This window comes from Aminobacter carboxidus (assembly GCF_014863355.1).
GTDB lineage: Bacteria > Pseudomonadota > Alphaproteobacteria > Rhizobiales > Rhizobiaceae > Aminobacter > Aminobacter carboxidus.
On sequence record NZ_JACZEP010000001.1, the window covers coordinates 1,423,873 to 1,481,543 of the forward strand.

Below are 57,671 nucleotides of genomic sequence, written 5' to 3' on the forward strand. Positions count from 1 at the left end.
CCGCCTGTCGACCGAAGCCCCTGCCCGGACGGCAGCTCCGTTCGTCTACGACTTCGATCCGAAGCACCCCGTGCCGACCATCGGCGGCGCGCTGACCAGCGGCCAACCGGTGTTCGAGGGCGGCGGCTTCGATCAGCGCGAGCAGGCGCGGTTCTTCGGCTGTGACAACACCAATTTGCCGCTTTCGGCTCGGCTGGACGTTCTCTCGTTCGAAACCGAGCCATTTGCCGAAGACATTGCCGTCGTCGGTCCGGTGATCGTTGAGCTATTCGCTTCCACTGACGGACCCGATACCGACTTCACCGCAAAGCTGATCGACGTTTATCCACCAAGCGAGGACTATCCCACCGGCTTCGCCATGATCCTGACGGACGGCATATTCCGCTGCCGATACCGCGATGGCTTCGATGCGCCGAAACCCTGCGTCCCAGGCGAGGTAATGAGCATCACCATCGAACCCTTTGCCACGGCCAATCTGTTCAAGAAGGGCCATCGGCTTCGGCTCGACATATCCTCGAGCAATTTTCCCAAGTTCGACGTCAATCCCAACACCGGCGCACCGGAAGGCCGCGGCCGCGCCAAGCGTGTCGCCCGCAATATGGTCTATTGCGACCAGGAACGCGCCTCCCGCATCAGGTTGAGGACGCTGTCGGCGGCCGCATTGCAGGATATCTCCCGGGTTTCGGACTAAGGCCTGTCCTGGCGAATTGACCGCAGACCGCGTCGAATGTCCCGATGCCGGATGCCACCGCTCGACTATGGCGGTGGCATCGGCATGATGTCCCGAATGATTCGACGCACACCTGGCCAGCGCCAGCGACGAGGCACAGCGTTGGCCCAGCGTTAATGTGGTGAGAAAACCTGTTGCTCGAGACGGCACTCTACAGCCCGGTAAAACGCTTCCTCGAAGGCCTCGGTTTCGAGGTCAAGGGCGAGATCGGCGGCTGCGACCTGCTGGCGCTGAGCAACGACGCGCCGCCTATCGTCATCGTGTGCGAACTGAAGCTGCAGTTCAATCTCGAGCTGATCCTGCAAGGTGTCGACCGTGCCGCCGCCGCCGACGAGATCTGGCTCGCCGCGCGCATGTCGCCACGTGGCAAGGGCCGCGAGAGCGACAAGCGCTTTCGCAATTTGTGCCGGCGGCTGGGTTTTGGGCTGCTTGGCATCTTCGACGACGATCGGGTCGAAGTGTTGCTCAGCCCGGTGGCGCCCACGCCCCGGCGCGACCCCAAGCGGCGCTCCCGCCTCGTTGCTGAACATCGCCGCCGGCAGGGCGACCCGGTTGTCGGCGGCGGCTCGCGCGCGCCGATCATGACCGCCTATCGCCAGGACGCGCTGAAATGTGCCGTGGCACTGCTCGACGGCCCCAAGCGGCCGCGCGACCTTAGCCAGGCTGTGGGGCGCGCGCCAAAAATCCTGCTCGACAATGTCTATGGCTGGTTCGTGCGCGTCGATCGGGGCATCTACGATCTGACGGAGGCGGGACGAGAAGCGCTGCAGCGTTGGCCGCAGGCCGTGACCGTAGTGAGCTGAACGCTTGCCAGCTTCAGCGGTCGAACAGGAAGTAGCCGAAGGCGACGCCGGCGGCATTCGGCTGTGCTTCGATTTCCGTGCGGATTTTCGGAAACAGGTCCGAGGCCAGCTCGGGATCCTTGATGTCGGCTGCCTTGATGCCGTTGTCGCTCGCCAGCGCCACGATAAGATGCGGTTCCGGAGCCGTGGCCTCCTGGTCGTTGAGGGGGAACAGCTTCATGCTGAAGCTGGACTGGTCGGGCCCGGATTTCTTGAGCAGGCTGGCGAAATTGTAGACGACGCCGTCCTTGCCGATCAGTAGCAGGTTGACGTCGCGGCTGCCGGTCTTGCTCAGCGTGCCCTGCAGCGAATCCCCGACCTTGAGGTTGTCCTTGTTCAATTGCAGCGTTGGGGCCTGGCCTTTATCAGGATGTACTGCCTCCAGGAAATCGGCGACCGGGCACTGCTCCCGTTCGATCATCCTGGGATTGACCTTGGGGCCGCTGCCGAAGGCCGATGCAAAGTCGCGGGCGAGCTTGTCGAACGGCGCTTTCGAGGTCGCAAGCCCCTCCACTTCGGGGCTCGGCGCCGATGCGTCGGCCACCGAAGCGTAGAAGCAAGGGCCGCCATCGAAGGACTGGAACCAGTCGGCAGCGCTGACCGCAGCCTTCGGCGGCGCCGGCAGGGCCACCGGCTTGACCGGCTCGGCCGGTTTAGGTGTCACGATCTCCGTCGGCGTCGGCGCCCTGGCCTCTGTTACGGGTGGAGGCTCTGGCAAGGGCAACGGCGTCACCGGCGTCTGGGCCGTCTGCTTGGGTGCCGGCGGCGCAGGCGTGAGTTTGCCGCCTGCGGTTTCTTCACCCGAGGTGACCTTGGTATCTCCCGGCAGGAAATCGTCCAACAGTCCGGAAAAATAGGCGCCACCGCCCAGCGCTGCGACAGTGGCAAGCAAGACCGTGCCGACCAACGCGCCACGCCGGGATTTGGGCGCGGTCGCGGCAGGTGCTGCCTTGGGAGCTGTCTTCTGCCTGATGTCAGGCATTGGCCTGCCGGTCGTGCCGGCGCTGCGCCACGGCGCGTCGCGCGGCAGCACCGCCTCCGGCGGCATCGGCTTTTGCCCGCTCGATGGCGATCCTGGTGGCCGCCAGGCGAGTTCGGACGGCTTGCGCTGCTCCGGGTCGTGCGGGGGTACGCCGGGCAGCGTAACCGGCGGCGCCGTCGCCCCGCTGGTCTCGCGCAGCCATTCGACGATTGCCGCGGCACTTTCCGGGCGATCCCTCGGGTCGGGCTGAAGCATGGATTGCAGCAGCGGCAAAAGGTCCGGGTCGATGCCCGACAGGTCAGGCACGGTCCGGCGCTTCTCGATCACCTCGACCGGCGATCCGCCCATGTCGAGCTGCTTGCCGCGCAAGGCAGCTGCCAGCACCAGGCCGAGGCTATAGATGTCGGACTGGTCGGTAATTTCACCGCCGAACAGCCCAAGCTGCTCGGGCGAAACAAAGCTGTATTTGCCGGCGAAACTGCCGCCGAGCAGCGTGCCGCCGCCGACATTGGCCGAGCGCGCGATGCCGAAATCGATGATCTTGGTCTTTTCCACTTTGCCGCCAGGCAACACGATGTTGTCAGGCGACAGGTCGCGGTGGATGACGCCGGCCTCATGCGCCACCGACAGGCCTGAGGCGACCCGGGCCAGCATCTTGCGCGCCTCGCGCGTATCGAGCGGGCCGCTGCGGATGCGCTCGCCCAGCGACTGGCCGTCGACGAACTCCATGGCAAGATACGGCCGGCCGATCGTCGGGTCGATGGTAAAGACGTGGTAGCGCACGATGGCGTCGTTGGAGAGGTGGTTGAGGATAGATGCTTCTTTGCGAAACAGCGCCAGGATGCCCTGGTCACGGGCGAATTCGCGCAGCACCACCTTGATCGCAACCGGGTCGCCGGTCTGGATGTTGTGGCCGCGATAAACCTCGCCCATGCCGCCCGTGGCGATATGCTCGTCGATCTCATAGATGCCGTTGAGCTGTACGCCCTGATGGACACCCGTATCGGGCGCGATACGTGTCTTGTCCTCCGGCGTCATGACCTGGTTCCATCCATGCGTGAGCGCCGTTCGGCCATTGCTTCACACCTGCGATTTTTCGATCACCCGACTGACAATAACACGGATTTTCGCGATGGGGACTTTTGCTCGCAGGTCCTTTGCATGGGTGGGGCAATAGACCGTTTGATCTATGTCGACCACGTTGACACCGGTCGGCGTGAGGAGGATGCTTCAGCGCTAATAGATGCAAGCCGTGCCAAGCCTGTAAAGACTGCGCGTCCGAAAGGAGCAGTTCATGGTATGCGAAGGCTGCTTGCCTGCTCGCAATGCTGGCATTTTCCCGCGCCTGACCGGTGCATTGGCCGCCGGCGCTTTCATTTTGCTCCTTGCCTTGAGCACGGCCTTTGCGGCTGACGGTGTGTCCGGCCGCCGCGCAGCACTGGTCATCGGCAACAGCGCCTACCAGCACCTTGCCCAGCTGCCCAATGCCGCCAACGACGCCGATCGCATCCGCGAGGTGCTGGAGCGCGCCAATTTCGAGGTCACGCTCGGCAAGGACCTCGACAAGCAGGGGCTTGAAGAAACCATCCTCGGCTTCCTCAGGACGCTCAACGACGGCGACGTCGCGCTGTTTTATTACAGCGGCCACGCCGTGCAGGTCGGCGGCCACAATTTCATGTTGCCGGTCGATGCGACGCTTGCCACCTCGTATGACCTCGAGGTCCAGGCCTACAACATGTCGAGCCTGCTCGAGTATATGCGCGAGACCTCCTCGCTGCAGATCGCGATCCTCGACGCCTGCCGCGACAATCCCTTCGCCAACAATTCCTATTATGTCGGCCAGGCCAAGGTCGCGGTCGAAGGCAAGAAAGGCCTCGCTTCGGTCGCACCCCAGGACGGCACGCTGATCGTCTATTCGACCGCGCCCGACCGCGTCGCGCTCGATGGCAGTGGCGGCTTAAGCCCGTTCACCGGCACCTTTGCCGAATATGCGCTGAAGCCCAATGTCGAGGTCAGGAAACTGCTCAGCGACATCCGCGCCGAAGTTATCAAGCGTACCGACGGGCGCCAGACCCCTTGGGACGCATCGAGCCTTACCTCATCTTTTTTCTTCGTAACCCGCCAGAACCTGTTGATTATAGAGGATATGCGCGAGGTTCGCGTACCGCCTGATACCAAGCAAGTGGCGCTGCGTATCTCGCCGCCGATCACCAGCGGCAATGCGGAATTGACCGTCAATTTCACCAAGCTGCCCGACCAGGGTACGCTCTGGCTCGGCGACGAGCAGCTCAGCCTCGACAGCAAGATCTCGGCCGACAGCATCGAAGAGGTCATGTTCAAGCCGGCTTCCGCCGACATGACCACCGATGAGGTGCGTTACACCGTCACCACGGATGGCGGCCGCAGCGCCAGCGGTATCGTCCGCGTCGTCGTCGATGCCCAGGCCGCCGCTGAAGCGCAGGTCAAGCCGGCGCTCAACATCCAGCAGGGCGACGAGCCGAAGCCGGCAGCGCCCGAACAGGCCAAGCCGATCCTTGTCGCCATGGCCTCCGACATCGGCACCGGCTTCGCCGCCATGCCCGAAGAGGTGGTGCGCTCGACAAGTGCCGCGCCCACCGGCTGGCTCCGCCTGGAAAAGCGCGATCCCGAAACGCAGGTGGCTGTCGACGGCCAGATCGTTTCCGAGGGCGACCTGATCAAGGCCGAAGACATCACCAAGCTGCGCATACGCCCGTCGCTCAAGCTCGTCAGTGCCGAAGACGATGCCAAGCCGGTGGCCGAGACCGTGGCGATGAACACCAGCAGCGGTTCCGCCAAACTCGACACCAGCACTGACGGCATGGAGGTCAAACCGCTCGCCCTGCCCGCCGACAAGACGCCTGCCAAGGAGCCGTTGCGCACTGTCGTTCTGATGCCGGTGGTCAAGACCGCAGTACCGGCGCCGATCACCATCAATGTCGCCGTCTCGGTCAATGAATGCGACACGCTCGCCGCCGAACCGCTCGACGTCCAGGCGGTCGCCGACGGCAGGCTGCCCAACGACATCGACGTGGCCAAGGCGCTGACCGCCTGCAAGGCAGCCGCCGAGCAGCATCCCGAGATCGCCCGGTTCAAGTACCAGTATGCCCGTGCCCTCTATGCCCAAGGCGATTTCAAGGACGCGCTGACCGAGCTTAACGCCGCCAGCGACGCCGGCCACGTCCGCGCCAGCTACCTGCTCGGCCGGCTCTACCAGTTCGGCGCGGCGGTCGAGCGCGATCCGGCCAAGGCAATCCCGCTGTTCGAATCCGGCGCCAAGCGTGGCGATCCCTATTCGCAATATGCGCTGGGACGAGCCTTGGTTACGGGCCTCGGCGCAAAGCCCGACATCGATCGTGGCATGGCGATGGTCGCGAGCGCGGCGGAATCCGGCCACACCTATGCGATGAACATGCTGGGCACCGAGTACCTCTCGGGTGAGCATGTCGCCAAGGACGAAGCCCGCGCCCTGAAATTCATCACGGAGTCGTCTGATCGCAATGATGTCTATGGCATGGTCTTGCTTGGCATCCTTTATCGCGACGGAGCAGGTGTACAGAAGGACACCAAGCACGCGGCCGAATTGTTTGAGAAGGCACGCGCAATGGGACATCCCTACGCTGGTCGGCTGCTTGCGCGTCTTGCCCAGCGAGAGAATACATCTGACGCCGCGACAGTCTCGGGCTGGTACCGCGAAAGCGCCGAGAGGGGCGACGCGTGGGGTGCTTTCTATGCTGCCGAGCTGCTGAAGGACAATCCGACACTGCAGAAGGACAGCGGCGAGATCGCGCGCCTATATGCCTTGTCCGCCTCTTTCAACTTCAAGGATGCCTCTGACCAGGCGAAGAAGGCATTGGGTGGTGTCGACGCGCTGACCATCGGCAAGGAAGTGCAACTGGCGCTGAAACGGGTAGGCCAGGATGTCGGCGAAATTGATGGTCGGCTCGGACCACGAACCCGCGAAGCCGCAAGTAGCGTTCTTGGAACGGCAGCCCCCCGCAACCCGGGGGAACTGCTGGGCGACCTCCTGCACAAGGAATGGATCGAAACACGACCACGTCTGGACATGCTGGGCTCTTGAAGGGGAGACGTTACATGCGACTGCATACCATCAGTCTTCTTATGGCGACCGCGCTTCTGCCGCTGGGCGGTTGCGGCTCGATGATGAAAGTCGAAGAACAGGCAGCAGTTCAACCCGTACAGCCGGTGCAGGTCAAGAAAGCGGCACCAGTGAGGAAGGTCGCGGTCGCGGCGCCGGTCCAGCCAAGGGTGGTCAAGAAGCCGATCGTGCCAGCGACTCCAAGCAGTGAACGCAGCGAAAGAAGCGATAGTGGTGGCGGTGGCGACGGTGGAAGCCCTTGGTAGCTGCCTGCTATAATCTACCCAAACTCGTAGCTGAACCCCTCGCCTGACGCGCCGACTGTTACGCGCGTCAGCTTTTGCCCATCGAGCGAACGGTTGAGAACACCTCGGCTCAGTTCTGGCAAGAGCGTGTTGGTCAGGATGGCGTCGATCATGCGGCCGCCGGACTCGATCTCGGTGCAGCGTGCTTTGATCATTTCCATCACGCCATCGCCGATCACCAGCTCGGCGCCATGGCTGATCTGCAGCCGGCGGGCGATCTTGCCGAACTGGTGGCGGGTGATCGCCTCGATCATCTCGCCCGACAGCGGATAATACGGGATGGTCACGACGCGACCGATGAAGGCCGCCGGGAACACCTTGAGCAAAGGCGCGCGCAAGGCAGCATCGAGGTTCTCGACATTCTCGCGCAGTTCGCCGCCCTTGGTCTTGGTCATGATGACCTCGGAGCCGACATTCGAGGTCAAAAGGATCAGCGTGTTCTTGAAGTCGATCCGCCGGCCCTCGCTGTCGTCCATCATGCCCTTGTCAAAAACCTGGAAGAAAATCTCGTGCACGTCGGGATGCGCCTTCTCGACCTCGTCGAGCAGGATCACTGAATAAGGCCTGCGCCGGACAGCCTCGGTCAAAATGCCGCCCTTGCCGTAGCCGACATATCCGGGAGGCGCGCCTTTCAGCGTCGACACCGTGTGCGCTTCCTGGAACTCCGACATGTTGATCGAAATCAGGTTCTGCTCGCCGCCGTAAAGCGTTTCGGCCAGCGCCAGCGCGGTCTCGGTCTTGCCGACGCCCGAGGGGCCACACAAAAGGAACACGCCGACCGGCTTTTCCGGTGCGCCGAGCCCGGCGCGGCTGGTCTGTACCCGCTTGGCGATCATTTCCATCGCATGATCCTGTCCGACCACGCGCTCGGACAAAGTCTGCGCCAGCCGCAGCGCCTTTTCGGTCTGGCTGGTCAGCATCCGCCCGGTCGGTATGCCGGTCCAGTCCTGCACCACCGAGGCCACCGCGTTGCGGTCGACGGAAAGCAGGATCAGCGGCGTTTCGCCCTGCGCCTCGGCCAGCACCGCCATCAATTCCTTGAGCCGCGCAAGATCAGCCTCCGGATCGGATGCCGGTCCAGCCTGTTTCATGGTTTCGGCAGGTCCGGCCTGGACCGCGCCGTCCTTGGCAATGCCTTGTTCGGCACCGTCGTCATTGGCAGCTATCGGTTCTTCGGCCGTCTCGCCCTGTGCTTCCGCAACGACCGGGTCGAGCGCCACGCCCTGCCCGCGCAGCCTGGCGCGCAGCTCGAGGATTTCAACGACAGATTGCTTCTCCTTGTCCCAGCGCACCTGCGCGGCAGCCAAGGCCGCGTCCGTCTCGACCAATCCCGCTTCGACGCGCGCCTTGCGCTCCTCCACCTCGATGCCGATCGCCGCCTCGCGGCCGATGATGCCTTGCTCGACCTCGAGCGCCTGCCTGCGGCGCATCAGGTCTTCGACCTCGCCCGGCCTGGAGTGCTGGGAGATGGCGACACGGGCACAGGCCGTGTCGAGCAAACTGACAGCCTTGTCAGGCAGTTGCCGCGCCGGGATGTAGCGATGCGACAGCTTGACGGCGGTTTCGATGGCCTCGTCGAGGATCTGCACCTCGTGGTGCTTTTCGAGCACACCGGCGACGCCGCGCAGCATCAGGATGGCGGCCGCCTCGTCCGGCTCGTCGATCTTGACCACCTGGAAGCGGCGGGTCAGTGCCGGGTCCTTTTCGATGTGCTGCTTGTATTCGGCCCAGGTCGTGGCCGCGATGGTGCGCAGTTCGCCGCGCGCCAGCGCCGGCTTCAGCAGGTTGGCGGCATCGCCGGTGCCGGCAGCACCACCCGCCCCGATCAGCGTATGCGCCTCGTCGATGAACAGGATGACGGGCGTCTCGGAAGATTGCACCTCGTCGATGACTGCCTTCAGCCGCTTTTCGAACTCGCCCTTGACGCTGGCGCCTGCCTGCATCAGCCCGACATCGAGCATGCGCAGGCTGACCCCTTGCAGCATCGGCGGCACGTCGCCTTCAGCGATGCGCAGCGCAAAACCCTCGACCACTGCCGTCTTGCCGACACCGGCCTCGCCGGTCAGGATCGGGTTGTTCTGCCGCCGCCGCATCAGGATGTCGACGATCTGGCGGATTTCCGGATCGCGGCCGACGACAGCGTCGATCTTGCCGTCGCGCGCCCGCTGGGTCAGGTCGGTGGCGTATTTCGCCAGCGCCGACTCTCCTCCGGGCGATGGCCGTCGCGGCGCCTCGGCAGAGGATGCCGCAGCACTGGTCGCGGATCCTTCAAGCGAGCCCTCGACGACATCGGCGAAACGCGAGATCACCCCGTCCGCATCGATCTTGTCGAACTCGGTGCTGATCTTCGACACCAGCCCTTCAAGGACTGGAACTTTCAGGCAGGCAAGGATGACATGGGCGCTGCGCACTTCCTCGCTGCCGAATTCCAGCGTCGCCAGGTTCCAGGCCTCCTGGATGGCGTGAAAGATGTGGTCAGAGAACTCCTCGATCGACGTCGCGCCATAAGGCAGCTTGTCGACGGCGCGTGTCATGTCGCCGGCAATCCGGGCCGCGTCCGCCCCGGCGTCGGCCAGGATCATCTGGACGTCCGAGCGATCCGAAAGCACAAGTTGTTCAATGAAATGAACGAGTTCGACGTAAGGGTTACCACGTAGCTTCGCCGCGTCGGCCGCCGCCTTGAAGGCGCGCAAGCAGGTGGGATTGAGCTTGCCGACCAGTTCCTTGCGCTTGAAGCCCTGAGACGACCTGCGCGGCTGCATGCCCTTTTGTTCCATGGAGCGTCTCCAATGGCCGGACTGCGATCCCTGCAATTTGACACACAAACGGCGACTTTACAAAGCCGGGCGCGCGCGCGGCCCGAAGAGCTCTGCTCGCTGTACAATGACGACAGGAACAATTCGCACAACCTCGGTCACTAACGCTTAAGGGCTAGTCGCGTCCAACTTTGAGCGCCGCCTGAATTGTGCTATAACCAAAGTCGAGTGGAATACCGGCTACTTCCGACCTGAGTATGGCGTGGGGGGGTGCGTGGTTGATCTTGCTCTTTGGCTCAACCCTTTGAACGGTGAAAACCCGTCGGGGGAAGATTTGCGCAACGATCCGCGCTTCCACGAGCTTGAGCGCCTCATCGAGCCGCAGGTCAACGTCGTCCATGACGAGCGCAACCGGCCGACATCGCAGGTCAGCATTCCCGTTGAGTGGGCAGTCGTGCTTGAGAAGGCCGAAGAGCTGCGCGCCCAGGGTCGCGATCTTCGCCTGATCACCCTTGTCACCCGTGCCCAGGCCAATGACCAGGGACTGGCCGGACTGGCCGACGGCCTCACCCTGATTGCGCGCACCTTCGACGAACACTGGGAAACCATGCATCCCGCGCTGCGCGCCAATGCGCCGCCGCGCGAAGCGGCCCTGCGCCGCATCAACGCCCTGCTCGACCTTCAGAATGGCCAGGACGGGCTGCTCGCCAATCTCCGCCAGATGGTGTTTTTTGCACCGCGCGGTTTCGGCCCGATCACCGGCCGGGAGCTCGAACAGGGCGCGCTCGACGACCGCGTCATGTTGCAGGAAGCGGCACAGGGCCTGAACAACGCCGAACGCGCAGCGCTGTCGACCACGCACGAGCAGCTTTTGACCAAGTTGCGCAGTGCGTGCGCAGCCCAGGCCGACCAGGCCGGCGCACAGCTGGAGCAGTTGGTCGCCGATACCCGCGCAGCGGCCCAGGCGCTCGGTGCCGTCGATACCGCACTCAACAAGCGCATTGAAAGCACCGGGCCGGCCGTGCCGGACCTGAAGAAGTTTCTCGATCGCGTGCAAACGACGCTCGAACGCGGATCGACCGCGCGAACCGCGCCAAACGGCGTGGCAAAACCCGAACCTACCCAGGCCACACCGGTCGCGGCACAGCCCAACGGCCACGCGCCCGAGCCGGTGGCAAACCAAGCGGGACCGACCATGGCCCTCCCCGACCGCCTGTCCTCGCGCGACGACGTCGTCAAATGCCTCGACCTCGTCGTTGCCTTCTACGACCGGACCGAGCCGTCGAGCCCGATCCCGCATCTCGCCCGCCGTGTGCGCCGCATGGTGCACATGGATTTCGTTGAACTGATGGAAGATCTCGCCCCTTCCGGCCTGAAGGAGTTTCGGCTCCTGGCCGGCGTAACCGACAAGAAGACGCCTCAGAAGGATGAAAGGTAGCCAAGCATGCCAGCCGAAAGCAAAGCAAAGGTCATCGAGCGAAATCGCGCTCCACGCGTGCAGATCGCTTATGACGTCGAGACCTATGGCAGCCCGACGACGATCGAACTGCCTTTCGTGATGGGCGTGATGGCGGATCTCGCCGGCTCGTCGCAGACCAAGGAAGCGCAAAAGACGGTGCTCGACCGCACCTTCGTCGAAACCGATGCCAACAGGTTCCCGCGCTTCATGGAAGCGCTCGGACCGCGCGTGAAGGCTCGGGTGAAGAACACGCTGCCCCAGGCCGAGGGCGCGGAGCGCGAAGAAGAAATGGCTGTCGATCTTACCTTCTCCAAGATGGGCGACTTCGCCCCCGACAAGATCGCCGAGCAGGTTCCGCAGCTTGCCGAAATCCTCAAGATGCGCCGCCAGCTCGAAGAATTGCTCGGCTTCATGGACGGCCGCGCCGACGCCGAAAAGCGCATCGCGCAGTTGCTGAACAACGAGCCGCTGCTCGGCCAGATCGCCAGCCAGGCGCTCAACGACAGCGACAAGGTCGAGGAATAAGACCATGGCCGAACAGCAAAAAAGCCCCACCGTCGCCGAAGCCGAGGCTATCGACCTCGGCGAGTTCAGCGATCTCCTGGAGAAGGACTTCAAGGTCAGGAAGGATGACAGCGAGAAGCTGCAGCAGCTCGTGCGCAACCTGGCACTCGCCGCTCAATCCCGCTCGGACACCACCACCATCTCCTCCAACGCCATCAAGTCGATCAAGTCGCTGATCTCGGGCATCGACAAGATGCTGACCATCCAGCTCAACGAGATTCTGCACGCGCCGGAAGTGCGCGAGATGGAAGGCACTTGGCGTGGCCTTTGGTACCTCGTCAACAACACCGAGACCGACCAGAAGCTGAAGATCCGGGTGATGAACATCTCCAAGGAGCAGCTGGCAGACACGTTGGAAGATTATGAAGGCCAGATGTGGGACCAGAGCCCGGTGTTCAAGAAGGTCTACACCGACGAGTATTCGATGTTCGGTGGCGAGCCGTTCGGCTGCCTGATCGGCGCCTACGAGTTCTCCAACCATCCCCGCGATGTTGGCCTGCTGCGCAACATCTCGGGCGTCTGCGCCTCCGCGCATACGCCGTTCATCGCCGCTGCCTCGCCACGGCTGTTCCGCATGGACAGCTGGCAAGAGCTGCCCAACCCGCAGGACCTGCAGCAGATCGTCTCCAACCCGGCCTACGCCTCGTGGCAGTCGCTGCGCGAGAGCGAGGACGCCCGCTACATCGGCCTGGCCATGCCGCGTGTCCTCGCCCGGCTGCCCTATGGCGCCGACACCGTTCCGGTGAAAGGTTTCGCCTTCGAAGAAGAGGTCCAGGGCGACCACCACAAATATGTCTGGATGAACGCCGCCTTCCCGATGGGCGTCAACATCAACCGCAGCCACAAGCTGTTCGGCTGGGGCACCCAGATCCGTGGCGTCGAGAACGGCGGCACGGTGATCAACCTGCCGGTGCACAGCTTCCCGACCGATGACGGCTCGATCGCGATGAAATGCCCGACCGAAGTCGCCATCGACGACCGCCGCGAGGCGGAACTCGCCAAGCTCGGCCTGATGCCGATCCTGCATCGCAAGAACACCGATCTCGCAGCCTTCATCGGTGCCCATTCCTTGCAGGACGACGAAACCCGAGCCGGCAGGCTTGTCGATCCCGACGCGCAGTCCAACGAACGCCTCAGCGCCAACCTGCCCTACCTGTTCCCGGTGTCGCGCTTTGCCCACTATCTCAAGGCGATCGCCCGCGACAAGGTTGGCTCGTTCAAGGAGCGTGCCGACATGCAGATATGGCTGACGGAGTGGATCAACCGCTACGTGCTCGCCAATCCGGCCTTCGCCGACGACAAGGCCCGCGCCAAGCGTCCGCTCGCCGCGGCCGAGGTGCAGGTCGACAGCGTCGAGGGGCGTCCAGGTTACTACAACGCCCGCTTCTATCTGCGTCCGCATTACCAATTGGAAGGAATTAACGCGTCGCTTCGGCTCGTGTCGGAGCTGCCTTCGGTCAAGTCCTGAACTGTTCAGTAACGGAGAGAGACAATGGCATCGGATGACGATCTCAGAAAAGCAACGAAGATCGACGGCTTCCTAAAGGTTCCCGACATCAAGGGGCCGAGCACCCGTGACGGCCACGACGAGGAGATCGAGATATTCAACGTCGCCTTCAACATGGTCGCCCCATTCGATCCCAATTCGCTTTCGCGCAAGGGGCGTGTCGCGCTGGGTACGGTGAGCTGTTCCAAGGACGTCGACATGTCGTCGCCGTATCTCGCCAAGGCATGCCACGAAAACAAGCAGTTCGACGAAGTGGTGATCTCCTGCCGCCGGACGATCGACGGTGAGACAAGCGACTACTTTGTCATCACCATGAAGGAGGCATCTGTCGTTTCCTATGGTTTTGGTGCCAGCACGACCAACAGCGATACGCTCGAGGACTTCGTGCAGTTCGCTTACAAGACGATCGAGCTGGTCTACGACACCGACCATACGCAAGAGATGAGCGTTGCAACCGGCTTGTGACGCGCCGCATAGACGCCCTGGTGCTGCATGATGAAGGCCAGTGGAGTTCAGCAAGCAAGGCGAGAGGCGTCGCAGCCATCGCTATGGGACCGGCTGGTGAACGACCTGCCGGGACTAAGCTCGGAAATCGAAGCCCTGCACCGGGCACTGGAAAATGAACTCGGCAGCGAGCGTGTCGAAGCGTTCGTGAGCGGTAGTGCGCGCGCGATCGATTCCGACCTTGACCTGACGCCCGACCACAAGCAACGCCTGCACAGGCTCGTCTTCCTGAACCGCAACCGGGTCGAGCTTGAAAGCCGGGGCATCGTGGTGTCGGCGCGCGTGCTACGCGAGGCGGTGCGCCGCGACATCGAAGCGCTGTTCAACACCGAGCGCTTCGATGCCACACCATTGCTGTCCGACGTCGAGGACGAACAGGCGGCCGAGAACCGCCTGAATCTCGACGATTTTCCGGAAGTGCGGCGCAGCGTGGTCAATTACGGCGTGCCTTCGTTCTCCGGCCGCTCGTCCCGCGACTTCGACAAGGATGCGCTGGCACGCGAAATCAAGACTGTCCTGGCCAATTTCGAGCCGCGCCTCAAGGAGAGTGCGACCAAGGTCACTGTCACGCTCAACGACAAGAGCATGGGCATCAAGATTGAAATCGACGGGGTGCTGATCATGACGCCGACGCCGGAACGGCTGCGGCTCAGGACCACGATCAACCTCGACAACGGCTTGGCGCGGACCGAATACGGCGAGGCATAGAATGGATCGGATCTTCCTGGAGTATTACGAGGAGGAGCTGACCCACATCCGCACGCTCGCAGCTGAGTTCGCCGACATGCACCCGGCGGTCGCCCGCAACCTCTCGCTCGATACCGCACCCTGCCCCGATCCATATGTCGAGCGTCTGCTCGACGGCGTCGCCTTCCTTGCCGCACGGACCCGGCTCAAGGTCGATGCCGAGCGCTCGAGGTTCGCCCGCAGCGTGCTTGAGGTGCTTTATCCCGACCTGCTGACGCAGGCACCCGCGGTCACCATGGCGGTGCTGAAGCCCGGCCAGCAGGTTCAGACAATGAATGCCGGCCATGTCGTCAAGCGTGGCACCCGGCTGGTGGCCAACCTGCAGCCCAGTCTTTCGACACGTTCCACCTTCACGACGGCACAGGATGTCACCTTGTGGCCGATCGAGATTTCATCCGTCGGCTACTACCAGGACCGCAGCGCGCTGGCCGCAGCCGGCATCTCGCCGATCAGCGGCGTCTTTTGCGAAGCGGCACTGCGCGTGACCATCGCCAGGTCAGGCAAGGGCAAGCTCAACGAACTGGCGCTCGACCGGCTCGACCTGCATTTCGCCGGGCGCACCAAGGCTTCGCTGCTGTTCGACACGATCTTTGGCGTCTGCACCGCAATGGGCGCTCGCCACAACGGCAAGTCAGGCAAGCTCACCGTCCTGCCCCAGCCCGAGATGATCGGCATCAGCGACAGCGAAGCCTTGATGCCGCGCACGCGTCCGACCTTTGAAGGCTACCGGCTGTTGCGTGAATACTTCATGATGCCGGAGCGCTTCCACTACGTCCGCGTCCAAGGCCTGCTGCCGGTCGTTCGGAGTTGCGAGGCCGGGCTCGAAGTCGTCTTCTTGCTGAGACGGGCCGCGCCTGAGCTCGCCGACCTTGCCCCAGCCGATTTCGAACTGTTCGCGACACCGGTGATCAACCTGTTCGAACGCGAATGCAACGTCATCGAACTCGATGCCCGCAAGACCCGGCAGGTGCTTTACGCCGATCGCACCCGGCCCAGGGATTTCGAGATCTACCGCATTACCCATGTCGAGGACGCGGACGCCCAGGGCGCGGATGCGGAAATACCGGCACTTTTCAGCCTTGGGCAAAACCGGGGCAGTGGCTGGGTCTATTCGACCGAACGCCGCCCCCGCCGCGCCACCGAAGACGAGCGGCGCGAGGGTATGACGCGTACCTCCTATACCGGCGACGACGTGTTTCTGGCGATCTCCCGTCCGGCAGCTATGCCAATCGGCCGGCCGCTCAAGCGCATTGAGGTCACGGCCCTTTGCACCAACCGCGACCTGCCGATCCTCGACGACAATCCGACGCTGACGCTGGAGAGCGGCGACCCGGTCGAGGCGGTGCGCCTGCTCGGTGCCTTGCGCGCGCCCCAGCCTTCCATTCCAGCCGTGCTGCCTGCCGGCGCTGATGCCGAATCCCGTGCCGATGAACTTGCCTGGCGGCTGGTGGCGCAGCTTGCGCTCAACTTCCTCAGCCTTGCCAAGGAGGGGCGTGGCGTCGATCCGCTGCATGCGCTGCTCGATCTCTATGCCGATCGCGGCGATCCGGCCCTGGCGCGCCATGTCCGCTCGATCGTGCGCATAGACTCCCAGCCGGTGATCGAGCGCTTGGCCATTCCGGGGCCGATGTGTTTCGGCCGCGGCACCGAGATCCTGCTCCATGTCGACCAGTCGGTGCTGTCTGGTCAAAGCTCGCTGCTGCTTTCCGCTCTTCTGGCGCGGCTGTTTGCCCGCCACGCCGGTATCAACGGCTTCGTGCGTACCCGCACGCGGCTGCTCCAGAAGCAGGAGGACGTGCCATGGCCGATGACGCCCGGCAACCGCTTCCTGATCTAGCGGCGCGCGACACGCTGACGGAGAGCTACGACTTCTTCGAGTTGCTGCGCCAGCTTGAAAACCGGAGCGGTCGCCTGTTCGGCCATTCCGGGCGCCCGGATCGCGAGCCGGCCCGCCTCGGGCAGCATGTTCGTCTCGGCTTTTCGACCCAGGACGTCGTCAAGTTCGAGGCGGCCGCCGACAAGGCTGCCGCTCGCGTCACCGTCGCCAATCTGGGCCTGCTGGGACCGGAGGGGCCGCTGCCGCTGCATGTGACGCGGTGGGTGCTCGATCGGATGTCGCAGCGCTGGTTTGCTGGTGCCGACGCGCATCAGACCAGCGACACGACCTTCGTCGAATTCGTCAACATCCTGCAGCACCGCATGATCGCCCTGTTCTATCGGGCCTGGGCAGATGCGCATCCGGGCGTGCAGGTCGAGCGTGCCGTTGGTGGGCGCGTCCGCGAGATGCTGGAGGCTATGGCGGGCATCGGACTTCCAGCAACCGACAATTCCGAGGATCCAGACGTGGATGCGGTCAAGTTGCGCCAGGCGGCGGCACTTGCCGGACAGGTCGATGGGCCGGAGCGGTTGACCCTGTTCGTCGCCGAAGTGTTCAAGGTGCCGGTCCAGTTGAAGGAATTCGTCGCCTCCTGGCTCGAAGTCCCGGCAGCGTTGCAGACAAGGCTGGGCCAGGCCAGCGCTTCGCTGGGCAGAAGCGCGACGATCGGGCCGCGCAGCTTCAGCCGCCAGAACAGGGTCGAACTGCGCATTGGGCCGCTCGATCTCGCCACCTACGCGACGTTCCTTCCCGGCAGCAGGCGGCTGGCTGTCCTGAAGCGCGCCATCAGCGATCTCATCGGAGAATTGCTCGACGTCGATCTCAGGCTCGTGCTGGCCCGCGAAGAGGTGCCACCGGCCCGCATCGGCGCAGCGCAGCTTGGCCGAACGGCGTGGCTTGCGCCCCCTGCGGAAAGGGGCGATGCTGAGGATATGCGCCTGCGGACGATCGTCGGCTGGCGGCCAGAAATGGCGGGAGTCGGGGCATGAGCTTGCTCCTCACGCTTGAGCAGGGACCACGCGCACAGGCAGTGCGCCAGACCCGGCTGGACAAGGGTGAACTGGTTATCGGTCGCAGTCCCGATGCGGACTGGCAGATCGACGACCCCGACATGTTCGTCTCGCGCGCCCACTGCAAGATCACCGCTGGACAGGACGGCTACGTCGTCGTCGACACATCGAGCAGCGGCCTCTTCATCGACGACGCCGGCAACGCGCTTGGCTCGGGCAATTCGGTGCGGCTGCGCCATGGCATGCGGCTTAGGCTTGGCGACTATGTCGTTGCGGTCGAGCTGCACCCGGCCGAGGTCCAGCCACAACAGCCGAAGTCAGCTCCATCAAGGACGTCAGTGCCTCAACCCGCGCCACCCGCATCGCGCGGGCCGGTCGGCCTGGGTGGCGATGACTTCTTCTCGCTCAAGACCGATGAGGAGCCTCAGCGCCCTCGCCCGGCGGATCTCCCGAACCCGTTCGAACATCCAGAACCCGGAGCATTTCGCGCCTACGAGCGCGCCGGGGGCTCCGAGCGCAATTCGCCTGCCTTCGATGATCCGTTCAGCCTCGATCCGGTGGCGACGCCTGCTTCGAATGGTCATGCCGACGGCAGCCCGAACGGCACGGCGGCCTTTGCCGATCCATTTGGCCTCGCTTCGGCCGAAACGCCGCCGCCAAAGCCAAAGTCGGAGCCTGTTGTAACGCAATCGCCATCGTTCAATGACGGTTTCGACCTGCCGCCCATCGCACAGCCTCCGCCCGTCGCCGAAGCAAAACCGCGCGAACCCGTCTCTGCCCCTGCTCCTGCCCCTGCTCCGGCCAAGTCAGCCTCGCCGGCACCTTGGGATCTGCCCGTTCGCCTGCCTGATGCCGCGCCTCCGCCGCCAATGTCGCTGAGAGCCCGGGAGCAAGCAGCAGCAAGCTCGGCAACGCCTGCAGCCGCACTTCCCGCACCCGCACCTTCCGACAGTGCGCTGCACGCCGCCTTCCTGCGCGGTCTGGGCCTTGATGAAAGCGGTCCGTCAAATCGTGATCCGGTTTCCGAAATGGAGAAATTCGGTCGCGAGTATCGCCTGATGCTCGAAGGCCTGATGCAGCTCCTGCGCAAGCGCGCCGAGGAAAAGGGCAACGCCCGCATCGAGCAGACCATCGTCGGCTCGTCCGAGGTCAACCCGCTCAAGTTCCTGCCCACCGTCGACGATGCGCTGGCGACCATCCTGGCCGAGCGCAGCCCGGGCTTCCTCGCCGGCGAGCCGGCTATAGCGGACGCGATACGCGACCTCGCCCATCATCATGTTCGCGCCTGGCGCGGCCTGCAGGGCGCGCTTCGCCACATGATCGACCGCTTTGATCCCGTCGCGCTCGAAGAGGAACTGAAGTCGAGCTCGTCGATCGAGAAGCTTTTGGCCGGCGGCCGCAGCGCCAAGCTCTGGGATCTCTACAAGAAACGACATCGCGAAATCGCCGTGAGCGCCGAGACGCGCTTCATGGGCGAAATAGGAGCTGATTTCCGCAACGCATATGAAGAGGAGTGACGCATGATCGACCGGCGCGACTTCATTATTGCTCTCGGCGCTACTGGACTGGTGACCGCCTGCCAGAGCGGGCCACCGAAACCGTCCACCGTCACCGTCAATGTGAGCGGTCAAGCCGGCATGAATCCCGGACCCGACGGCGGCGACAGGCCGGTGACGGTTCTGATCATGCGCTTGAAAAGCACGGGCAAGTTCAATTCGGCCGACTATTTCGCCCTGCAGGGTGACGCGGGTTCGGCACTTGCCGGCGATCTCATCGGCTCGGACCAGCTTTCGGTCGGCCCCGGTGCTGCGGCGTCGAAGACAATCACCGTCGAGCCGGAGGCAACCGCGCTCGGCTTCGTGGCACTTGTTCGCGAACCGACAGGCCGTACTTGGCGAACGACGAAATCGGTTTCGCCGGGTTCGACGGTGACGATCACCGTGACACTCGGCAGCGGAGGCATTTCGGCCTGAGGCGGCCACATCAGGAGTAGGCGATGCAGAGAGTTGCCGCATGACCGACGCAAACAGGGTGCTCTGGTCCGAGGGGTTGTTCCTTCGGACCCAGCACTTCCAGCAACAGGACCGCTTTTTCGAGGCGACGGTGCGCGGCGCGTTGCAGGCCGGGCCGTTGCACACTTATGGCTTCCGCGCGATCACCCTCGACCCTGCCTTGCTCGAGGCGGGGCAGATCGCCGTGCTCTCGGCGCGCGGCATCTTTCCTGACGGCACACCTTTCGCCATTCCCGACACCATGGATGCGCCGAAGCCGCTCGCGGTGACAGCCGACATGGGCGGCGGTCCTGTGCTGATCGCCGTGCCGCTCGAACCACCCGGCGGCGTCGGCTTCGATCCGGCGCATGCCGAAACCAGCGGTGCACGTTATCGCGGCCGCATCGTCACGGTTCGCGATGCCGTGCAAGGCGGATCGGATCCCGAGGAGATCGAGATCGCCCGGCCACAGGCGCTGCTGCTCGCGCCCGGAAAATCGGTTGGCGGCTACACCGCATTGCCGATCACGGAGATCACCGGGCTGCGCGCCGACGGTGGTGTTGCCGTCGACGGCAACTTCCTGCCGCCGACACTCGCCACAGGTGCTGTCCATTGGTACGCCCAGCTTCTCCAGGAAGTCATCACCGGTCTCGACCAGATCGCCGAAGCGCATGCCAAGATGGTGCTCGGCGGTCCCGGTCGCAGCGTCGAAGATCTTTTGATGCTCAACCTGGCCAATGCGGCGCGGCCGCGCCTGGCGCACATGCTGGCACAGGACATCTTCCATCCAGCCGAGCTCTATCTCGAGCTTGCCGGACTTGCCGGCTCGATGGCGACCTATGGCTCGAATTCGCGGCGCCTCGCCGAACTGCCTACATACGACCACATGGCGCCCGGGCCGGCCTATTCAGCACTTGCCGACACGTTGCGCTCGCTGATCCTGAGCCTGCGCTATGTCGAGCCGAAGTCGCGGGCGCTGCCGGTCATGCGTCACTCCACCAATGTCTGGAAGGTGCGCATCGACAACCCCAAGCTGCTTGTCGCCAGCCGCATCGTCATTCGCGTCGGCTCCGAGCTGTCGGAGGACGCGCTGCGCAAGATCTTCGTCAACCAGGCGACGGTGGGCGCGGCAAGCGAATTCGAAGGCCTGTGGAAGTCGCGCCTGCCGGGCATTCCGCTCAAGCCGCTGCATTCGCAACCGCGCGAAATCCCCTATGACGGTGACCGTCTTTGCCTTGAACTCGATCAGAGAAGCGAGCACTGGGCCTCCCTCCTCGATGCACCCGGATTCGTCATTGGCGTTTCCGGCGTGCTGCCGAGCGAGCCGCAGGTCGATTGCTATTCGGTGAACAGGTGACGCGATGAGCCAGGACGATCCTTTCGGCTTGTCGGAGGATCGTGAGCGCACCCGCATACGCATGGTCGGCACGCCGTCGCCGCGCATGCCGATGCCGTTTTCGGCTGCGCCATTGAAGCGGACGCGCGCCCATCCGAACACACTGGTCAAGGCGTTTTCCGCCTTGCTGGAGTTCGCTCCCGAACTCGAAAATGCGCTGCCGCCCGAGAATCCGGAGCATCTTCGCACCCGCCTGCAGGAAGAACTCGTGCGTGGTCGTGATGCCGCAGTCGCTGCTGGATCGTCGATCGAGCGGGCGGACCAGGCCGCGTGGTCCGTTGCGGCCCTGCTCGACGATCTCGCGTTGAACACACCCTGGGGCGGTTCGAGCGCTTGGCCGCGGCAACCGCTGGTCGTCATGTTGCGCGGCGACGTCGATGCCGGCGCCCAGTTCTTCTCGCGCCTGGAAGAGCTCGAGCGCCACCCCAACCGCGACAAGGAAATGCTGGAGCTGCAATACCACTGCATGGCGCTCGGCTTTCGCGGCAAGTACCGGGTGCCGGGCCGCTCAGGCGACAGGTCGTTGAATGCCGTGCGTGTCGCCGCTGCCCGTTTCCTGCGTGACGCTGACGCTGAGGACGCACCGTTGTCGCCGAATTGGCGAGGTGTCGTCGCCGCCGACGAGGCGCCGCGCTTCACCGTGCCGATCTGGGTGATGGGTGTCATATCAGCCGTGCTCGCCACCGCGATCTATATCGGCTTTTCGCTTGGGTTGAGCAATCAGGCCGTCCAGCTCTCGGCGCTGGTCCGTGCGCTTCCGCCGGCTGATCGCGCGGAAGTTTTGCGCACGACACCCCAGGCTGAAGCACCCCCGGTTGAAACCGTCGATTTCGCCCTGCTGCCGGAGTTCGCCGCAGCCACACCCGAAGGCCTGCGCCCCGCACTCAAGGGCGCCGAAAGCGTGTCGCTGGCCCGCCTCGTCATTCAGGCCTCCAACCCTGAGCTGTTCCAGTCGTCACGGGCCGAGCTGACCGATGGCTTCCAACCGCTTGTCGAAGCCATCGCCAAGGTGATCGTCGAGAACCTGGAACTGATCGGCAACGTCACCATCGTTGGCCATACCGACGGCATTCCTCTGCAGAGAACCAACCCGCTTTCCACTAACCAGCGCCTTTCGGAGGCCCGCGCTGCCACCATTGCCGACATGCTCGTCCAGAACGGCGTTCCACGCGAGCGCGTGCGTTCGGAGGGGCGCGCCGCCACCGACCCCGTTGCCGACGACGGCACGCGCGAGGGCCGCGCGCTCAATCGTCGTGTCGAAGTGCTGGTCGAAAAGAGGCTGTGACAGATGTTCATCCTGCGCTTCCTCTGGTCGGTACTGACATCGCGGTGGCTCTGGACACTGATCGGGCTGACGCTGCTTTCGCTGATCATCTGGGTCTTCGGCCCGATCGTCGCCGTCGGCCAGAGCACGCCGTTTGCATCCGAAACCGTGCGCATGGCGCTCATCGCAGGCCTTGTCATCCTGTGGCTGATCTGGCTGATCCTGGCGCAGCGCCGCGCCATCCGCGCCAATCGCATGTTCGTCGCCGAGATCGCCGCGCCGCCGGTCGAAAAACCGCTGACGGCAGGCGAGCAGAGCGTTGCCGCTGTCGGCGCCAAGTTCCAGGGTCTGATGGACGAGATGAAGCGGCGCAAGCTCGGCGGCCGCAAGCTGCTGCGCGACATGCCGTGGTATGTCATCGTCGGACCACCGGCCACCGGCAAGACCACCGCCTTGCGCCAGTCCGGCCTGAATTTCCCGATCGACCTCACCGACGACATCCAGGGCGTTGGCGGCACCCGCAACTGTGACTGGTTCTTCGCCGAGCACGCGGTGCTGATCGACACCGCCGGCCGCTACGTGCAGCAGGAAAGCCAACCCGATGTCGATGCTACAGAATGGCTCGGTTTCCTCGACCTGTTGAAGAAACATCGCGGCCGGCGCGCCTTGAACGGCGTCATTGTCGCGCTGTCGATCGATGCGTTCTCGGAGGGTGACGAAGCCATCAAGGCACATGGCCGCAAGATCCGCCGCCGCCTTGCCGAACTGAACGAACGCCTCGAAATCCGGCTCCCGGTCTATCTGATGCTGACCAAGGCCGACCTGATCAAGGGCTTCGAGCCCTTCTTCGGCGGACTGTCGACTTCAGCCCGCGAGCAGGTCTGGGGTACGACATTCGCGCCGGATGCACGTGTCGACGGCAAGATGGTCGCAAGCGAGATCTCGCTGCTGGCGACCGAGCTCGAGCGGCGCCTCGTCCCTCGCCTTGAGGACGAAGACAGCCTTGCTGCCCGCGCCGAAATCTTCAGGTTCCCGGCCCAGGTCGAAAGCCTGTCGGAACCGATCCGCCTCTTGGTCGAACAGATATTCGGTGAAAGCCGCTATGAAGACAGCGCCTGGCTGCGCGGCGTCTACCTGACCTCGGCAACGCAGGAAGGCGCCCCTATCGACCGGCTGACCGCTGCGCTCTCGTCATCCTTCGGCCTGCCGCCGCGGCGCGCCATGTCGTCGCCGCGCGTCGAAAAGCGCAGCTTCTTCCTCAAGAACCTGCTAACCGAGGTGATCTTCAGGGAAGCAGGGCTCGGCATGTTCGATCCGCTGGCGCAGCGCCGTCGGACGTGGATCTGGCGCGGAGCTGCCGCGGCCTGTGGAGCGGCGGTACTGCTTGCCGGCTCTCTGTTCGGGCTGTCCTATTACGACAACCGCAATGCCATCGCGGCACAGGCCGGCCAGCTGGAGGCGCTGCAGGCGCCGCTTGCCCCATTTGCGGCAGCCCCCGCCCCGGTCGACGCACCAGACATCGATGTCGCGCTAGCCGCGATGGACGAAGTCACCAGTGCCCGCACACCGCCGCCCAGCGGCTTTCGCGACCTGGTTGGTCCGACAGCTTCGCCGGAGCTGCTGCGCGCCCAGGCTGACAGCTACAACCACGCTTTGCGCAACATCCTTGAACCACGCATGGTCGCCCTGCTCGAAACGACGATGTGGCGCCAGGTCCGCGATCCGGAGTTCATGCTGGGGGCGCTCAAGACCTACCGCATGATGACCGGCCTTTCCCAGATGGACGCGGATTTCGCCCAGGACTGGTGGGTGAACCAACTGCCCGAATTCGCGCCCGTCGCCCCCTTCCCGACGCCCAACGCCGAAGAGCACCAGCTTGCCGCCATTCGCCGCATGACGATCGACGCGAGCTATGTCGCACCGGATCCGGCACTGGTCGCCGAGGCCTTGAAAAGCGTTTGCACCATTTCGCTGCCGGCACGCGCCTACAAGCAGTTGCTGGCCGATCCCGCCGTCGCCGAACTGAAAGAATGGATTCCGGCGAACTTTGCCGGCCCCAACGGCTCCAAGGTGTTTGCCCGCCAGTCTGACAAGACGATGCGAGTCGGCATTTCGGGCGCGTTCACCTACGCCGGCTTCCACGATGTCATCCTCGACCGGCTGGAGGATGTCGCAGCCCAGGCAGCACTCGATCGCGCCGTCTTTGCCGGCGGCTGCGAAGAGAATTCCGAGACCTCGGTGTCGGCGCTGTCGGAAGACATTCTCAAGCTCTATTACGAGGATTTCATTGCCCAGTGGGACAGCCTGCTGCGCGACATCCGTCTGGCGCCGCTGACCGATCTCAACGTCGCCAGCGAGAACCTGAAGGATCTGTCGAGCGCTGATTCCGCGCTCAAGCGGCTCGTCACCGCCGTCGTCCACGAGACCGATCTCATCCGTTCCGACGAAGAGCCGGCCGGCGACAACAAGGCTGCCAACAAAGGCGCATCCAAGCTTCTGGGCAAGCTTGGAAAAGTCGGCAAGCTGGCCAAGGCGGGCGCAAAGCTGCTCCCGCGCGCCGGCTCGGCGGCCGAAGTCGACATGACCGGAACGCTCGTGGCCGAGCACTTCAAGCCGCTGAAAAGTGCCGTCGCCGAAGTGGACGGCCAGCCGCCCATGCTCGACGCCGCAGTCGTTGCCCTCACCGCATTGTCGAACGTGCTGCAGACGGTCACCGCCAATCCCGATCCGCAGGATGCGATCAAGAAGCAAGGCGGCCTCGCCGAGCTGACCGGTGCTGTCGCCCGTCAGGCGCAGATCCTGCCCGACCCGATCGACGACTGGCTCGGCGGCATTGCCGGCGACACCAGCGGCCTGACGGAAAAGGCCGTCACCTCAGAACTCAACGCCATCTGGCGCGCCGATATCCTGCCGTTCTGTCAGGCGGCGCTGACCGACCGCTATCCGTTCAGCCCTGGAAGTGCCGTGGACGTCAATGTCCGCGATTTCGCCCGACTGTTCGGCCCCGGCGGACTGATCGACGCCTTCACCAACGACCACCTGATCAGCTATGTCGACACCGCCAAGCAGCCATGGACGTGGCGTGCCGACATGGGTCTCGATTCCTCGGCCCTTGCCGCCTTCGAACAGGCCCGCCGCATCCGTGACGACCTGTTTCCTGGAGGCACCGGTCCTCTGATGAGCTTCACGCTCGAACCCAAGGATCTGTCGCCGACCGTCACCCGGGTGACGCTCAATCTCGATGGCCAAAGCCTCGTCTACTACAACAACGCCACGCGCCCGCAGCCGATGACCTGGCCGGGCAAGGATGGCACCGGCACCATCTCGCTGGCCTTTCAGCCCATCGACGGCTCGCCCGAAGTCATTGTCAATGAAACCGGCAGCTGGGCCTGGCTTCGGCTTTTGACCAAGGGCCGCTTCACCGGCACATCGCTATCCGACGTCTACAATCTGCGCCTGGGCGCCAAGAATTTTTACGCCGACTTCGAGCTCAAGGCGGCAAGTGTCGAGAACCCCTACAACCTCCAGATGTTCAAGAGGTTCACGTGCCCGCAGAACATCTAGGCACCGGCTTCTACGGCAAGATCCCGGCGACCGGCGATTTCGTCGGCCGAGGCCTTCCAGGCGACTTCGTGCGCGCGTGGGACCGCTGGGTGGCGAGCTATCTGGCGCCATTGCAGAACTCGGGCGCCTGGCCGGAAGACCTCTCCTTGCGCTTTCTGCTCGGCCCTGATGCCAATGGCCCGATGGCCGGCATCGTCGTGACGAGCAACGATCGCGCCGGCCGCCGTTTTCCGCTGACCGTCGCAGCACCGCTCGCCGTGGCCGCAACCGGCGTGGCTGACATGGCGGCGAAATGGTTCGACGACATCGAGATCGCGGCTGACGCCGCGCGCTATGGCTATGTCAGCGCCGACGAGTTCGCCGCCAGTCTGGCCACTTTGCCTTTTCCGGCGCTCGACATGACAGGTAAGTCAGTGCTTGGCATGGTCCTGTGGGCCGGTCCCTGGGTGCCTGTGGACGTCGATCCGGCGACCCCGCAAGTAGCTCTGGATCGGCTGCTCACCGCAAGCTGGGAGACCAGTTGATGCAGATATTGAACCAGATGGGTTACCCTCACCAGTTCACTGCCGCCACTGATGTTGCTGGGCACGACTGGCTCGTCGTCGTGGTCAAGGCAACGTTCGATTTTCCGGCAAAGCCTGGCGCAGAGGTGCGCAAATCCGCGGAGCAGGCTCCGCTGGTTTTCGCCGACACGCAAACTGGCAAGCCGGGCTATTCAGCCACCCTTTGGGAAACCGATTTCGCGTTCCGCAAACCCCGATGCGACGTGATTGCCAATGGCTGTGCCTACGCGCCGGGCGGGCGGGCGGCGGAACGGGTAACTGTCGGGATCAAGATAGGCCACTGGTCAAAACTGTTCGAGGTGGTGGGCCACCGCGAATGGCGGGCGATCGGCCCCGTCTTCACCGCGACGGCGTCACAACCCTTCCTGAAGTTGCCGATCAGCTATGATGTCGCCTGGGGCGGCGTCGACAAGTTGGACCCCGAGGACAAGATGCCGGGCGTCTATGCTGCCAATCCGGTCGGCACCGGCTGGTCGCGCACCAGGAACCAGCACCTCATTCCGGGCCTGCGACTGCCAAACACCCAGAAGGTCGGCGAGGATGTCCGCTCACCCTTCGGCGACTACACGCCGATGAGCTTCGGGCCGATGGGCCGCGGCTGGCCCGGCCGCATCGAACATGGCGGCACCTACGACGACAATTGGACCAAAAACATATTCCCGTTCCTGCCGCTGGACTTCGACGAACGCTACTTCCAGATGGCCCCGCCGGACCAGCAGATAGACCACCCCAGAGGTGGCGAAGAGGTTCAACTGGTCAACCTGACGCCGGAAGGACGGGTGAGTTTTCGGCTTCCGGACACGGCGCTGCCAATGGCGCTGTTCAAGGATGGGAAGAAGGTGGTCGACATGCCTGTCACCGCCGACACGATCCTATTCGACCCAGAACGCCGGCGGTTTTCGCTGGTCTGGCGCCTGTCGCAGCGGCTGCATCGCACCATCCTTGATTTCTCCGAATGCTGGATCGGCCCGCCGACACCCGGCATGCTGCTGGCCCGGGCGACCGGCAAGCGCTACATCCGCAAGTTCGACACTCCGTTACGCGATGACGACGGTGCGGAGGCGGCATGAGTGCCAGCCTCGATATCGTATCCGTGGGCATGGTGACGGCCGTTGGCCTTGACGGCCCGTCAAGCTGTGCCGCGATGCGGGCGCGGTTGAATGGTTTTCAAGAGACGCATTTTCAGCAGTCGCCAGACGCACGCTTGACTGGCGCGCCCGTGCCGCTTCCGCGCAACTGGATTGGTGAGAAGCGCATGGCTCATCTCGCTGCCGGTGCGATCTCCGAGGCTTTCGAGGCAGAGCCGCAGGCACGTGGCCAAACCGCCCTCATCCTTTGCCTGCCGGAAGAAGACCGGCCCGGCCGGCCGCTACGCGACAATTCGGCCTTGTTGCGCCGGATTGGCGATATCATCCAACTCGCGCCTCACGATCATTCCCGCATTGTGGCGCATGGACGTCCGTCCGGGCACGCCGCCTTCGACCACGCTCGGCGGTTGTTGGCTTCCGGCAAGGTGTCTTATGTCATGATCGCCGGCGTAGACAGCTACCTTACCGCAGCAACGATCACCCATTATCTCATGGGTGGCCGACTGCTGACGGCCGGCAACTCTGACGGGTTCATCCCGGGTGAGGCCGCCGCGGCCGTGCTGTGCACACGTCCAAACAGCGGATCTTTTCAGCTCTTCGGGCTTGGCCTCGCCCGCGAAGCGGCGTCGATCTACAACAAGGACGATCTGCCCCTGCGCGCGTCCGGCATGACATCGGCCTATGACGCAGCCTTCCAGGAAACGGGCATCGACATGAGCCGCCTGGGCTATCGCATCTCCGATCTGGTCGGCGAGCAATACTGGTTCAAGCAGGCTGCACTGGTAACGCTGCGTTTGCTGCGTGGCCGGCATGAATTTCAGGATCTTTGGTCACCCGCCGAATCCCTGGGCAACATTGGAGCTGCCGTTGTCCCGTTGATGGTCGGCATGGCCTGGACAGCCGCCCGGAAAGGCTACGCTGCCGGCAATCCGGTCCTCATTGAAGCTTCTTCCGACGCCGGAGCTTGCGGCGCCGCGCTGTTCGGCTCGGGGACCGCAGCATGACCGTCTTCGCCAACGGGCTGGAGATTGCCTGCAAGGCGCAGGCAAACCAGGTCATCGCGGCATTCCCCTATGTCTGTTTCACGCCCCCACAGACACCGGCAACACCACCGGGCGTGCCGGTGCCCTACCCGACCTTCGGCTCGGATAGCGATACCGACAGCGGGACCAGCACCGTCAAGATCGGTGGCAAGACGGTCACCCAGAAGAACAAATCCTACTACACCAAATGCACCGGCAACGAAGCGGGCTGCGCGCCGAAGAAGAATGTCATTACGTCTGTGAACACCGGCAAGGAGTATGCCCACGCCTGGTCGGGCAACGTGTTCATGGACGGCGAGCCGATCAGCCGCTTCTCCGACATTTCGTCGAACGACCATGCATCGCCCATTGCCGGAGGCCCGCCCTTGCCCAAGGTCGGCATTCTCGACGAATCCGACCCCAGATGCGCTTTCCTTGGCATCAAGCCTTACAACAAGCTGAAATGCGATCCGGGCGAGCAGAAGGAGCATACGGTCGAGGTCCAATTCTTTACCGCCGGCGGCGTGCGCGACCTCGTGCTGAAATGCTGCGAGAAGTACGACGACAGGGAGGCGCCATGCATCTGCATGAAGGCAAAGTGGGTCGCTGGTGAAGGCGCAACGGCGCGTTCGGCAGGTGTTGAAGGACGTTCCGTTCTCGGCAGGACGACCAACACACCGCACTACTACAAGTCGGCTGAGGCAAGAAACTGGATCGCCAACAACCCCGAGGGAAAGCTGGGTGACTTCGTGAACACTTGCGTTGCCGCAACCGTCGACAATCTGGACATCCCGCCAGCGCAGGTTGCGCTCGCGACCGAATGTCTCGAAGTCGCAAACATGAATTATCTGAAAAAGAGCATGAACAAAAGCGAGCAGGAGGTGAAAGACAAGCAGATGTGCCACTCAACCTGCACGCGCGCCTATGCGGAGGAAGAGCGGGTGGCTGCTGCGAAGAAGAAGCTCAAAAAGACGACGGTTTCTGCACGGCAGGTGGAGAAGGCAATGAAGCAACGCCCAACGGTTGGGTGCAAGCGACGCGCCGGCACTTGAAAGGGATTCCAAGATGAGAATGGACCGAGAGCTGCTTGAGATCTTCGCACTGGAGAGCGATACGGCATACCAGTGCATTCAAGTCGCGCCAATGCGCGGCGGCCGTGCCGCAATCCTCTTCCTGGTCAGTGATCCCGACTTCGAGAACACCGTGTCGGTCGTCTTCGTCGTGGATGATTTCCATCCGGCTTCCGCCAAGCGCATTCTGCTGTCGGACGCATGGCTGATGTCCCTTTCCGCGACGCCGTCGGACGAACTCCTTGCGCTTGAGGCAACCACCCGGGTTTGGCACTTTGCCGGCGCCAACTGGTCGCGTGACAAGGTCTCGGACATCAGCCTCAGGCGCATCTGGGCGAAGGATCCGAATGGGCCCATTGCCGTGGGGAGCAAAGGTGTGGCCCTCAGATTCCAGGGGGCTGCCTGGCACCCGATACCACCCGCTGCCCCGATACAATATTTCGACGTTCACGGCACGCCTCGGCACGGCCTGTTTGCCTGCGGCAACCAGGGTAGCCTTCACCGTTTGACTGACGCAGGTTGGCAGCCGGTGGAACTTCATCGCCACGACCAGTTTCGCGGCGTCGACGTCGCGCCTGACGGCACGATCCGGCTTGCCGGAGACAGCGGTGTCTGCCTCCGAGTGGCCGGCGAGGAAGCGACGGAGCTTGAGGCGCCCGACCATACGTTCTTTGCCGTGCGCAGTTTCAAGGGACGCGCCTATTGGGGCGACGAGGTGGGTGTAAGCGTTGAAGCGGCAGACGCGCTACAGCCCTTCGAGGATACCGGCATCGGCTCGGATCTGCGCAGTGATGGCGACTATCTCTATGTCGCCGGCATCGACGCCGCCTGGCGCTTCGACGGCAAGGCATGGAAAAAGCTGACACTCGTCTATGACAACGAATTCCGGCTGGTGTGACCGCCTGAGCGTTGAGTTTACCTACTTCTGGCTACCATTGGTCGACAGATATGCCCTCACCTTGGGCAGGTCGAGCTCCGCGATCCTTGATGGCGCGCCCTTTATGAGCATGCGCAGGACAAACAGCTCGCCAGCTTCAGGATACTCGGCATAGAGCGCCTCTGCGATTTCTTGGCCTGCTTCGCCAGCGACGCGAAGACCATCCACATGCGCGTCAAGCCGCTCCACGAGACGCTCCAGCCGCTCTTCGTCCATATCGGGATTTTCATCAGGATGCAGCAGGTGGTGGTCGTAGACCGTCCATAGGAATGCCGCCATTTCGGCATGCTGGCGAACGATCTCGCGCAAGACGATCTTGGGCATCAGTTCAGGTTCACCGACCCACCGCGAATCCTGTTCGTGGCGCTGGCGTGGCTCGTCACATAGGTGCCGCGGATGGTGATGTGACCATCCTTTTCCATGATGATCGTCGCCTTGCCACAGCGGAGCTCGATCCGTTCGTCGCCGATGATGGTCACCCGTTCACCATCGCGAATGACCTGCGGTGTCGGTGACTTGCGGGCTGGCTCGACGATCCGGCCAACGATCAGCGGCCGCGCCGGGTCCCCTTCCTGGAACAGCAAGGCCACTTCGGCCCCGATCATGGCCGAGGTCAGTTCAGTCAGGCTGCGCGCGGGAACCGCCGCGTCATTTGGGTTGCCGGGAAAAACGACCAGTGGTGAATCGGAATCGAAGCCAAGAAACTGGCCAATCACCACACCTTCGATGCGCTCTTGGACCTTGGTCATGTCAGGCATTCCTAGTTCTGATTGATCTTGCTGCCCTTCATCGTGATGTCGCTCGAGGCCTTCACATTGATCTTGCCGGACCCCTTGATCGTGATGTCCTTGCCTTCAATGGTGATGGTGCCGTCCTTCTTCATTGTAATGGACGACGAGCCGCATTTCAGTGCGATTGCATCGCCTGCTTCGACCAGAAATGTCTTGGCAATGGTGATTTTGCCGTCCTCACCAATCTGCGTCATGCTGGCCTTGGCTATCTCCAGCTGGAAGGCACCGCCGACCTTGGTGCCGTCGTCCTTGGCAATTTCCGTACGCCTTCCCGCGCCGATCTGGCTGTTCAGATCTTTGGCGATACTGAACTTCTGCGCCCCACCGATCGTCACGTTCTGATTTGACGCGATGTTCCAGCTATCGTCGGCTCCGATCTGATGGGTTTGGGCAGCGCCTACGGTGACCGCGCGCGTCGACCCGATCGTGTTGGTTTGCGCGGACCCGACCGTGCGCGTCTCGGTCGCGCCGACCGTATCCACCCGCGCCGCGCCAACCGTGATCGCCTGGGCGATGGCCACCGTCTGCGCGTGATTGGCGCCGATCGTCTCCGTCGAGTTCGAGCCGATGCTGATGGTCTCGTTCGACCCGACGGTCAGCGACCGGTTCTTGCCCACCGTCTCGGTATCGTTCGATCCAATGTTGGTCGTCTGGTCGACGCCGACCTTCACCGTCTTGTTGTTGCCGACGTCCTCATCGAGGTTATGGCCGACGGAATGTTTGGCATCGTGGTCGATGCGGTCGGACTGGTCGTGCTGCACCAGCTTGGTCCGGTCGTTCTTGATCAGCAGGTTGTGGTCCTTCTGGGCCTGGAAGTTGACCAGTTCGGAGCCCGCCTTGTCCTCGAACATCAACTCGTTGTAGCCGCCGCCTCCTTTGGACGAGTTCGACTTCCAGCCCGACTGCGTTGCACTTCCGGGCAAGCCATAGGGCGGCATCTGGGCGGCATTGTAGATACGGCCAGTGATGATCGGCTGGTCCGGATCGCCCTCGATGAAATCGACGATCACCTCCTGGCCGATGCGCGGGATCTGGATGAAGCCCCAGCCGCTGCCGGCCCAGGTCTGCGAAACGCGCACAAAACACGAGCTGTCCTGATCCTTCTTTCCCAGACGATCCCAGTGGAACTGTACCTTCACCCGGGCGTATTCGTCGGTGAAGATTTCTTCGCCCGACGGGCCGACGACACGTGCGGTTTGCGGCCCGCGCATGATCGGACGCGGCGTGATTCGCGGCGGGCGGTATGGCAGGCTTGTCGGCGCAACACCGAGGACGACTGTGAAGCTCTCGCCCGCCGTCTCGATGCCGCTGCGATAGCCCGGGTCGAAGATACGGTATTCGACGCTGACCACGAGATACTCCTGGTTCTGGTCGTCGCGCGGAAAGCCGTCGAGCTTGAAGGTGCAGCCTGAAAACAGGCCGCGCACGGTGCCGGCAGCGGCGATGCGCTGGTGCACGGCCTGCAGTTCCTCGCGGCGTATGGCGGCGACCTTGTCGCCGCGGCCGACATCCAGGTGGGTGCCGGGCTGGCGGTAGTTTTCCCCTGATGCGAGCTTGTGGCCGAACGCCTGGTCGGACTTGGCCATCAGGCTGGCATCAGGCTTCTTGAAGTCGTAGTCGGTGTGGGTGTAGGCGCCGGGCCTGACCGAGCTGCCGGGGATCCACTCGGTGATGTATTCGACGTCGCGGCGCGCGCCCTGGCCTTCGAAATGATACGGCACCGTCTCGTAACCCGGCGCCGGCTTGAGCTTGTTCATCGCGTCGGCAAGGATCAGCGTGTGCTCGCCGTCACCATGCTCAAAGAAATACATGATGCCTTCATGCTCGAGCAGGCGCTGCACGAAGTTGAGGTCGGTTTCGTCATACTGGACGCAATAGTCACGCGGCGGATACGAGCCCTGCAGCCGCTTTTCGAATTTCGCCGAGCCGTACTTCGAAAAAATCTTCTCGACGATCTCGACGACGCTCATGTTCTGGAAAATGCGGCAGTCGGTCGCCGTGCCGAGAAACCACAGCCACGGCCGTACGACGGCTTCGTAATAGATCTGCCGGTCCTCGATGCGGGTCAGGCGGAAATCCGACACCAGGCCGCTGAACCAGCGTTTCGGATCGGACTCACCCTCGACCGAGACGGCACCGCCCAGCATCTTCAATGGATCGATATCAGGGTCGCTGCTGACGAAGCCGACGGTGTAGGCGAAACAGCGGCTGATCTCGTCTCGGCCGGCCAGATGGGTGAAAGTCAACGTCTCGCCGAGCGGTGTCCGGACCACAGTCGCGCGATCGTTAGCCATGGCGTCGTGCCTCTCCGCGGGGACGGCCGGACATCTGGCGCAAAGCTTAGCACAAGTTTTTCAACCGGCCAAAGCCGGCTCGGCGAACACGCCGAACCTGCCGTGCGCAAATGCCCCTGTTCTGCGGTCGCAGCAAACTGCTAGAATATAATAAGGAATTTGGACGAGGCTGCCGGGAACAGAGGTTTGGCGGGCGAATTCGGATGCTCATCACTTTGACCATCGATAATGTCGACAGGCTGCCCAATGGCGGACCGCTGTTTTACAGTTCGAATGGTCGCAGCTTCGCCATCGGCCGCGAAAACCGCGACTGGAACCTGCCCGACCCCAACCTGTTCATCTCCGGCCTGCATTGCGAGATCCGCTACGACAAGGGCACGTTCTGGCTCTACGACGTCTCGCGCAACGGGACATTCGTCAACGGCTCGAGCCAGCGCGCCACCGACCCGCATCCGCTCGCCAATGGCGACCAGCTCTCGATCGGCAGTTATATCGTCTCGGTCGCCGTCGAGGATCTGGATGCGAACAGCGACTGGGGCAATCCGATGCCCGCCCGGCATGTCGCAGGCGTCGGCCAGCCCCCACCGCAACTCGCGGATCCCTTCTTCGGCGGTGTGAACAACGGCCAGGCAGCGGCCGGCGTCGCGTCGCGACAGCCAGTCCAACAGATGCGCGCGCCGCATCCGGTTCCGGTCCAGTCTGTGCCTGTGCCACAACTACAAAGGCTGGAGGCCACGGAACTGCTCCGGCTCATCGCTTCGGGCGCCGGCGTCTCTCCCGATGTGTTCCTGCAGCGCGATCCGCATGACGTCGCGGCCGAAGTCGGCGCCGTGCTGCGCGCGGTCGTCGACGAGCTTGCCTTGTTGCTCAAGGCACGTGCGGCCGCCAAGGCGCTCGCCAAGAGCAGCCAGCGCACGATGATCGGCGGCGTCGACAACAACCCGCTGAAGTTCATTCCGCGTTCGGACGAAATCCTCGAGATCATGTTTGCCCAACGCCGCTCCGGCTATCTCGACGCCAGGCACAGCGTCGAGGAGGCATTCCGCGATCTCAAGACCCATGAGCTTGCGACCTATGCCGCGATGCAGGCAGCCCTGTCGCGCCTTCTTTCGGAACTGTCGCCGGATGCCATCGAGCGGAAGCTTCCCGCCTCGGCCTTCGTGTCGAGGAAAGGCCGGGCCTGGGACATGTTCGTCGCGACGTGGGAGGCCAAAGAGGCCGCGCATGAAAACGGCATGCTCGATGTCTTCCTGGCCTATTTCAGCGAAGCTTATGCCAAATCGGCGAACAAAAAGTAGCGCCGCCTCGGGACGCCGATCCTTGTGTCGAGCCTCCGCCACTCCTGCCGGCCGCCCCCCGGTTCCCATCGACATTTCCTTGCATTACGATGCATGATTGACACGTGACCGGAGGCGCCTGCGGCGTTGTCATGGCATGGCAGCCGTCGCGCGAAAGCGGGTAATCGGCGATGAGTTCGAAGGACGATCCTTCCGGCTCCGACGGCAGAACCGTCATTCGCGGATCGCCTCGCCGCGCGCCGCAACCGGACCAGCCACCCTCGCCACAGTCTCCAGCTTCCGATCCGACCATCATCTACACCGGCAGCCCCGAGCACCAGGCGCCAGCCTCGGCCACGGTGATCTACCAGGCCAGCCCCTTCAATGAACGACCTGCAGACGCTGCTCCCAGCAGTCACAAACAGCGTAAGCAGGCGACGACGGGGGGCATGTCGCAGGAGGCCCTGTTCGAGGCCGCCGAGCGTATCCAGGTTGCCGGCGCCAACCTGCTGATATCAGCGGCGACGCCGCTCTTGATCCTGTTGGGCCATCTGAGAACGGTGACTGTCGAGCCGGACGCATCGGTACTGGCCCAGCATGTCTGCGAATGCATCGACGAGTTTGAATGGAAAGCTGCCGAAGCGGGCGTGACCGAAGACGACGCGCATATCGCGAAATATGCCCTTTGCGAGACAGCCGACGACATCGTCGCCAACCTGCCGGGTATCGGGCCCGACATTTGGGCCCAGCACAGCATGTTGTCGCGCTTTTATGGCGTCGATGCGCCAGGCAATGGCTTTTTCGAAGCGCTCAACTCGGTGCTGGCCGATCCGGCGGAACGCGGCGACCTGCTCGAACTGATGCATGCCTGTATGTCGCTCGGTTTCGAAGGCCCATATCGCGGCGCCGTCGGCGGTGAACAGAGCCTGGAGCCCGTTCGCCAGGACATCTACGCCGCGCTGCGCTACTTCAGGCCCCTTGCCAACGACGGTATTTCCCCGCACTGGCAAGGGCTCGCAGCCACCGTGGGCCAGCGTCCGTACCGGCTGCCGCCGTGGGCGATCGCCGCCTTCGCCCTGGCCTTGGTCACTGCCGCCTTCTTCTGGATGCGCGGCGACGTCACCAACGACGGTGACGCGCTTGCCGCGACATTGCTGGCACTGACACCCGCGACACCTGTTGTCATCGAACGCAGCGATTTCGCCCTGCCCGTCGAGCATGCCGAGCCGGTTGAGAAAGTCGAGCCTTTCGAGGCTGCCCCGACCATGGCGCAGATCTACCGCATCCGCGCGGCACTCGCGCAGGATATCGGCGCTGGCGGGCTGACCGTCGCCGCCAAGGGCGAATTCATTGTCGTCGAGATCAACAACGAGTTGCTCTTCGAGCCGGGCAAAGCCGAGACAAAGCCCGAATTTGCACCCGTGGCAGCACGCATCGCCGCGGCTTTCGCCGGCGAACCGGGGCCAATCAAGATCGTTGGCCACACTGACAACGTGAAGCCGCGCCAGTCCAGCGCCTACAAGTCGAACTACGATCTCTCCGTTGCCCGGGCCGAGGCAGTGGCCAAAGCCCTTGCGCCTGGCATCGGTGACGCCGCACGGATCGCTGTCGAAGGCAAGGGCGAGGATGTGCCCATCGCCAACAACGCAACCGCCGACGGCCGCGCCTTGAACCGGCGTGTCGACGTCATGATCCGGCAGGAGGATGCGCCGTGAGCGCGCGCCGCCGCATCGCGTGGTTGCCATGATGACGTGGCTGCTCAGGATTTTCAGTGTCATAGCGCTGGCCGGATTTGCCGCAGCCGTATGGTTCGCCGGCCCCCTGATCGTGCTGGCCGACAACCGGCCGCTTGAACCTGTCTGGGCGCGCCTGGCTGTCATCGGCCTCATCGCGGCCCTGGTCGCAGGCGTCGCCTTGCTCCGTGTCTGGCATGCCCGCCAGGCGCAACAGGCGCTCGCAGCCGCGGTCGCCAGCGACAGTGCCTATGACGGCGACGCCCGCCTGCTCGAAACAGGCATGACCAAGGCCATCGCTGCGCTCAAGCGCGCCGGCGGCAAGCGCAATTTCCTCTACGAATTGCCCTGGTATCTGATCATCGGCCCACCCGGTGCCGGCAAGACGACAGCGCTGGTCAATTCGGGCCTGAAGTTTCCGCTCGCCGTGTCGGGCGCGGCCCAGCCTGTGCCTGGCGTCGGCGGCACAAGGAATTGCGACTGGTGGTTCACCGACGAAGCTGTGCTGATCGACACCGCCGGTCGCTACACCTCACAGGATTCCGACACCGAAAACGACCGCAAGGGTTGGTTGGCCTTTCTGTCGCTGCTCAAGAAGCATCGCGGCAGGCAGCCGATCAACGGCGTGATCGTCGCCATCAGCCTCGCCGATGTGATGACCTCAAGCGACCAGGAGTTCGACGTCCACGCCGTCATCATCCGCAATCGCCTGCAGGAGATCCATGAGACGCTGAACATCGGCTTTCCGGTCTACGTGCTGTTCACCAAGGCCGACCTGATCGCCGGTTTCATGGAAAGCTTCGGCAGCCTGGACGAAGCCGGCCGGCGTATGGTGTGGGGCGCGACATTCCAGGGGGCCGACCGCAAGGCGAACATGGTTGGCGAGGTCCCGGTCGAATTCGACGCGCTCGTGCGCCGCCTGTCCGAGGACGTGCCGGATCGTCTGCAAGGCGAGCCGGACCCGGTCGCGCGCATCTCGATCTTCAGCTTTGCCGCGCAGTTCGCCTCGCTCAGGCAGCGTAGTGCAGCCTTCCTGGGCCGCGTCTTTGAGCCGACGAAGAAGCAGGCAAGCGCCATCCTGCGCGGGTTCTATTTCTCCTCCGGCACGCAGGAGGGCACGCCGATCGATCGTGTGCTCGGCGCGATCGGCCGGAGTTTCGGCGACGGCTCCCAGGCGCAGTTGTCCGGTACAGGCAAGAGCTTCTTCCTGCACGACCTGCTAGCCAAGGTCATCTTCGCCGAAGCCGGCTGGGTTTCCTACGATGACGCCGCCGACCGGCGCGCCAGGTTCGCCCGCTATGCCGGTATCGGCGCCATCACCCTTGTCACTGCTGCCGCGCTGAGCGCGTTGGCCATAAGTTACACGGCCAACAAGGCGCTGATCGCCGCGACCAGCCAGGTAGTAGAAAGCTACACCGCATCCGCCGGCGCGCTGATCCAGGCGGAAACTGTATCCGACGTTGATCTTGAAAACGTCATCGAAGCACTGGAGAGCATAAGCGGCCTGCCGACCGGCTATGAGAACCGCGACCAGCCGACGCCGGCCCGCGAAGCGCTCGGGCTCAGCCAGCGCGCACGGCTGCTTTCGGCATCTGAAACGACCTATCGGTTGGCGCTGGAGCGGATGTTGCGCCCGCGCCTGCTGCTTCACCTCGAACGCACGATCGAGGCGAAGATGAGCGATCGGGCCGCGCTCTACGAAGCGCTGAAAATCTACCTCATGCTCGGCGGCAAGGCGCCCAAGGTCGATGACGAACAGATCGTCTCATGGATGAAGCAGGATTGGGAGCACAACCGCTATCCAGGTCCGCAAAACCGCGAAGGCCGCCTCATCCTGGAAAAGCACCTGCGGGCCATGCTCACGCTCGACGACGAGTTCGATCCGGCATTTGAGATCAATCGGCCCGTCGTCGAGTCAGCGCAGCGCGCGCTGGGCCGCATGACGGTCGCCGACCGCGCCGCAGCGCTGATCGCCTCGGCGCTGTCTGCCGCCACGCTCGACGACTTCGCCGTCGCAACGAAAGGCGGCCAGGAGGCAAAACTGGTCTTCGAAACCGTCGATGGCAGCGACCTGTCGGCGCTTCGCATTCCGGGCCTCTACACTCATGCCGGCTTCACCGATTTCTACCTGACGCAGCTTGCCGGCATCGCGCAAAAGCTTGTCGATGAGCAATGGGTCATCGGCGCCGGCGGCGAGCAAGGCGATGTCGAGCAGGAGTTGCTGCGGCTCGGCCCCGAAATGCTCGAGCGCTACAGCAATCAGTTTTCATCGGCATGGAACAGCGTACTCGACAAGCTGAAATTCAGGCCGATGTCGGCAGACAAACCCGAATACCTGGCACTATCGGCGGCCGGTTCGCCCAGCTCACCGCTGGCGCAACTGTTCGAGGCGATTGCCCGCGAAACGGCGCTGACCCGCACTGCCGGGGCCGCAGCCACAGGCGATGTCGACGCAGGCGCCGAGGGCCTCGCCCGCATCGGCATCGAATTGGCCGGCCGCAAATCGACAAGCCGGGCGGGAGCGGCATTTGCCAATGCGCCGACTGTCGTGCCCGGGGCTAATATCGAAGCGCAGTTCCGGCCGTTCCAGCTTCTCGTCGATGGCCGCCCCGGCCAGCGCCCCATCGATGCCCTGATCCAGAATTTCCATGCCGTCTATCAGAGCCTGACGATCTCGGCCGCCGCCCCGTCACAAGCCGGTCGCGTCAACGCCAATCTGCGGCTGCAGATATCCAACCTCCGCGCCAATGCCTCGCGCCTGCCCAAGACCCTGTCGCGCATGGTCCATGCCGCCGCCGACGACTTTGAAGGCGACGTCGCCGAAACCTCTGTGGCGCAACTCAACCAGTCGCTGCAGGAAACCGTCAGCGGCCCGTGCGAGGAAGTGGTCGCCAACCGCTACCCCTTCGGCACTGGCGCCGGCCAGGACGTACCGATCGGCGATTTCGCCCGGCTTTTTGCGCCCAGCGGTGTCATCGACAGGTTTTTTGCCCAGAACCTGGCGTCCTTCGCCGACATGTCAGGCCAGGAATGGCAATGGAAGCAGGAGTCGCGCCTTGGGCGCGGACTGTCCAGGTCGACGCTGAAGCAGTTCCAGCTTGCCGCCGAAATCCGCGATGCGTTCTTTCCGCTTGGCGGCTCGACGCCTGCGGTCAACATCACCTTCACGCCGTTTTCGCTGCATGGCGACGCCGACATGGCCTTGCTCGACGTCAACGGGCAGGTCGTGCAAAGCTACCAGAACGGCAGCAGCCCGGGCATCGTCACCTGGCCCGGCAGTGCGTCCGCCGGCTCGGCCAATCTCAGCCTGACGCCGGAGCTTCCGGGGCGCGAGTCCGCCATCAGGTTCGAAGGCCCATGGGCCCTGAAACGCCTGCTCGACGTCGGAACGTCGACGCTCAACGGCGACAAGCTCGAACTGCGCTACGTCATCGGCGGCCGCGATGTCGCCTACACCGTCCAGATCAACCCTCCGGGCAATCCGTTTTCGCTTGCCGCATTCTCCGGCTTCACCTGCCCGAAGGGGCTTTGAACCGGTGAGGAAGCAAGGCGAAACAGCCCATGTTAATTTCTGTACTCTAACGCACGGGCCTGTGGCAGACTGAACGGCGCGCGCGTCGATACGCAACGCAGAGGGGCGCCCGAGAAGCGCTTGAGGCCATTGAACAATGTTGCCCTCCCCTTCGAAAGCTACGGCGTCAGCCATAAGGGCTGCGTCCGTCAGGTCAATGAAGACAGCTACCTGATCGAGCCCCGCAGCGGCCTGTGGGTCGTCGCCGACGGCATGGGTGGCCATGACGCCGGCGAAGTCGCCTCCGCCAGCATCGTCGAGCACCTGTCGACGATCGGCATTCCCGAGTCAGCGCCTGACCTGCGCGCGCGCTTCGTCGACAGGCTGAGACTGGCTCATTCCGACATTCGCGAGATTTCGGACTCGCGTGGCGCAACGATGGGTTCGACGGTCGCGGCCCTGCTCGCCATGGACGGCAAATTCGCATGCCTGTGGCTCGGCGACAGCCGCGTCTACCTGGTGCGCGACGGCGCTATCTCGCAGGTCTCGCACGATCACACCGAAGTGCAGGAACTGCTCGATCGCGGCGCGATCACGGCTGAGGAAGCGCAAACCTGGCCGCGCCGTAACGTCATTACCCGCGCCATCGGCGTCAGCGACGACATCGACGTCGACTTCCGCCAGGGCGACCTCCTGCCCGGCGATGTCTTCATCCTGGGTACTGACGGGCTGACCGCGCATGTCTCGGACGACGAGATCGAGGCGGCCGTGGTTTCGACGACCCCGCAGGCGGCATGTGAGGATCTGCTGGCAAAGGTCCTCGAGCGCGGCGGAACGGACAACGTCACCATTGTGCTGGTGCGGATTCGGGGCGAGGCCGACGGTGCATCTTCTGAAGCTTTGGCGGGAGGCCGATAGCGGCCAGCACAACGATGCGAACGGGATCGGCCACCGAACCGATGCACGTACGGCTTTATTTGCCGTCCTGACACTGCTGTCGTTGCTCTTTGCCCCCAGCCAAGCTCGAGCAGAGTTCACCGTCTGCAACCAGACGCTCGACGTCGTCAATCTCGCCGTCGGCCAGGAGGTCGACGCCGCCTTCCAGACCGACGGCTGGTGGACGATCGGCGCGAACCAGTGCGTCAACGTCATTCGCGACGAACTGACCAACCGCTATATCTACGTCTACGCGACCGACGTCTTCGGCAATGCGATCCTCAGCGGCTCGACCGACATGTGCGTCGAGCGCAAGCGCTTCACCGTGCGCGGCATCGACGAATGCTGGCAACGCGGCCACATTGCTGCCCGGTTCTATGAAGTCGACACGCTCGAACAGGCCCGCTGGACCTTCTTCCTGACCGGTCGTTCGCCATGACGCATGGCATTGATGCGAGCTTTAAGCAGCAAAAACAACAACGTATGGCCAAGCGCTCACGTGAGCGCCGGCTGAAGGCCATGCTCATTGCCGGAATGCTTGTGCTGTTCGGTACAGTTGCGGTCGCCGTCTATTTCGGCGCGGGCTACTGGTCGCCGGATGAATATGAAGGCGATCTCCAACCGACGGAGGAGGCGGACATCGTACCTCAGGATGCCGCTGTCTACGTGCCGGCCATCGTCGACCTCGCCGGCGACCCGATGTGGATCAACCTGGCGCATGAGGCCGGTGGCGAGACCAAGCGCCGTTCGCTGTCCCGACCTGCCGACCTTGTCGAGGACGGAATCTCGCCCAGCATCGAATACCTTTCCGATACGATGCTGAGCTCCAGCGAGCGCTTCATGACCGCCATCCCCTCGACGCAGGAGGACTTTGCCTTCTTCCAGGCGCAGCGCGCCGTCGCCGAACCGGTGGCAGGGCAGCAAACGGACGTTCAGCCAGCACCGCCGGCGGCCAGCGATCTTGACGAGATCGAACCCGAAAGCGATGACGCTTCCGATCTTGGAGCGGGCTGGGGCGAAACCATCGACCAGGGCGAGGCCGCCCTGCCCGCCTTCGAGAAAACCGCAGTCGAAAACAACACCAGCGTGGCGACCGTGACGCCTGAGATCGAGCGTTTCGAGGCAACCGAAGACGTCTTCGTCAAGATTCTCACCAACCGCACTCTCGAAAGCGTCGCACTCGAGGCCCGTTTCGCCACCGACGAAGCCAAGCTGGTCAGTGACGCACTCAAGACCGTCTTCGAACGGGAGAATCTTGAACCTGGCTATGTCGTCGCCTTGCGCGGCTTCAGGCCACGACGCGGTGCGCCGGCAATGGCTTTGATGCAGGTCTCAGTCTACGCCATGAACAGGTTCATCGGCACGCTTGCCCGCAATGCCGCCGGCCAGTTCGTCTCGGGCGTCGACCCATGGGTGCGCGACGACCTGTTCAATTATTCCGGGGCGCCGCAGGCCGGCGCGCAAAAGCGCCAGTACCGGCTGCTCGACGCGATCTATTCGACTGCCGCCCGCAATAACGTGCCCACAGGCGTACTCGGCGAAGCGATCATGTATCTGTCGCGCGGCCAGGACCTGAACGCCTTTGCCTCGGAAGACCAGCGCCTGGTCCTGCTCTATTCGGAAACGGCGCGCGGCAAGGATGGCGTCGCCGGCCGCGTGCTCTATGTCGGCGTCCACGGCACCGATAAGAAGGTCGAATGCTTCGTCTTCCAGCAAAGCGACGGGCAGTTCTCCTGCGTCAGCGGTGACGACCAGGTTCGCTCGCTGGCGACGACCAATGGCATGGTCACGCCGGTCAATGGCGTCATGACGTCGACCTTCGGGCCGCGCAAGCATCCGATCCTCAAGACCGTCCGCATCCACAAGGGCGTCGACTGGGCAGCCCCCATCGGCACGCCGATCGCCGCTGCCTTCGACGGCCAGGTCGTGTTTGAGGGCGACGGCAAGGGTTATGGCAATCTCATCCGCATCTCCCACGCCAACAACCGCGAAACCCGCTATGCCCACATGCAGCGTTTCGCCGACGGCATAAGCGTCGGAACCACCGTCAAGGCCGGCGACGTCATCGGTTATATCGGCACCACGGGCTTGTCGACGGGACCGCATCTGCATTTCGAACTCTACCAGGACGGCCAGGCCATCGATCCGCTTGGTACGGTCACAGTTGCCGTGGCAACGACCACGACGACAACCACATCGGTCGGCGTCACGACCTCCTCGGACGATACAGCCATCGAGGTGCTGACCAACCGCATCATCCACGTCGAAAGCGGCGGCCGTGCCCGCGCCAAGAATCCGCTGTCGTCGGCAACGGGCCTTGGGCAGTTCATCAGCAAGACCTGGATCAGGATGATGAACACCTACCGGCCCGATCTCGCCCGGTCGCTTTCGACCGCCGAATTGCTCGAACTGCGCTTCGATCCGACGATATCGCGCGAAATGGTGCGTAACCTCGCGCGTGAAGGCGAATCCTATCTCAAGCAGCGCGGCCACCAGATCACCGCCGGCCGGCTCTATCTCTGTCACTTCCTCGGCATGGAAGGCGCCCACCAGATCCTGTCGGCTTCCGGTGACGCCATGATTGCCGATGTCCTCGGAGCCATCGTCATCAAGGCCAATCCGTTCCTGACTGGCAAGAACGCCAGCTATGTCGTTGCCTGGGCTGAGAAAAAGATGACCGGGCGGGCGCCTGCCGTGACATCGCAGCCTTCCACCCCGACACCGGTGACAGTCAGGCAGACGTCGCCGGAATTCGAGAGATACAAGCAGGCGATCGCCACGACGCTGAATTCGGTTGCGAGCACGCTATGAGCGCGTGTCCTGAAGCTTGCTCCGGGCCGACTTGCCAGACCGCCCGCCAACGTGATTTGTGACGCCGACCTGACCCTGCTTTAGACATCGCATTTTCGAGCCAGCCCATGAACATAGCCATTCCCAGCCCTGACAGGATCATCGACGACAGCCGCGCCAGGCTGGATATCGTCGTGGCGAAGGAGGCCGATCTGGCAATGGCGCGCCTCGGGCGGACCGAAGACGTGAGGTTTTCGCCCAACGGCCGCTATCTTGCGATCGCCGGTTTCGCCAAGGGAACCTGCCTGCTGCTCGACGTCGAGATCGGGCGTTCGGGAAGCCGGCCGATCTTGCATGTCACGGACTACATGGAGCTGCATTCTGCCGCTTTGAACGAACCGCACGGCTTCGACTTCATCGATGATCGAACGCTGGTGGTGGCCAATCGGATGGGCGGTGTTGTGGTTTTTGCCGTCCCGCTTCGCAGCGCGGCACGGCGTATCCACAACCTCACGCCGCTACGAACCATCACGCGGGCAGGTCTTGGGACGCGCCTGCATTCCCCGGGCTCAGTATGCGTTGCCAGCATGGAGAACGGCCGATGCGAACTGCTCGTCTGCAACAATTACAGACATCGGATTACCAGGCATGTGACCAGCACTGATGGCGGCTGGAGCCTGCCGCGCAACTCGGTGCTGCTGGAACAAGGCCTCGATGTGCCTGACGGCATTGCTATCAGTCCTGACAAGGCATGGATCGCCGTCAGCAACCACATGACGCAGAGCGTGCTGGTGTTCGACAACAAGCAGCGCCTCAACCGCCAATCGCGCCATGTCGGAACTCTCCTGGGCGTCAGCTATCCGCACGGACTTCGCTTTTCGCCAGACGGCAACAGGATTTATGTCGCCGACGCCGGCACGCCATATGTTCAGGTCTACGAGCCACACCGTGGCAACTGGGCGGGCGAGCATGGCCCCGTAACCTCGGTCCGGGTCCTCGACGACGAGACTTTTCACAAAGGCAGGCACAACCCAGAGGAAGGCGGACCCAAGGGACTCGATCTCGATCCGTCAGGGGAATTGCTTGTTGTCACCAACGAGGAGCAGCCACTCGCCTGCTTTCATGTTCCCGACTTGCGGACATAGACGAATTTTCTCATTCATCCCAACTACTTGAACGCAGGGACTTTATCGACGCCACCGGGCGCGATATAGCATTCGCATGAGTTTTGGTTCGACATTGGCGCTTGCACTTGCCTTGGGTTTCTCCGCCACGCTGCTTGGCGGCTGCAGTCGCTCGTCCGACGGCACGGTGGTCATTCCCAAGACGGTGGACTCCAGGCGCTTCTGGCAGGACGATGAAGCCAGGCGCGCAGCCGCCGAACGCCAGCAGGCCAGCGCTTTTCCAGCCGGCCCCGAGATCCGCTTCGCCACACAGCAACCAGGCCCGCGCCCGGTGACGCGCGCACCCAGCCGCGCAGCCGATACTGGCAACACCAAGCCAATAGCCTGCCGCGCCGCAAGCGGCCCCACAGGTCGCGTCAAATACATTTGCGAGTAACCGTGCCTGCTCATCAGGCGCTGGTTGGGCAGATGAAATCGACTCCATCACCACGTTTCGTCAGCTTCGCGTCAGGGATGGCGCGGATTTAAGGCGTTTCGCATAAACGCGCCGCTTGTCTGTTGACGCATACGCGTCGGGCGTTATAGCCCACATCAAGACATTGGAAATGAACGGAGAGGGTCCCGTCCGATGGAGATATTCACTGCCGCAGGCTTCACAGCCCTTCTGCAGGTCATAGCTATCGACCTCGTGCTTGCTGGCGACAATGCCATCGTCATCGGCCTTGCCGCAGCAGGGCTTCCTGCAGACCAGCGCAAGAAGGCCATCCTCGTCGGCATCGCGGCCGCGACTGTCCTCCGCATTGGCTTCGCGCTCATCACCCAATGGCTGCTCGCCATCGGGCCGATGCTGCTCATCGCCGGCGGCCTGCTGCTTTTGTGGGTATGCTGGAAGATGTGGCGCGAACTCAGCGTCAGCCATGAGCAGGAACATGAGGCCACCGAGGCGCTCTCCGATGCGGACTACGACAAGGACGGCAAGATCGCCGGCAAGGGCCCGCGCAAGACCTTCGCCCAGGCCGCCTGGCAGATCGTCATTGCCGACGTCTCGATGTCACTCGACAACGTGCTCGCCGTCGCCGGCGCTGCGATGGACCACCCGACCGTCCTGATCATCGGCCTGGCACTGTCGATCGCACTGATGGGCTTTGCCGCTTCATTCGTGGCGCGTCTGCTGCACAAGTACCGCTGGATCGCCTATATCGGCCTCGTCATCATCCTTTATGTCGCGCTCAAGATGCTGCTCGACGGTGCTGTCGACCAGTTTCCCGAACAATTCGGCTTCCTGAGCGAGTGGTTCGGCGGGCACAGCGCGCCCGCCCACTGAGGCCGAGACGGTTGACGACAAAGGGCCGGAGCGATCCGGCCCTTTGCGCATGTGACGATCAGGCGGTTTGCTTGGACGCCGATCTGTGCTATGCGCCGGCCGAATTGAGCTCTTTTTTCAGAGCCGACAGATCGAGAAAATTCGAGACTTCCGGGCCGGCCCAATTGGGTTGCGGCCCTTGTCCATTGGAACCTTGTCTATGTCAGCAGCACCCCGCGTCAGCTTCGTCAGCCTCGGATGCCCGAAGGCGCTTGTCGATTCCGAACGCATCCTCACACAGCTCCGCGCCGAAGGCTACGAGATCGCCCGCAAGCATGACGGCGCCGACCTCGTCGTCGTCAACACCTGCGGCTTTCTCGATTCCGCGCGCACGGAGTCGCTGGACGCGATCGGCACGGCGATGAAGGAAAACGGCAAGGTCATCGTCACTGGCTGCATGGGCGCCACGCCAGAACTCATCCGCGAAAAGCACCCCAACGTGTTCGCCATCACCGGCCCGCAGGCCTATGAAAGCGTGATGGCCGCGGTGCATGAGGCGGCACCGCCGGCACACGACCCGTTCACCGATCTGGTGCCGCCGCAGGGCGTCAAGCTGACCCCGCGCCACTACGCCTATCTCAAGATTTCCGAAGGCTGCAACAATCGCTGCACCTTCTGCATCATCCCGGACCTGCGCGGCGACCTCGTCTCGCGCCCGGCTGCCGACGTGCTGCGCGAGGCCGAGAAGCTGGCCAATGCCGGCGTCAAGGAGCTGCTCGTCATCTCCCAGGACACCAGCGCCTATGGCATAGACATCAAATATGCGACCAGCGTCTGGAAAGAGCGCGAGGTCCGCGCCAAGTTCCTCGACCTGTCACAGGAACTTGGCGAGCTCGGCATCTGGGTGCGCATGCATTATGTCTACCCCTACCCGCATGTCGCCGACGTCATCCCGCTGATGGCCGAAGGCAAGATTCTTCCCTATCTCGATATACCCTTCCAGCATGCCTCTCCGCAGGTTCTCAAGAACATGCGCCGTCCGGCCCACGGCGAAAAGGCGCTCGAGCGCATCCGCGGCTGGCGCGAGGTCTGCCCGGATCTCGCCATCCGCTCGACCTTCATCGTCGGCTTCCCCGGTGAAACAGACGAAGATTTTGAAATGCTGCTCGACTGGATCGACGACGCCAAGATCGATCGTGCCGGCTGCTTCAAGTACGAACCAGTCAAGGGCGCACGCTCCAACGATCTCGGCCTCGAGCAGGTCCCCGAGGAGGTCAAGGAAGCGCGCTGGCACCGTTTCATGCAGCGCCAGCAGAAGATCTCGGCCGCCCAGCAGGCCAAGAAGGTCGGCAAGCGCCTGCCCGTCATCATCGACGAGGCAAACGGCACCTCGGCCAAGGGCCGCACCAAATACGACGCGCCTGAGATTGACGGTTCGGTGCACATCCAGTCGCGCCGCCCACTGCGCGTCGGCGACATCGTCACCGTCAAGATCGACAGCGCCGAAGCCTACGACCTTTACGGCTCGGCTGTCTGAACTATCCGTCTCGAAACCACTTCACCAAGGGCCGCATCTTGCGGCCCTTCAGATTGATTACAAACCCCTCAGTGATTTCAAGACCCTTGGAGGTTTGTCAGCAGTCTGAAGGGCGGCATCTTGCGGCCCTTTTCGTATGACCGATACGCAATCGAATAATCCCGGCGCTAGTCCGTATGACGGATGACCTTTCCCGGCACCGGTTCGATCTGGTGACAGGCACTCTGCCGCATGGGCGCTTGCCATACATCGAGCCGGGGCCTGCGCCATGACATCAGACCAGCAAGACGAGCGCCCCGGCGTGATGAGCGAGCGGCGGGTCACCATCGTAGGCGCGATGCTGGCCGGTCTCGGTCCCGCCTCACTGTCGCTGTTCACGCCGGCCATGCCCGAAATCGTCCATGCCTTCGGCACCACCGAAGAGGCGGTGAAGATGACGCTCGGGCTCTATTTCGCCGGCTTCGCCCTGACCCAGCTGGTCTGTGGCCCGCTGTCCGATGGCTATGGCCGCAAGCCGGTGGCACTGGCTTTCCTCGGCATTTACCTGCTCGGCAGCCTGGGTGCACTGGTTGCGCCTTCCATCGAAGTGCTGATCCTGTCGCGTCTGCTGCAGGGTGCGGGGGCGGCGGTAGGGTTGTCACTTTCGCGCGCGATCGTGCGCGACCTGTTTGCCCATGAGCAGTCGGCGCGCATCCTCAACCTGATCACGCTGATCCTGGCGCTCGCCCCGGCCATCGCACCGACGGTCGGCGGATTGGTGATGCAGGTCGCCGGCTGGCACGCCATCTTCTCGATCATGTTCGTGATGGGCGTCGCGTCCTTGGTCACTGTCAGGTTCGCGCTGGTCGAAACCGTGGAACGCGACCCGAACCGGGTGCGGCCGAAATTTGTGATCGAGACCTACGGCAAGCTGCTTAGCAGCGGCTATTTCCTGTTCTCCAGCCTGGTCATCGCCGGCACGCTGGGCGCCTACTACACGCAGGCAACTGTTTTGCCCTTCATCCTGATGGACCGGTTGGGCCTGACGCCAGCACAGTTCGGCCTGGCGATGCTGTTCCAGTCTGCCAGCTTCATCTCAGGCGCGCTGGTCATGCGCAGCCTGATGCCACGCTACGGCGCCTATCGTTTGGTGCCAGTCGGCCTGGCGGTCAGCAGCGGGGGGGCCGCGGCGATGGCGATGTTCCTGGGGCTGTACGAGCCGACCTTCGTGTCCGTCATGCTGCCGATGGCGATGTTTGTTTTCGGCAATGCCTTTGTCATGCCGGCCATGTCGGTGGCGACAGTCGCTGCCTTTCCCGACAATGCCGGCGCCGCCGCCTCATTGAGCGGGTTCCTGCAGATGGGCAGCGGCCTTTTGGGCACGGTCGCCGCCGGTATCCTCGGCGACGCAATCCTTGGCATGTCCGTGGTCGTGCCGCTGATGGCCCTGGGCGCGGTGCTTGCATGGCTGGCCTGGCGCAAGCTGCCGGAGCCTGCCCTGGCGCATGCAGTCGTCGCCAAGGCCGCACCGCGCTGAGCCATGCTCCTTTTGTTAGCTTACGCTAACGAATTCGTTTGCTCCGCTCCTCCATCGTCCAAGCGGACGATGTTCCGGACACATGGCCGTGACTGTCTGTCTGTCGAAGTAAGCGGAGGAGAAACGCATGAACTTCCAATGGAATAGTTCCATTACACGTCGCACGGCTATCGGAATGGTTTCGGTGGCAGCCCTGGCCCTGGCATCAGGCGTTTCGCAGGCACAGGAAGTCGTCAAGATCGGCGGCATCATGTCGATGACCGGCGGCGGCGCCTCGATCGGCAAAACCGCCGAAGTGGGCTGGAAACTGGCGATCGAGGACATCAATGCCGCCGGCGGCATTCTCGGCAAGAAGGCCGAACTGGTCCTCGGCGACACCATGACCGACCCGACCCATGCGGTGAGCGAGGTACGCCGCCTGATCGAGAACGAGAAGGTCCAGGCACTCGTCGGCCCGGCCACCAGCCAAGAAACCATCCCGGTCGTTCCGGTGGCGAGCGAAAAGAAGATCGCCCAGGTCTCGTCGGCGGCCTCGACCCAGCTGACGCCAGAGGCGGGTCCGTTCCACTTCTCGGGTTCGGTCACCGGCCTGAACCAGATGAAGCCGAACATCGACTTTGCCATCGACGTGCTCAAGTTGAAGAAGCTGGCGTTGATTTCGGACAATGGCGGCATGTCCAAGGCGGCCGTGGTCGAGATCGTCGACTACCTCAAGTCGAAGGGCGTCGAACCGACCGCGGTGCAGGAATTCGCCTTCCGCACCGAGGACATGACCCCGCAGCTGTTCCAGATGCGCAGCTCGGGTGCCGAGGCGATCCTGTTGATCAACTCGATCGGCGACGACTCGCGCAAGTTGCTCGAAAACCGTGCCGACATCGGCTGGGACGTGCCGGTTCTGGCCAACCAGACGATGACCAACTACGCCGTCGGCAACGCTGCCGTGCTCGGCGAGGACGCATTCAAGGACGTCTACAGCGTCCAGTTCGTCGGCATGACCTATTGCCCGAGCGACGCTGTCGGTGAGAATGCCTTCGCCAAGTTCGTCAAGCGCGCCAAGGAACAGGTCCCCGACGTCGACCGCATGGGCGGCGCCTCGGCCCTGATCCCCTACTACATCCAGCCGGTCGTGCTGGCGGCCGCGATCAACGGCTCGGGCAAGACCGACGGTGAGTCGATTGCTGCCTGGCTGTTGGCCAATGCTTCCACCGTCCAGATGCTGACGGGCCCGATCCAGGCCAGCGACAAGAGCCACTTCCTGCCCGCACCTGAGTCGATCAAGGTGGTCAAGAACTCCTACAAGCCACGTGAAGACGGCCTGGTCGAGCGCGCCGACTGCGGCGCCTGAGGCTTTCAGCCACTCATAAGTATAGGGGCCGGGTCGCAAGACCCGGCCCGTTTCGTTTGCACAATGCTCAAGACTTATCCACTGCTGACACCGTGTCGAAAATTCTACGCGATGCATTTCGAATTTGACGACGTGTCAATTTAATGACATACATGTCGACATTATTCATTTCGCATTCGGGAGGAAGCGCGATGACCGGTTCGAGCATACGCAGCATGACGACTGGATCGTCGTCCGTCCGGCACCTTGCCCGACGAGGATTCCTCCCCCCGTCCTGATCCGCAGACATCCGGAACGACATCCGGCTTTCGCCAAACACAAATCGAACTCACTCCCGGCGTGCCCTTTGCGCCGCCGGGCATTGGTCCCGCACGCCCCCGTGCGGCGGATATTGGGAGCTCCTGCCATGACCTTTCACGCCAGATCGATCGTCGAATTCGGCCATTTCCTCAACCGTGTCGCAGACAGCCTGATGAACGGCAAGCCGTTGCGTACCCCGCTTGAGCTCATTCGCGAGCAGTTCGGCGCCTATGCTGCGGTCCTTGTGATCGAAGACCGCCTGCGCACCGGCGAGACCTATTATGCCTTCACCGAAATCAACGAGCAGATGATCGATGCCGCAGGCGTCGCCCTCGCCCGCCCGGCGCAGCTCGCCTATCTCTCCGAGCGCTGCCAGCCAATGTCGGCCACCTATGTCCCCGCTGACGACACCGCCCGCTATACGCTCTGGGTCTTCCGTGATCGCGCCGACGCCAAGTTCGACGACGATGCGGCATCTGTCTGCGAAATCCTGGTTTCGCAACTGGCGCGCGGCGTCGAAACCTCCTGGCGCATGGGCGCCACCGAAGTCGAACGCCGACTCTATTCCGACGTCATGGACAAGCTTTATGTCGGCGTCGTCATCCTCGACCATTCCGGCAAGATCGTCCGCGCCTCCGACGCTGCAACGCGCCTGCTCGAAGCCCGCGACGGCCTGCAGATCCAAGGCAACAAGCTACGCGCCACCTCGGCCAAGGAGGACCGAGACTTCCAGACCGCGGTCAAGGCTGCCATGCAGAGCACGGCCGACGACGAAGGTACCAAGTCCCGCGGCCTGTCGCTGACCAAGCAGTCGGGTTCGCGCAATCTCGGCGTCATCGTGCGGCCGATCCGCGGCAGCAAGGACAATGCAGCGGCAGCCAACTCGGCTGTCGCCATCTACATTCGCGACCCGGAGGCCAGCCTGGAGGTCGAGGGCGATCTCGTGCGCCAGTTGTTCGACCTGACGCCTGCCGAAGCCGCCGTCGCCCGCCGCCTGACGGCTGGACTGTCGCTCGAGGATGCCGCGACCTCGCTCGACATCAGCCGTAACACCGCGCGCGCCCATCTGCGCTCGATCTTCTCCAAGAGCGGCATCACGCGCCAGACAGAACTTGTCCGCCTGGTTCTAAACAGTGCTGTCATCCTCGGTCACGGGCCGCGCCAGGCGGCCTGACGGTCATCCTCCCATCTCCCTGCGACCAAGCTAAAGCGCCGTGGATCCACTGTCCCCGGCGCTTCTTTTTGCGTTCTTTGAGGAAGGGACCCTTTGACAGGATCAGGATGGGCACCCAGCTTGCGGCCGGGTGCGCTTGTCTGGTTAGAACAGCGAGTTCAGCTGTTCCTTGGAGTAGCCGACACCCTCGCTTGTGCGGCCCTGCTTGACCTTCACCGCCCAGGCCGGGTCGGCCAGCAATGCGCGGCCGACAGCCAGGATGTCGAATTCGTCGCGCATGAGTGGCTTTTCGATGACGTCGAGCGGCGCAATCTCGGCGGCGTTGAGACCCGGCCTGTCGAGGCCGACGCCGCCTACAGCGATAACGGGCAGTCCGGTGATCTTCTTCGTCCAGCCGGCAAGTGTCATGTCGTTTTCAGCGGCAAAGCCAGGCTCCCACATGCGGCGCGTCGAGCAATGCATGATGCTGACGCCGGCGTCGACCAGCGGCTCCAATACATCGGCAAGTTCCTCGGGCGTTTCGCCGAGAACCGCCTTGTAGTCCTGCTGCTTCCACTGCGAATAGCGAAACGAGATCGGGAAATCAGGGCCAACACGGTTGCGCATCGCCTCGATGACCTCGACGGCAAATCGCGTGCGCTCGCGACGGTTGCCGCCATAGCGGTCGGTGCGGCGGTTGGATGTCGCCCAGAAGAACTCGTCGATCAGATAGCCATGCGCGCCGTGGATCTCGACGCCGTCGAAGCCGAGACGCTGCGCAGCCTCGGCCGCTTCGGCATAGGCCTCGATGACCTCGAAGATCTCCTTTTCGGTCATCGCCTTGGTGGTTTCAGGATGACCTGTGAAAGCGTTGAGGTTTTCCGACGGGCCGACACCCGGCACGCCCGGCTGCGGCGCCATGTCCGAATTGCGGAAACTGCCGGTGTGCCAGAGCTGTGGGAAGATCTTGCCGCCAGCGGCATGCACGGCTGTCCGGACCTTGGCCCAGCCAGCCAACGCCGCTTCGCCGGCGAAATAAGGCACGCCCTCGTAGCTCGGCGCTGTCGGGTGGCCGATATAGGTCGCCTCGGTGATGATCAGGCCGACCTGGTTTAGCGCGCGTCGCGAATAGTAGGCCTGCACCTTCTCATGCGGCACGCCGTCAGCGCAGAAATAGCGCGACATCGGCGCCATGGCGATACGGTTGGAGAGCTCGAGGCCACCGACCTTGATCGGCTGGAACAGCTTGTCGGCAATCAGCTCTTCGGCAGTCAGATTTTCAGCGCACACGGTTGCCACGGATCTCATTGCCCTTACGCATGGTTTCGATGAAGGATTCGAGCGGTGCCGGCTCCGGCAGCGCTTCATCCGGGCCGGATCGGGCCCAAAATTCCTTCCAGGATGGGAACAGTTCGTGGAACGAGCCCTCATAGGGCTCGCGGCCCGGCCAGCGCATCTTGCGCGAGCCGACGGGCGGCTTGTTGAGATCGGAAGCGTACCAGTAGAGCGGCTGGCGGCGGCGGAAGAACCAACGGCCGTCGATACGCTCGTAGCGGTCGTAATACATCATCTGCATGATGACCCACTCGGCGCCGCACTCATGCTCGTTCTTCGAGTAGACGACGCCGACTGCGTTATCTGCATCGACGAACTCGATGATCGTCGAGCCGACATGGTGCGAGGTGCCGTCGAACTGCTTGCGCATCGTCTCGTCGAGCCAGTCGCGCAGGGCTGCCCTGCCCGACTTGCCGCCGCCGACCTTGACGTCGGATGCAAACAGCGAAGCCATCGCGTTCATGTCGCGCATGTCGAGCGCCAACGAGTATTTCGAGATCAGCTGGCGGATCTCGTCGCGCGACTCAAGCCGGTCCAACCGCGCCAGGATCTGAGCCTGCGCGTCGCTCATCTTATCCATTGTCACCTCCGATGACTGAAGCGCTGGGCGCTTCAGAAGTAGTACCGGCCGACCATGTCGGCGACGCAGCCGGGCTTGACCGAGCCTTCGACCTCAATGGTCACACGCACCGTCGTCTGCACGGCATTGCCAGGCAGGAACTCGGCGTTGACCAGCTCGCCGGTGGCGCGAACCCTGGAATTAACCGGAACAGGCGCGGGAAAGCGCAGCCGGTCGCAGCCATAGTTGATGCCCATCTTCATGCCTTCGGCCTTGAAAAGGTCGGGCAGGAAGCCGTTGATCAGCGAAAACGTCAGGCAGCCATGCGCTACCGTGCCGCCGAACGGACCATCCTTGGCGCGCACGGGATCAACATGGATCCACTGGTGGTCGCCGGTCGCCTCGGCGAACATGTCGATGCGCGCCTGATCGATGACGAGCCAGTCGGTCGAACCGAGGCTCAGGCCGATGGCGGCCATCGCCTCGTCGGGCGAGGAAAAGACCAGGCCCATCGTCACGACCTCTGGCTGGAGACGGAGACGATCTCGCCGACCATGTAGCCGGCATAGTCACTGGCCAGAAACATCATGACGTTGGCGATTTCCCACACTTCAGCGGCGCGGCCGAAGGCTTCCTGGCTCGCCAGCGCGTCGAGCTGCTCCTGTGGCGCCGATCGTTTGAGGAAGTCGTGCATGGCAATCGACGGCGACACCGCATTGATACGGATGCCGTATTCGGCGGCTTCCACCGCAGAGCAGCGCGTGAAGGCCATGACGCCGGCCTTGGCGGCGGCATAATGCGACTGGCCCTTCTGGGCGCGCCACCCCAGCACCGAGGCGTTGTTGACGATGGCGCCCTTGCCGCGCGGCTGCATCTTCTTGAGTGCCGCGCGCGTCATGCGCATCGTGCCGGTGAGTGTGACGTCAAGCACCAGGTTCCATTCCTGGTCGGTCATCTCGACGACGGGCTTGAGACCGCCGAGACCGGCATTGTTTATCAGCACGTCGATGCCGCCGAGCTTGTCCTCGGCCGCGTCGACCAGCGCCTGCACCTGCTCCTCGTCGGTGACGTTGCAGAGCTGGCTGTGGATCTCGACCGTCGCCGAGACCTCACGCAGCTTCTCGACGGCCTCCGCCAGCCGCCGCTCATGGACGTCGGAGATCATGATGGCACGGCAGCCTTCCTCGATCGCCTTGCGGGCGGCAGCAAAGCCGATGCCGACACCGGCGGCCGCGGTGATCAGCACGGAGCGGCCCTTGAGCAGGCCGTGGCCTTCGACATAGGGCGGAACGGGGAGGATCTTGGTGGCGGTCATCTCGGGGGCGTCCTGGTCTGGTTACTTCTTGAAGTCGGCGTCGCGCTTGCTGACGAAGGCGTCGCGCGCCTCCTGCGATTCCTGGGTCAGGTAGGCCTGGGCCGTAAAACCCTGTTCCCAGCGGTATTTCTTCTCGAGGTCACCGTCCTCAATGCCGTTCAGCGCTTCCTTGGCGAGGCGGATCATGATCGCGCTCTTGGCGGCAATGGTCCTGGCGAGCTCGATCGCCGCGTCGCGCAACTCCTCGCGCGGCACGATCTTCTCGACGGCACCGAGCCGGTAGGCTTCGGCGGCGTCGATTGGCTCGCCGGTGAAATACATCTGGCGCACCTTCTGCACCGGAAACAGGCGCTGCAGATGCGCGCCGGCACCGAGCGCGCCACGGTCGACTTCTGGCACACCGAAGGTGGCGTCGGGCGAGCAGATGATGATGTCGGCTGAGCCGCAGATGCCGATGCCACCGCCAAGGATGTAACCGTGAGCCGCGACGATCACCGGCTTCAGGCCACGATGCACCGCCCGGAACGTCTCCCAGTTGCCGGCATTCACCTCAGGGATGCGCTCGGGGTGCTTCTGCAGCTCCTTGATGTCGACGCCGGCGCAGAAGCCGCGGCCCTCGGCGCGGATGACGATCACGCGGACGTCGGCATTGACGTTGAGCGCGTCGATCTTCTGCGACAGCATGCGCCAGCCGATGCTGTCGAGTGCATTGACCGGTGCGTTTTCGATCACCAGTTCGGCAATGCCGTCTTCGATCCTGGTCCAGAATTGGTCGCTCATCGAATTCTCTCCAATCAGTTGGCGGCGACGAGCGCCGAGACGGCCTTCAGCCGCGCTTCCGCCTCACTCACGATGCGAGCGATCAGCTCTTCGCAGCTTTCGAGCTTGTCGATCATGGCAGCAGCCTGGCCGGAAGGCAGCAGGCCGGCTTCGGTGTTGCCCTCGACCACGCCGCGCTGCACCAGCATCGGCAAGTTCGGCGCCATCACGGTCTGGGCAAAGCTGTTTTCGCTGCTCGACAGCACCTTGAGGCCGAGCTTGGCCATGGCGATCGGGCCAAGCCCGCTCTCCTTGCCCCACTGGCGGGCATATTTCATGCTCATCGCCAAGCGTGCCGGCAGGCCCATGCTTTCGAGACGCTTGATCTCGGCATTCTCAATGAAGCGCTGCGGCAGGCCGTCGACGGCCGTCGTGGTGCGGATCAGCGTCGGGTCCTTGGTGGCGAGATAGCGGTCGAGCGCCGGGCGCGGAACAGGCGACTCCTTGGTCATAAGGAAGCGCGTGCCCATGGCAATGCCGGCGGCACCATAGCTGAGGGCAGCCGCAAGGCCGCGTCCGTCGAAGAAACCGCCGGCGGCAACCACCGGGACCTTTACCGCGTCCAGCACCTGCGGCAGCAGGATGGTCGTTGGCACCGCGCCGGTATGGCCGCCACCCTCGCCGCCCTGGACGGTGATGATGTCGGCGCCGAGCTCGACGGCCTTGATCGCGTGCTTGACCGCACCGACGGTCGGCATGCACACCACTCCGGCATCCTTGAGCCGCTTGATGGTCTTGGCATCGGGCCCGCGGCCGTAGCTGACGGCGCGTACCTTGTGCTTGATGACGACCGAGATGACTTCCTCGGCGTTGGGCTGGAACATGTGGAAGTTGACGCCGAAGGGCCGGTCAGTCCTGGCCTTGATGGCGAGGATCTGGTTTTCGACGTCGCCCGGTTCGGTGGTGGCGCCGGCAAAGAAGCCGAAGCCGCCGGCATTGCAGGTCGCAGCGGTGAGGTTTGCGTCGGCGACCCAGCCCATGGCCGTCTGCACGACCGGGTAGCGGCTGCCGAGGCGTTCGCACAATACGGTATGCAGGGACATGGGCATTCTCTCTCGCTGAAGTTCCGGCAACCGCCCTTGCTTGGGGCTTTGGGCGATCGCACTGTCTCGTTTCAAATGATGCGCCGCACAAAGTGGAACATCGTCTGAATGAACTAACGAAAACGATCAGTAGAAGACGCGTCCGCCGTTGACCATCAGCGTCTGGCCGGTGATGAAGCGCGACTTCTCGCTCGACAGGAAAACCACAGCGTTTGCAATGTCTTCGGGCTCGCTGAGTTCGCCGAGCGGGATCATGTTCTTGGCCCGCTCATAGGCATCCTTGGGGATGCGCTGCATGGCGCGAGTGTTGGTCGGTCCCGGGCAGACAGCGTTGACGTTGACCTTGAACGGCCCGAGTTCGCGGGCGAGTGCGCGGGTAAAGCCGAGCACGCCGGCCTTGGCCGAGGCGTAGTCGACGGTGCCGATGTCACCGTTCATCGCCGAATCCGAGGAGATCGAGACGATCTTGCCTGAGCGACGCTCGCGCATGTCCTCGACGACCTGGCGCGTACAGGTCAGCGTGGTCATCAACGACACGCCGATCACGAACTGCAGCGTCTCGGGCTTGGCCTGCCAGAACTCGGAGTAATTCTCGCGCGCGGTCTGGCCGATGTTGTTGAGCAGGATGTCGACCGGGCCAAGTTCGCGCTTGATGCGGGCGAAGCTGTCGACAACCACCTCCTGGTTCATCATGTC

The 57,671-nt window shown here is 63.4% G+C and carries 45 protein-coding genes and 1 pseudogene (2 of these 46 only partly in view); 34 read left to right on the forward strand and 12 right to left on the reverse strand.

Annotation, left to right across the window (positions count from 1 at the left end; all coding sequences use genetic code 11):
• Together IHE39_RS06805 and IHE39_RS06810 are read left to right on the forward strand one after the other, a co-directional pair.
• Nucleotides 1-691: the 3' portion of a CocE/NonD family hydrolase gene (locus IHE39_RS06805; RefSeq protein WP_192565885.1), read on the forward strand. The gene continues 1,247 nt to the left of window position 1, outside the view; 691 of the gene's 1,938 nt are visible here — the last part of the coding sequence; its start codon lies beyond the left edge, outside the window; the stop codon is at nt 689-691.
• A gap of 173 nt (nt 692-864) precedes the next feature.
• A complete protein-coding gene (locus tag IHE39_RS06810) occupies nt 865-1,533 on the forward strand; it encodes a DUF2161 domain-containing phosphodiesterase (RefSeq protein ID WP_192565886.1) in 669 nt (222 codons plus the stop codon).
• A gap of 13 nt (nt 1,534-1,546) precedes the next feature.
• On the opposite strand, the gene IHE39_RS30900 is transcribed toward IHE39_RS06810, so the two are convergent.
• Nucleotides 1,547-3,592 carry a protein kinase domain-containing protein gene (locus IHE39_RS30900; RefSeq protein ID WP_281399347.1) on the reverse strand — a complete coding sequence of 682 codons (2,046 nt, stop codon included), beginning with the start codon at nt 3,590-3,592 and terminating at the stop codon, nt 1,547-1,549.
• 274 nt (nt 3,593-3,866) lie between these two features.
• Here IHE39_RS30900 and IHE39_RS06820 point away from each other — a divergent pair, with 274 nt between their 5' ends.
• Together IHE39_RS06820 and IHE39_RS06825 are read left to right on the forward strand one after the other, a co-directional pair.
• On the forward strand, nt 3,867-6,653 hold the full coding sequence (locus IHE39_RS06820; protein WP_192565887.1) for a caspase family protein: 2,787 nt from the start codon (nt 3,867-3,869) through the stop codon (nt 6,651-6,653).
• A 14-nt stretch (nt 6,654-6,667) separates the two neighbouring features.
• Complete coding sequence (locus tag IHE39_RS06825) at nt 6,668-6,937, forward strand: hypothetical protein (protein ID WP_192565888.1); 270 nt, start codon at nt 6,668-6,670, stop codon at nt 6,935-6,937.
• A 14-nt stretch (nt 6,938-6,951) separates the two neighbouring features.
• On the opposite strand, the gene tssH is transcribed toward IHE39_RS06825, so the two are convergent.
• Nucleotides 6,952-9,738: a type VI secretion system ATPase TssH gene (gene tssH, locus IHE39_RS06830; protein WP_192566071.1), complete on the reverse strand. Its 2,787-nt coding sequence runs from the start codon at nt 9,736-9,738 to the stop codon at nt 6,952-6,954.
• A 268-nt stretch (nt 9,739-10,006) separates the two neighbouring features.
• Here tssH and tssA point away from each other — a divergent pair, with 268 nt between their 5' ends.
• The 17 genes and pseudogenes from tssA to IHE39_RS06915 all read left to right on the forward strand — a co-directional run bounded on the left by tssA (nt 10,007) and on the right by IHE39_RS06915 (nt 30,255).
• Complete coding sequence (gene tssA / locus IHE39_RS06835; protein WP_192565889.1) at nt 10,007-11,170, forward strand: type VI secretion system protein TssA; 1,164 nt, start codon at nt 10,007-10,009, stop codon at nt 11,168-11,170.
• 6 nt (nt 11,171-11,176) lie between these two features.
• A complete protein-coding gene (tssB, locus tag IHE39_RS06840; RefSeq protein WP_184767801.1) occupies nt 11,177-11,716 on the forward strand; it encodes a type VI secretion system contractile sheath small subunit in 540 nt (179 codons plus the stop codon).
• Between the two features lie 4 nt (nt 11,717-11,720).
• Nucleotides 11,721-13,223 (forward strand): type VI secretion system contractile sheath large subunit, encoded by a 1,503-nt coding sequence (gene tssC / locus IHE39_RS06845; RefSeq protein WP_192565890.1) that lies wholly within the window; start codon nt 11,721-11,723, stop codon nt 13,221-13,223.
• A gap of 24 nt (nt 13,224-13,247) precedes the next feature.
• The gene (locus tag IHE39_RS06850) at nt 13,248-13,727 is read left to right on the forward strand and encodes an Hcp family type VI secretion system effector (protein WP_184767799.1); all 480 of its coding nucleotides are present in this window, start codon (nt 13,248-13,250) and stop codon (nt 13,725-13,727) included.
• A pseudogene (tssE, locus tag IHE39_RS06855) lies at nt 13,711-14,474 on the forward strand (type VI secretion system baseplate subunit TssE). The gene IHE39_RS06850 and the pseudogene tssE overlap by 17 nt, the downstream one beginning before the upstream one ends.
• Before the next feature lies 1 nt (nt 14,475).
• Nucleotides 14,476-16,350, forward strand: a complete 1,875-nt coding sequence (gene tssF / locus IHE39_RS06860) for a type VI secretion system baseplate subunit TssF (protein WP_192565891.1) — start codon at nt 14,476-14,478, stop codon at nt 16,348-16,350.
• Complete coding sequence (gene tssG / locus IHE39_RS06865) at nt 16,314-17,378, forward strand: type VI secretion system baseplate subunit TssG (RefSeq protein WP_184767796.1); 1,065 nt, start codon at nt 16,314-16,316, stop codon at nt 17,376-17,378. The genes tssF and tssG overlap by 37 nt, the downstream gene beginning before the upstream one ends.
• Entirely contained in the window at nt 17,375-18,916 is a 1,542-nt protein-coding gene (tagH, locus tag IHE39_RS06870) for a type VI secretion system-associated FHA domain protein TagH (protein ID WP_192565892.1), read from the forward strand. The genes tssG and tagH (IHE39_RS06870) overlap by 4 nt, the downstream gene beginning before the upstream one ends.
• Before the next feature lie 3 nt (nt 18,917-18,919).
• Nucleotides 18,920-19,372, forward strand: coding sequence for a type VI secretion system lipoprotein TssJ (gene tssJ, locus IHE39_RS06875; protein ID WP_192565893.1), 453 nt, complete (start codon nt 18,920-18,922; stop codon nt 19,370-19,372).
• Nucleotides 19,373-19,412: 40 nt separating this feature from the next.
• Nucleotides 19,413-20,747: a type VI secretion system baseplate subunit TssK gene (tssK, locus tag IHE39_RS06880; RefSeq protein ID WP_192565894.1), complete on the forward strand. Its 1,335-nt coding sequence runs from the start codon at nt 19,413-19,415 to the stop codon at nt 20,745-20,747.
• Nucleotides 20,748-20,751: 4 nt separating this feature from the next.
• The gene (gene icmH, locus IHE39_RS06885) at nt 20,752-22,071 is read left to right on the forward strand and encodes a type IVB secretion system protein IcmH/DotU (RefSeq protein WP_192565895.1); all 1,320 of its coding nucleotides are present in this window, start codon (nt 20,752-20,754) and stop codon (nt 22,069-22,071) included.
• A 3-nt stretch (nt 22,072-22,074) separates the two neighbouring features.
• On the forward strand, nt 22,075-25,614 hold the full coding sequence (tssM, locus tag IHE39_RS06890) for a type VI secretion system membrane subunit TssM (protein WP_192565896.1): 3,540 nt from the start codon (nt 22,075-22,077) through the stop codon (nt 25,612-25,614).
• Entirely contained in the window at nt 25,596-26,138 is a 543-nt protein-coding gene (gene tagF / locus IHE39_RS06895; protein WP_192565897.1) for a type VI secretion system-associated protein TagF, read from the forward strand. Before tssM (IHE39_RS06890) ends, tagF begins: the two co-directional genes overlap by 19 nt.
• Nucleotides 26,138-27,247: a DUF2169 family type VI secretion system accessory protein gene (locus tag IHE39_RS06900; protein ID WP_192565898.1), complete on the forward strand. Its 1,110-nt coding sequence runs from the start codon at nt 26,138-26,140 to the stop codon at nt 27,245-27,247. Before tagF ends, IHE39_RS06900 begins: the two co-directional genes overlap by 1 nt.
• The gene (locus IHE39_RS06905; protein WP_192565899.1) at nt 27,244-28,269 is read left to right on the forward strand and encodes a beta-ketoacyl synthase N-terminal-like domain-containing protein; all 1,026 of its coding nucleotides are present in this window, start codon (nt 27,244-27,246) and stop codon (nt 28,267-28,269) included. Before IHE39_RS06900 ends, IHE39_RS06905 begins: the two co-directional genes overlap by 4 nt.
• Nucleotides 28,266-29,339 carry a PAAR-like domain-containing protein gene (locus IHE39_RS30570; protein WP_246470536.1) on the forward strand — a complete coding sequence of 358 codons (1,074 nt, stop codon included), beginning with the start codon at nt 28,266-28,268 and terminating at the stop codon, nt 29,337-29,339. Before IHE39_RS06905 ends, IHE39_RS30570 begins: the two co-directional genes overlap by 4 nt.
• Nucleotides 29,340-29,490: 151 nt before the next feature.
• Nucleotides 29,491-30,255, forward strand: coding sequence for a beta propeller repeat protein (locus tag IHE39_RS06915; protein ID WP_192565900.1), 765 nt, complete (start codon nt 29,491-29,493; stop codon nt 30,253-30,255).
• 21 nt (nt 30,256-30,276) lie between these two features.
• Here IHE39_RS06915 and IHE39_RS06920 read toward each other — a convergent pair whose 3' ends face one another.
• Genes IHE39_RS06920 through IHE39_RS06930 form a run of 3 tightly spaced genes read right to left on the reverse strand, consistent with a single transcriptional unit; the run spans nt 30,277 to nt 33,379 of the window.
• Nucleotides 30,277-30,618: a hypothetical protein gene (locus IHE39_RS06920; protein WP_192565901.1), complete on the reverse strand. Its 342-nt coding sequence runs from the start codon at nt 30,616-30,618 to the stop codon at nt 30,277-30,279.
• Complete coding sequence (locus IHE39_RS06925) at nt 30,618-31,043, reverse strand: DUF6484 domain-containing protein (RefSeq protein WP_192566072.1); 426 nt, start codon at nt 31,041-31,043, stop codon at nt 30,618-30,620. The genes IHE39_RS06920 and IHE39_RS06925 overlap by 1 nt, the downstream gene beginning before the upstream one ends.
• 11 nt (nt 31,044-31,054) lie before the next feature.
• Nucleotides 31,055-33,379: a type VI secretion system Vgr family protein gene (locus IHE39_RS06930; RefSeq protein ID WP_192565902.1), complete on the reverse strand. Its 2,325-nt coding sequence runs from the start codon at nt 33,377-33,379 to the stop codon at nt 31,055-31,057.
• Nucleotides 33,380-33,582: 203 nt separating this feature from the next.
• Between IHE39_RS06930 and tagH (IHE39_RS06935) the strand changes: the two genes are divergently transcribed.
• From tagH (IHE39_RS06935) to IHE39_RS06995, 13 genes are all read left to right on the forward strand, one after another.
• Nucleotides 33,583-34,677: a type VI secretion system-associated FHA domain protein TagH gene (gene tagH, locus IHE39_RS06935; RefSeq protein ID WP_192565903.1), complete on the forward strand. Its 1,095-nt coding sequence runs from the start codon at nt 33,583-33,585 to the stop codon at nt 34,675-34,677.
• A 170-nt stretch (nt 34,678-34,847) separates the two neighbouring features.
• Nucleotides 34,848-36,371, forward strand: coding sequence for a type VI secretion system protein TssL, long form (tssL, locus tag IHE39_RS06940; RefSeq protein ID WP_192565904.1), 1,524 nt, complete (start codon nt 34,848-34,850; stop codon nt 36,369-36,371).
• Complete coding sequence (gene tssM, locus IHE39_RS06945; protein WP_246485388.1) at nt 36,361-39,921, forward strand: type VI secretion system membrane subunit TssM; 3,561 nt, start codon at nt 36,361-36,363, stop codon at nt 39,919-39,921. The genes tssL and tssM (IHE39_RS06945) overlap by 11 nt, the downstream gene beginning before the upstream one ends.
• Before the next feature lie 129 nt (nt 39,922-40,050).
• Entirely contained in the window at nt 40,051-40,818 is a 768-nt protein-coding gene (locus tag IHE39_RS06950; protein WP_184767781.1) for a PP2C family protein-serine/threonine phosphatase, read from the forward strand.
• Nucleotides 40,819-40,885: 67 nt separating this feature from the next.
• Entirely contained in the window at nt 40,886-41,275 is a 390-nt protein-coding gene (locus IHE39_RS06955; RefSeq protein WP_246470559.1) for a DUF1036 domain-containing protein, read from the forward strand.
• Nucleotides 41,272-43,647 carry a M23 family metallopeptidase gene (locus IHE39_RS06960; RefSeq protein WP_192565905.1) on the forward strand — a complete coding sequence of 792 codons (2,376 nt, stop codon included), beginning with the start codon at nt 41,272-41,274 and terminating at the stop codon, nt 43,645-43,647. The genes IHE39_RS06955 and IHE39_RS06960 overlap by 4 nt, the downstream gene beginning before the upstream one ends.
• A gap of 107 nt (nt 43,648-43,754) precedes the next feature.
• On the forward strand, nt 43,755-44,771 hold the full coding sequence (locus tag IHE39_RS06965; protein ID WP_192565906.1) for a YncE family protein: 1,017 nt from the start codon (nt 43,755-43,757) through the stop codon (nt 44,769-44,771).
• Nucleotides 44,772-44,847: 76 nt separating this feature from the next.
• A complete protein-coding gene (locus IHE39_RS06970; RefSeq protein WP_192565907.1) occupies nt 44,848-45,186 on the forward strand; it encodes a hypothetical protein in 339 nt (112 codons plus the stop codon).
• A gap of 192 nt (nt 45,187-45,378) precedes the next feature.
• The gene (locus IHE39_RS06975; protein WP_192565908.1) at nt 45,379-46,074 is read left to right on the forward strand and encodes a TerC family protein; all 696 of its coding nucleotides are present in this window, start codon (nt 45,379-45,381) and stop codon (nt 46,072-46,074) included.
• A gap of 199 nt (nt 46,075-46,273) precedes the next feature.
• Entirely contained in the window at nt 46,274-47,590 is a 1,317-nt protein-coding gene (gene rimO / locus IHE39_RS06980; RefSeq protein WP_192565909.1) for a 30S ribosomal protein S12 methylthiotransferase RimO, read from the forward strand.
• A 268-nt stretch (nt 47,591-47,858) separates the two neighbouring features.
• Nucleotides 47,859-49,106, forward strand: coding sequence for a multidrug effflux MFS transporter (locus IHE39_RS06985; RefSeq protein ID WP_192565910.1), 1,248 nt, complete (start codon nt 47,859-47,861; stop codon nt 49,104-49,106).
• Between the two features lie 127 nt (nt 49,107-49,233).
• Entirely contained in the window at nt 49,234-50,451 is a 1,218-nt protein-coding gene (locus tag IHE39_RS06990; protein WP_246485389.1) for an ABC transporter substrate-binding protein, read from the forward strand.
• Between the two features lie 406 nt (nt 50,452-50,857).
• Entirely contained in the window at nt 50,858-51,925 is a 1,068-nt protein-coding gene (locus IHE39_RS06995) for a helix-turn-helix transcriptional regulator (protein WP_192565911.1), read from the forward strand.
• 144 nt (nt 51,926-52,069) lie between these two features.
• Here the strand turns inward: IHE39_RS06995 and IHE39_RS07000 are convergent, their stop codons facing one another.
• From IHE39_RS07000 to IHE39_RS07030, 7 genes are all read right to left on the reverse strand, one after another.
• Entirely contained in the window at nt 52,070-53,203 is a 1,134-nt protein-coding gene (locus IHE39_RS07000; protein ID WP_192565912.1) for an oxidoreductase, read from the reverse strand.
• The gene (locus tag IHE39_RS07005) at nt 53,184-53,819 is read right to left on the reverse strand and encodes a nuclear transport factor 2 family protein (protein WP_210322159.1); all 636 of its coding nucleotides are present in this window, start codon (nt 53,817-53,819) and stop codon (nt 53,184-53,186) included. Before IHE39_RS07005 ends, IHE39_RS07000 begins: the two co-directional genes overlap by 20 nt.
• Nucleotides 53,820-53,851: 32 nt before the next feature.
• Complete coding sequence (locus IHE39_RS07010; RefSeq protein WP_192565913.1) at nt 53,852-54,310, reverse strand: MaoC family dehydratase; 459 nt, start codon at nt 54,308-54,310, stop codon at nt 53,852-53,854.
• A 2-nt stretch (nt 54,311-54,312) separates the two neighbouring features.
• Nucleotides 54,313-55,113 carry an SDR family oxidoreductase gene (locus tag IHE39_RS07015; RefSeq protein WP_210322158.1) on the reverse strand — a complete coding sequence of 267 codons (801 nt, stop codon included), beginning with the start codon at nt 55,111-55,113 and terminating at the stop codon, nt 54,313-54,315.
• A 21-nt stretch (nt 55,114-55,134) separates the two neighbouring features.
• A complete protein-coding gene (locus IHE39_RS07020) occupies nt 55,135-55,893 on the reverse strand; it encodes an enoyl-CoA hydratase family protein (RefSeq protein ID WP_192565914.1) in 759 nt (252 codons plus the stop codon).
• A gap of 14 nt (nt 55,894-55,907) precedes the next feature.
• Nucleotides 55,908-56,975, reverse strand: a complete 1,068-nt coding sequence (locus IHE39_RS07025) for an NAD(P)H-dependent flavin oxidoreductase (RefSeq protein WP_192565915.1) — start codon at nt 56,973-56,975, stop codon at nt 55,908-55,910.
• Nucleotides 56,976-57,101: 126 nt separating this feature from the next.
• Nucleotides 57,102-57,671, reverse strand: partial view of an SDR family NAD(P)-dependent oxidoreductase gene (locus IHE39_RS07030; RefSeq protein ID WP_192565916.1) — the 3' portion only. Its footprint extends 195 nt past the window's final position; only the last 570 of its 765 coding nucleotides appear in the window; its start codon lies beyond the right edge, outside the window; the stop codon is at nt 57,102-57,104.

Coding starts and splice junctions, on each gene's coding strand:
- IHE39_RS30900 (WP_281399347.1), bottom strand. CDS start 3,592: ATGACGCCGGAGGACAAGACACGTATCGCGCCCGATACGGGTGTCCAT.
- IHE39_RS06825 (WP_192565888.1), top strand. CDS start 6,668: ATGCGACTGCATACCATCAGTCTTCTTATGGCGACCGCGCTTCTGCCG.
- tssH (WP_192566071.1), bottom strand. CDS start 9,738: ATGCAGCCGCGCAGGTCGTCTCAGGGCTTCAAGCGCAAGGAACTGGTC.
- tssB (WP_184767801.1), top strand. CDS start 11,177: ATGCCAGCCGAAAGCAAAGCAAAGGTCATCGAGCGAAATCGCGCTCCA.
- tssC (WP_192565890.1), top strand. CDS start 11,721: ATGGCCGAACAGCAAAAAAGCCCCACCGTCGCCGAAGCCGAGGCTATC.
- IHE39_RS06850 (WP_184767799.1), top strand. CDS start 13,248: ATGGCATCGGATGACGATCTCAGAAAAGCAACGAAGATCGACGGCTTC.
- tssF (WP_192565891.1), top strand. CDS start 14,476: ATGGATCGGATCTTCCTGGAGTATTACGAGGAGGAGCTGACCCACATC.
- tssG (WP_184767796.1), top strand. CDS start 16,314: ATGGCCGATGACGCCCGGCAACCGCTTCCTGATCTAGCGGCGCGCGAC.
- tagH (WP_192565892.1), top strand. CDS start 17,375: ATGAGCTTGCTCCTCACGCTTGAGCAGGGACCACGCGCACAGGCAGTG.
- tssJ (WP_192565893.1), top strand. CDS start 18,920: ATGATCGACCGGCGCGACTTCATTATTGCTCTCGGCGCTACTGGACTG.
- tssK (WP_192565894.1), top strand. CDS start 19,413: ATGACCGACGCAAACAGGGTGCTCTGGTCCGAGGGGTTGTTCCTTCGG.
- icmH (WP_192565895.1), top strand. CDS start 20,752: ATGAGCCAGGACGATCCTTTCGGCTTGTCGGAGGATCGTGAGCGCACC.
- tssM (WP_192565896.1), top strand. CDS start 22,075: ATGTTCATCCTGCGCTTCCTCTGGTCGGTACTGACATCGCGGTGGCTC.
- IHE39_RS06900 (WP_192565898.1), top strand. CDS start 26,138: ATGCAGATATTGAACCAGATGGGTTACCCTCACCAGTTCACTGCCGCC.
- IHE39_RS06905 (WP_192565899.1), top strand. CDS start 27,244: ATGAGTGCCAGCCTCGATATCGTATCCGTGGGCATGGTGACGGCCGTT.
- IHE39_RS30570 (WP_246470536.1), top strand. CDS start 28,266: ATGACCGTCTTCGCCAACGGGCTGGAGATTGCCTGCAAGGCGCAGGCA.
- IHE39_RS06920 (WP_192565901.1), bottom strand. CDS start 30,618: ATGCCCAAGATCGTCTTGCGCGAGATCGTTCGCCAGCATGCCGAAATG.
- IHE39_RS06925 (WP_192566072.1), bottom strand. CDS start 31,043: ATGACCAAGGTCCAAGAGCGCATCGAAGGTGTGGTGATTGGCCAGTTT.
- IHE39_RS06930 (WP_192565902.1), bottom strand. CDS start 33,379: ATGGCTAACGATCGCGCGACTGTGGTCCGGACACCGCTCGGCGAGACG.
- tagH (WP_192565903.1), top strand. CDS start 33,583: ATGCTCATCACTTTGACCATCGATAATGTCGACAGGCTGCCCAATGGC.
- tssL (WP_192565904.1), top strand. CDS start 34,848: ATGAGTTCGAAGGACGATCCTTCCGGCTCCGACGGCAGAACCGTCATT.
- tssM (WP_246485388.1), top strand. CDS start 36,361: ATGCGCCGTGAGCGCGCGCCGCCGCATCGCGTGGTTGCCATGATGACG.
- IHE39_RS06960 (WP_192565905.1), top strand. CDS start 41,272: ATGACGCATGGCATTGATGCGAGCTTTAAGCAGCAAAAACAACAACGT.
- IHE39_RS06965 (WP_192565906.1), top strand. CDS start 43,755: ATGAACATAGCCATTCCCAGCCCTGACAGGATCATCGACGACAGCCGC.
- IHE39_RS06970 (WP_192565907.1), top strand. CDS start 44,848: ATGAGTTTTGGTTCGACATTGGCGCTTGCACTTGCCTTGGGTTTCTCC.
- IHE39_RS06975 (WP_192565908.1), top strand. CDS start 45,379: ATGGAGATATTCACTGCCGCAGGCTTCACAGCCCTTCTGCAGGTCATA.
- rimO (WP_192565909.1), top strand. CDS start 46,274: ATGTCAGCAGCACCCCGCGTCAGCTTCGTCAGCCTCGGATGCCCGAAG.
- IHE39_RS06985 (WP_192565910.1), top strand. CDS start 47,859: ATGACATCAGACCAGCAAGACGAGCGCCCCGGCGTGATGAGCGAGCGG.
- IHE39_RS06990 (WP_246485389.1), top strand. CDS start 49,234: ATGAACTTCCAATGGAATAGTTCCATTACACGTCGCACGGCTATCGGA.
- IHE39_RS06995 (WP_192565911.1), top strand. CDS start 50,858: ATGACCTTTCACGCCAGATCGATCGTCGAATTCGGCCATTTCCTCAAC.
- IHE39_RS07005 (WP_210322159.1), bottom strand. CDS start 53,819: ATGGATAAGATGAGCGACGCGCAGGCTCAGATCCTGGCGCGGTTGGAC.
- IHE39_RS07010 (WP_192565913.1), bottom strand. CDS start 54,310: ATGGGCCTGGTCTTTTCCTCGCCCGACGAGGCGATGGCCGCCATCGGC.
- IHE39_RS07015 (WP_210322158.1), bottom strand. CDS start 55,113: ATGACCGCCACCAAGATCCTCCCCGTTCCGCCCTATGTCGAAGGCCAC.
- IHE39_RS07020 (WP_192565914.1), bottom strand. CDS start 55,893: ATGAGCGACCAATTCTGGACCAGGATCGAAGACGGCATTGCCGAACTG.
- IHE39_RS07025 (WP_192565915.1), bottom strand. CDS start 56,975: ATGTCCCTGCATACCGTATTGTGCGAACGCCTCGGCAGCCGCTACCCG.